Source organism: Pseudarthrobacter oxydans, assembly GCF_030812335.1.
Lineage (GTDB): Bacteria > Actinomycetota > Actinomycetes > Actinomycetales > Micrococcaceae > Arthrobacter > Arthrobacter oxydans_B.
The window spans coordinates 114277-169379 of record NZ_JAUSSN010000010.1 but is presented as its reverse complement, the minus strand read 5'-3'; the positions used below and the strand labels follow the sequence as shown (position 1 = coordinate 169379).

Genomic DNA, 55103 nt, shown 5'->3' with positions numbered 1-55103 from the left:
TGGCCCTCCTCGTGGTCGCCCTGAACACCGTCGTGGATCTGGGCACGCTCGCCCTGGACCCCCGTCCCCGCCGCAGGGAGCTGGTCCTGTGATCACGCCGGTCCAGCGCGCAGCCGCTGCCCTGCTGGTCCTGCTGGTGCTTTTCGCAGCCGTTGGCCCGCTGGCCTGGCCGGACCACGCCGCGCAGGACCTGTCGCGCTTCCTGGAACCGCCCAGCCTGGCGGAACCGCTCGGCCGCGACCATCTGGGCCGGAGCGTCGTCGCCCGGCTGGCCCACGCCACGCGGCTGTCCCTGCTGATGGCCGTTCTGTGCGTCGCCACCGCCCTCCTGGTCGGATCCCTCGCCGGCATCATCGCGGCCTGGCGCGGCGGCTGGATCGACACCGTCCTGCACGGCCTGTCCGAGGCCTTCATTGCGCTTCCGGCCCTCCTGGTGGTCTTGATCTTCTCGGCCGTCGCGAACGGTGACCTGTGGACGCTCTACGTCGGGCTCGCCCTGGCGCAATGGGTGGAGTATTTCCGCATGGTCCGTTCCCGCAGCGGGCTCGTCCTCGCCGGCCCGGCCGTCGAGGCCGCCGGGATGCTCCAGCTGGGACCCACCCACCTCGTCCGCCGCCACCTCTGGCCCGAGCTGCGGCCGCTGCTGACGACCATGGCAACGTTCGGCGTCGGATCCTCCGTCCTGGCGTTGTCCACCCTCGGCTTCGTCGGCATCGGGATCCGGCCGCCCACTCCGGAACTGGGGCTGATGGTCACCGAGGCGTTCCCCTACTACCACGAGGCCCCCTGGATGTCGCTGGCCCCGGTCCTGGTTCTCACCACCATCCTGATCGGGCTGCTGAGCCTGCGAAACAAGGAGGCCCGCCTGTGAGCATGCGCCTGAACGATCTGACAGTCACCCATGCCGGCACGGTCCTGGTCGACGTCGCAGGACTGGACTTCGAACCAGGCGTGCCGGTGACGATCGTCGGCGAAAGCGGCTCCGGGAAGTCGCTGCTGGCCCACGCGATCATGGGAACCCTCCCCGCCAACCTCCTGGCGCGGGGCGGCCTGTCCGTCGACGGCCGCAGCTACGACCTGGCCGACCGGGGAAACCGGCGCCACCTCTGGGGACCGGTGATGGCCCTGCTGCCCCAGGAACCCGGCCTGGCCCTCGACCCCACCATGCGCACCCGGGAGCAGGTCGCCGAAGGTGCGGCCACCTTCGCCACGGACAAGCGCAGCGCGAGGCGTGCGGCCGGAACCCTGCTCGCCTCCCTCGGACTAGGACACGCCGCCGCGGCGTTTCCGCACACCCTCTCCGGCGGCATGGCCCAACGGGTCGCGTTCGCCGCCGCCACGATCGGCGGCGCCCCCGTTCTGATCGCGGACGAACCCTCCAAGGGCCTGGACCGGCAGTCCCGCACCGAACTGGCGGAACTCCTGAAACGGCACCTTGGCGGGGGTGGCATCCTGCTCACCATCACCCATGATCTGGATCTGGCCCGCGAACTCGGCGGCAACGTGCTGGTGATGAAGGACGCCCACATCCTGGAACACGGCCCGGCCGGGCGCGTGCTGGCGGAGCCCGCGCACCCCTACACCCGCCGGCTCCTGGCGGCCGAACCTGCCCGCTGGAGGCACTCGTGGACACGTGCCGAGCCGCCCGCAGAGGCACCTGGCGGGCCGCTCATTGCGGGGAAAGGGCTGGGCAAGGCCTTCGCCGGACAGCAGCTCTTCGCGGACCTGTCCGTCGCGATCGGCGCCGGCGAACGGGTCTCGCTCAGCGGTGCCAGCGGGAGCGGTAAGACCACCCTGGGCAATGTCTTGCTCCGCCTGCTGCCGCCGGACACCGGCCACGTGGACCACGTCCCCGCGCTTCGCGGGGGCCGGCTGCAGAAGCTATACCAGGACCCTGCCGCGGCTTTCGCGTCGCGGGTCCCGCTCCGGGATTCCTTCGGCGACGTCCTCCGCCGCCACGGGGTGACAACGGGCCGCCTTGACGAGCTCATGGCCTCGCTCCGCCTCGCCCCGGCACTTCTGCACCGCAGGCCCGGGCAGGTTTCCGGAGGGGAGCTGCAGCGCCTGGCGATCATCCGGTCCATGCTGCTGGACCCTGCCCTGGTCTTCGCCGACGAGCCGACCTCACGCCTCGACCTCATCACCCAGGAGGAAACCATCAGCTGCCTCATGGACCAGGTGGACCGCAACGGCGCCGCACTGCTGCTGGTCACCCACGACGTGGCCCTGGCCGACGCCGTCACACACCGCCGGATACCGCTCGGGCTGGAACAGGGTGCGGCCGCGGGGGTGACAACCTCTTCGTGAAAGGTCTGTGTCACCAGCCATTGACGGTTGGAGCCGGCCTGAGGAGTATTTGTGGCATCGGACCGGCCAGCCGATCCCGCTTCGATGGTTGGCCGGACCCAAGGACAAGCTAAGGATCTGGTGCCATGTCCTGTGGATGGGTGCGCGCGTCCTGGTCCATCTGGGCCGCCGTTACTGCGGCGGTCCTGGCAGTGTCGACGGGTTGCACTCCGGTGCCCCAGCCCACCGGACCGCCATCCCCGACGACCCTCAACGTCACGACCTCTCTTGATGAGTTTGCCAACAAGATGCTCGACGCCGGAGCGCCCGCGGTTCTGGTCCAGGCAAAGATGCGCGGCGAAGAATGGTCGCGGGCCTACGGTGTGCGGAGTTTGGAAAGTGAGGAGCCTGCCCGGATTGGCGACCGGGTATGGGTGGGCAGCGTGACCAAGAGCTTCGTGGCCGTCTCGGTCCTCAAGCTGGTTGCGGAGGGACGGCTCGGGCTTGAGGACCACGTTAGCCAGATCCTTCCCGAGGTCGAGAGCCTGTTGCGCCCACCCGAGCAGGTCACCGTGAGGCAGTTGCTGCAGCACCGGTCGGGCATGCCGGACTATGTGATCCCGATGCTGCAGCAAGGCAGCCTGCGCGAGGTGTTTGATACCCCGCTGAGCCACACGGAGCGGCTCGCCCTGGCGGGAACCCAGAAGTGGGAACGGAAACTTGCCCAGGGCATTGAGTACTCAAATTCAAACTACGTCGCCCTGGGACTGATCGTGGAACGGCTTCGCGCCCGGCCCATCGGCGATGTCCTGCGGACCGACATCGTAGAGCCGCTGAATCTGAAGGGAACTGCCATGACCCAGCCCGGTCCAGCCCCGGGCGACATGGTCCACGGCTACATCACAGTCTTCGGCGAGCGCCGGGACGTCAGCAGTATCGAGATGCTCGTCGGGTCGCCCGACGGCGGGCTGATCTCCACCGTGGGCGATATGAACACGTTTTATTCGGCGCTGCTGCGGGGACAGCTGCTGCCATTGGCCCTGGTGGCCGAAATGCAAAGCCCGCCCTATGCGCGGTTCGGCCTGGGCATTGGCCGCTGGAACGACACGTGCACCAACAATTTCTACTACGGCCACGGAGGGGATCTGCCGGGGTACGGAACCTTCTCAGTCTCCAGCGCTGACGGTTCGCGACAGGTCTCCATGTCATTGACGCATCCACCCGGGCCCTTCGGCGTCAGGGACAACGGAATCGTGGGCGAGATGTCCGAGACCGTGGTGGAGGCGTTGAATGCCGCCTGCTGACGGCGCCAGTGCGGAGCCCTTGCGTTCCACTGCCTGTCACGTAGCGTAGGGTGTCCTTCAATTATTGTTCGGGTCTTGGGGGGACAGAGTGAACTGGCCGACTGCAGATGCGCCGCGCTTCAGGAGGCGCCTCGCGCTGACCACCTGGCAGAAGGTTTTCGCAGCCGCGATCTTTGCGGTGAACGTCTACGTGATTGTGCGGATCCTCTGGCGGTACTGGGGCCTGGGAGCAATCCTCCCCAGCCTGCTGGTTGCGGCCGTCATGACCGCCCTGATTGTCTGCGCGCAGTTCCTGGCGCTGCCTGCCCTTCGGAGACGGCTGACGCCGCTGCCCGTCGCCCAGCTCCTTGGCCAGGGCAGCGTTCCCGCGGCCGGGCTTCCCGGGCCCGGCGGAAGCTCCCCGGACGGCCACAGACCGGCGCCCGGTTCGGGGCCCACGCTCCCGCGCGGAGACGAGGAACGCCGTCGGCCGCTGCTCGTCACCTTGCAGGCGCGGCTCCGACGCTCAGCACCGTCGGCCCCGGGGGAACCGGGACCCAAGACCGGGGAGCTTGAGGGACTTCTTGAGCAGGAGCCTCTCGCAGTACTCGAGGCGTTGACGGCGAATCTGCGGCCCGATGATGACTTGGCGTTCTTCCTCCACACGTGGGCCGCCGTCCCCAGCAGCATCAAGCTCGATTTCCTGACCTTCAGGAACGTCTTCGACGCCGAACGGCTGGACGCGACGAGCGGAACCACGGCCGGGGCGGCCGCAGCCGTGCTGCGCAGTGTCCACGCCGCTCTCCGTGTCTGGCCCGGGTCGAGCCTCGCCGTCGAGGGGGTGAGGAACTACTCGGAGGAGGGAATCACCGAGCTGCTCAAGGTGGCCTACGGGTCCTACCTGCGTCTGGCCCGGACGCTCTGGGGCATGATGTCCAATGCCCAGCGTCGGGCCGTCGCCACCCGGGTCGTTTACTCCCAGGCCGCTTCCATGAGCATGACAGGACCGCTGGCAGCTGTCGTCCTGGGCCACCGGGGAAAGTCTGCGGCGATCCTGGCGTACATGGAGCGTCGCGACGTCCACCCCTACAAGGTCAACGTGGCCGGTCTCGTGAGCCACCTTGCCAAGCAGGCTGCCTGACACGGGCCGGGATCATCCTGTCGCCACGATCAAATAGAGGGCGGCGAGGACGAGTGCGGTGGGCGTCATCACAAGGCGTTCCGGTTTGCTCCGGGAGATCCCGTTCATGATCACACCGAGCGCGAAGTACGCCGTCAGCACCCAGATCGAGATGGCAGTCACACTCTCATTGACCAGGGGCAGCACCAGGCCGGCTTTGGCCGCCGCCGCGTAGCCGAACACGGCGTAGAGAACTATTGACAATGCACTGCCGATCCTCAGCCCGGTCGGCAGGACCTCGTGTTGTCCGCCCCACGCCAGCCGCCCCCACGGCGCTCCGCCGATCAGAGCCCCCTGAAAGACGGCCAGGCAGGCCAGCACCATGCAAGCGGCCAACGCGGCAAACTGGTCCGGCGTCATCACGATCCCATCTTTCGTCTCCGCAAGAATCTCCCTTGGCTGGGAACAGGCTACGCCGTGGATGTCCCGCTAGGTTTTCTCCACCCACTGGGCGCGCCAGGCCGGCGCTTCGAAGGCCTCACTCCAGTACGCCGTTTCCCTGGCAATTCTGCCGTCCCGGAATTCAAAGATGAAGACCGTTTCATACTTCGGCCCGCCATAGTCCAGGGACGCCTCGGCGACCACCACGTTCCCGCCGCTGACCAGTCTGCGGAGCGTGATGGTCGGCAGCTGCGGGAAGGCGCTGTAGATTCCCCTCCGGTTCTCGGCGCCGCGCACGAGTTCCCCGGACTGCGGCCAGTGCATGACCGCGTCGTCATGAAACAGCTCATCCATGATTTCAACCCGACGGTCGTTAATGCAGGCGATCAGTCGGTTGACCACATTCTCGTTTGCCTTGGATTGATCCGCAGTCGTTGGCTCCATGCCATGCATTGTGCTCCCGCAGGGTGGTTTCCGCCACAGCCGTCGCCTGGCCGCCTCGCGTTGCCCATGGTGTTGCGGGCGGGCTGTATCGGCCATATTGTTGGGCAACAGGCGGACCCAGCGCCTAACCTTCGTTCCGGAACCCACGCTGCCGGCTCACAGAAGGCAAAGGAGGTCAGGCCTCCGGGTAGGATGATCGGTTCCTTTCGACGGTGCCAGCCGGTGCGGAAGTGCGTGGGACTCCCTGCATTGGCTGTGATCGAAAGCGAGCGACATGGTCCAGAACAAACACTTCAAAGCCCGGATCCGGGGACGCATGGCCAAGACCGGCGAAAGCTACACGGCTGCCCGCCGCCAGCTGCTCGCCGCACCGACGCCGGCCCCGGCGCCGGCGCCGGCTGCCGGGCTGCTACCCGGATACCGGCCCCAGGCCATTGCCACCCAGCGTGACGCCGGGTTGTGGTCACGGGTCCTGGCCCACGCCGGAGTCGCCGATCCGCTGACCGGGGAGCCGTTAAGCGAGGCGATGCTGGCCGGGCTGGCCGGCGGTATCGGCTTTATGATCTTCACTTTCGAGTACCAGGAGGTGACGACGGCGACGGTGGTCACGCGGTTCCACCCTGGCCCCTATGTGGGAAATCTGATCGCCCGGTCGGGGGCCGCCATCGAGCAGCAAACCACCGGTAGTCCCGCGGTGGCCAGGACCCGGCTCGAGTCCGCTCTCGACACCGGGGCCGCCGTCGTGGTTCGGCTGACTCCGAGCAGGCTGACGGGGACCGTATCCGAATATGAAGAATCGGCGGATGTTGTGGTGGCCGGACGCAGCGAGGGCAGGTATCTCATCGACGACGGCGGTGGCGGGGTGGAGGCCTGCGGCCCGGCGGAACTGGCCGCCGCCAGGGCAGGCCGGAAGACCGACAAGCACTGGCAGGCCCACGTGACCGGGACCGGAACGAAGAATCCTGACGTTCACGAAGCACATGTCCGGTCCGCGATCCGGGACACGGCAGAAGCGCTGCTCAGCACCCACGGCCAGGCCGGGATTCCCGAGCGTTTCAGCAGGAACTTCGGCATCAACGGAATCCGGACCTGGGCGGACCGCTTGCGCGACATCCGCACAAGGAAAGGGTGGCCGGCCATGTTCGCCGACGACGAGCGGCGGTCCCAGGCGCTCACCCAGATCCAGGGGTTCCTGGCCGGCGATGAATGGTCGGGACCCGGTGCGCTCCGGCCGCTGTACGCCCGATTCCTGGAGGAGGCCGCGGGAATTGATGGCCTCGCTGCCCTTCGGGATGTGGCCCCTTTGTATGAGGCGCTGGGAACTCGATGGGACGGGCTGGCGGACATGATCGATCCGGGCTGCCCTGCCGGGGACCGCGCGGCGCATTTCGCTGATCTGGCCGCCACTCTGGAGGCCCTGGCACTGGATGAGGAAACGGCGGCCAACGCCCTCCTCCGGGCCGCCACCTGACGGTCGCCGTTCGGTCCTGGTCCGAGCCGCTGCGAAGAGCTGCTGGCGGCCGCCGCCGGATCGGTGCCTAACCCGTCAGCTCGGCGGCGGCGAAGGAAACGGCGAAGCGCGCACACCAGATACTTACCGAGCTGTAGTCGGCCAGGTTCGCTTCAGGCGGGATCTGGTAGTTCTGATCGCCCTTGTTGGCTTTGAGCGCGCCCAGATCGAGGTAGGCTCCGTCGTCGAAGACATGCCAGCCCGCCGGCCCCTGGATCACCGGGGCGTAGCTGAGCCACACCCGAAGATCCGGGCCGTCCGAGGTATCGAGGCCTTCAAGCCGCAGAATCCGGCTCCCGTCGGGAAGTTCGAGGATTCTCACGGTTCCGGAGCTGGCATGTTCGTGGCTGATCAGTCCGCCCGTCACGAGTTCACGCGGTGCGATCGCGGAAGGCTCAGCCGATGGCGCCGCGGCCTCGCTGGCGCCTTGGCTGGGCGGCGGCGCAACAGCCGGAATGTCCTCGGTCACGGTGGAACTGGTGAAGATCCGCCACGGCTGGAACAGATACAGCCCGACGGCGACCGCCACGGCGGTCAGGAGGACCGCGACGGACATGGCAAGGCGCCTGTTCATGCCTTTCCAACGTCCGGACCAGCAGCGGGGTTCCGGACGACAGTGCGGGACCGGCCCGGAAGTCTGTCGACGGCGCAGGGACGTGCCGGCCGCTGCCAGGGAGGATAGTTTGAGGGGATGACGGCAAGCTACAGGTACGACGTCGAGATTGTGCACCTCCTCGTGTCCCCGGCACACGCGTACTTCGGCCGCGCCCGCGAGGGCGCAGCGGACGTCCCGACGACGGACGCCGAGCGGGTTCAGCTGGTGGCGGGCAAGGGCATCGTCGGCGACCGGTTCTTCGGCAAGGCCGCGCACATGGACGCCGCTGTCACGCTGATCGCGGTCGAGGCCCTCGAGGCGATGGCCGCGGAGCTCGGAACCGGACCGTTCGACCCGCTCCTGACCCGCCGCAATGTGGTCGTCAGAGGCGCCCAGCTGGCTCCCCTTATTGGCGGAGACTTCACGCTCGAATCGCGCGGGGACCTGGTGCGGCTCCGGGCCGGCCGGCCGGCCCACCCGTGCGCCTGGATGGACCAGATGCTCGCCCCGGGGGCGCACGCGGCCATGCGCGGGCGGGGCGGGGTGCGCTGCCAGCCGCTCTCGGACGGCCTGCTGCACCGCGGTCCGGCCGTGCTGATCAGCCCCGTGCCTCTGGAACCCGAGCAGGCCGGCACGCCAACTCTGCTGCGGCCGTCCCGGGTGCCGTAGAGCCCTCCTTTTGACTTATCCACAGCCCGGATGAGCATAATGCAAGAGGACCGCCGACCTTATTGGATCGTAGGCGGACCGCTCGGAACAGTCGTGCAGGACCATTTTCCTGCCGACAGCAGACACCCGTGGCCCTTTCTCCCGTTGCAGGCACAGGCCGGCAGGGATTGATTATCGAGGCCCGGCGCGCAGCCGCGCCGGCAGTGTCATTGAAGAAGCCGTTAACCGCCGTGCGCCTTTGCGCCGCCCGCGGTGCGGCCGGTGTGCTTCGCGGCCACCGCATGCCTTCCGAGCGTCGAATCTGATGGAGAAGATCCAACGAACAGGAGTAGGCATGTCAATGCGAGTCGGAATCATCGGGGCTGGCCCCAGCGGTATGGCACAGCTACGGGCGTTTGAATCGGCACGGCAGGCAGGAGCCAGCATCCCGGACATCATGTGCTTTGAAAAGCAGGGCGACTGGGGCGGGCAGTGGAACAACAGCTGGCGGATCGGCCTGGATGCCTTCAGCGAACCCGTGCACAGCAGCATGTACCGGCATCTGTGGTCCAACGGCCCGAAGGAGTGCCTGGAGTTCGCTGACTACACCTTTGATGAGCATTTCGGCCGGGCGATCTCGTCCTATCCCCCGCGCGAGGTCCTCTTCGATTACATCAAGGGCCGGGTGGAAAAGTCCGATGTGCGCAAGTACGTCCGTTTCAATACGGTGGCCCGCTGGGTTTCCTATGACGAACAGGCCCAGGAATTCACCGTCACCGTCGAGGACCTGGCCACCGAGACCACCGAGAGCCACGTCTTCGACAAGCTGGTGGTCTCCACCGGCCACTTCTCCTTCCCGCAGGTCCCCGAGTTCGAGGGCATCGGCGACTTCCCGGGCGAGGTGCTGCATGCCCACGATTTCCGCGGCGCCGAACGGTTCGCCGGCCAGAACATCCTGCTGATCGGCAGCAGCTACTCCGCCGAGGACATCGGCATGCAGACTCATAAAATGGGTGCGAAGTCCGTGACGTTCAGTTACCGCAGCGCCCCGATGGGCTTCGACTGGCCCGAGAACGCGACGGAGCGCCCCCTGGTGACGCGTTTCGAGGGGAGCACGGCGCACTTCAGCGACGGCACCACCGGCGACTTCGACGCCGTCGTCCTCTGCACCGGGTACCAGCACAAGTACCCGTTCCTGCCGAGCAGGCTGTCGCTGAAGTCGCGCAACGTGCTCTACCCGGACCACCTCTACAAGGGCGTCATCTGGCAGGACAACACCAACCTGTTCTACCTCGGCGCGCAGGACCAGTACTACACCTTCAACATGTTCGACGCGCAGGCGTGGTTCGCCCGCGATGTGATGCTTGGCCGCATCGAGGTGCCGGACGCCGCGGAGCGGGCCGCCGACATCACGGTCTGGCTGGAGCGGCAGGCCGCCCTGGCGAGCCACGATGCCGAAGCCGATTACCAGACGGACTATCTGCGCGACCTCATCGCACTGACGGACTACCCGGAATTCGATCTGGACACCGTTTCCGCGCTGTTCAAGCAGTGGATGCACGACAAGGAAGACAACATCCTCGGCTACCGGGACAACGTGCACCGCTCGGTGATGACCGGCACGATGGCTGCGCGACACCACACCCGCTGGATCAATGCCATGGATGATAGCCTGGCGCGCTACCTGCAGGGCCCGTCGGAGGATGTGGACACCGGCGCCCTTACCGCCCTCACCGCGGCGGCCCCCACGGGACAGCACGGGTAGCTTCCCAGGACCTCCGTGTGAAGCGGTAACTGCGTAGAGCGGACGACGGCGGGAACGTTCCGCCGTCGTCCGCCTGCGTTCCGGGCGCCGGGTTTCAGCTGCCGCGGCAGCGGGTCACCTACGCGAACCGGGCTTCGGACTCCAGCAAGGTGAATTCAGTCAAGGCATGGTCGGTGGGGATGCGGCGCGGCGCGGTCCCCGCGAAGAAGATCCACACGCCACCGCCGCCGCCGACGGTCACTTCATCGACGATACCGATGCCCAAGTCCTGGTCGCCGACCCGGACGTGGACCTCCTGCCCGCGCTTTAGTTCACTCCCGTGAACATTCCTACCGGACTTTCCTTCGAAGCTCATGGCGGCGCCTTCCCGTGATCGGAGATGGGTCCTCTCCAGCGTAGGCGCGCCCGATTAACGGCCGGTTAACGGGCCGGCACAGGGAATATCTGCCCAGCACAGGAAATCAGGTTCGGCGCAACCCCGGCCACCGCCCACCGCGCGACAAAAGTTGCTTGACGCCGAAATCGGCCCTGAATCACAATGAAAAAGTGAGCGACGCCGAGAGGGAACCGACCATCCGCAAGGTTGCGGACCGCCTCGCGCCCCGCTTTCCCGCGACGCCCCGGCACCGCATTGAAGGAATCGTGGCGGAGGAATACGACGCCCTGGAAACCGGGCGGATCAGAATTTATATCCCTACGCTGATCGAAAACAGCGCCCGGACCAGGCTCCACCGTGAGCTCAAGAATTAGGCAGTCGAAGACCCCGCCCGGGCAACCGCCCCCCGTGGACAACATCGTTGGCATGTACTTGGAGTCGCATCCCTAGGGACTTTGGGCACAGGCCCGGGCAGGCCCGCCCCGCCTAAAATGGAGCATGGCCAGTTCCGCCACGCCCCAAGTGGACCGCGACGACGACGCACGGAAGTAAGTGCTCGTGTCCACTGCGGAGATCGAAGACCTGCGCGCACTGCTTGAAGAAGTCATCAGGCTCCGGCGCAGCATCAAGCACGCCGAAACACGCAGCGGCGGCCGGATCGACGCCGTAAGGCCCCGGCACCGCGAGAGTGCCCTCAACCTCGTCCACTACACCGAGCTGCGCCGCCACGACATCCGCGATCTCCAGGCCCGGCTCTCGAAGTACGGCCTGTCCTCGCTCGGACGCACAGAATCACATGTGCTTCCCAGTATCGAAACACTGATCTGGACCCTGGGCCGGCTGGTCAACCCTGATGGCGAACACACGGCGGCGCCCGCCGGTTTCCCGGACGGCGGCGAGCAGCTCGCCCGGAATGCTGTCAACATCCTCGGACCCAAGCCGGAAGACCGCTCCACGCGCATCATGGTCACGCTGCCGAGCGAGGCGGCAACGGACGCGGCCCTCGTGCGCGGCATGGTCGAGCGGGGCATGGACCTGGCCCGCATCAACTGCGCCCACGACGGGCCCCAGGCGTGGCGGCACATGGTCGACCATATCCGCGCCGCAGAAAACAGCACCGGGAAACGCTGCCTCGTCGCCATGGATCTCGCCGGGCCCAAACTGCGCACCGGCCCGGTCCGCCCCGGACCCCGGGTCCTCCGGGTAAAGCCGATCCGCAGCAAGACGGGTACGGTCCTGGAACCGGGACGCGTCTGGCTCGGCGCCGCACTCGAACCAGCACCCGACGCAGCACCGCCCCCGGAGCTGCCGGTGATTCCGCTGGAGAACAACGCCTGGGCCGGCTCCCAGAAGCGGGGCCAGAAGATCAGGTTCAAGGATGCCCGCGGAGCACGCCGCACCCTCGACGTCGAGCAGACGACCCCCACCGGGTGCCTGGTGACGCTGGAGAAGACGGCCTACTTCACGCCCGGGACGAAACTCACCGCGGTCCCGGACCCGGCGGCCGGTAAGAAGGGCCGCGCTTCGCGCCGCCCCTCCGTCCGTGTTGGGGAGCTCCCGGCTCTGCAGGAGGGCCTCCTGATCCATCAGGGTGACAATCTCGTGCTGAGTAGCGACCTCGCCCCCGCAGACAGCACCTCCACGGGCAAACACCGCATCGGGTGCACGCTCGCCAGCGCCCTGGCGGATGCCCGCGCGGGGGAACGGATCTGGTTCGACGACGGCAAGATCGGCGGGGTGATCACCGCCGTCGGCCCCGGAGAGCTCACGGCCCGGATCACCTCCGCCGCGCCGCAGGGCACGCGGCTCCGCGCAGGAAAAGGCATCAACCTCCCGGACTCGCGGCTCACCGTATCGGCCCTGACCGAGCAGGACGTCGCCGATCTGGAACACGTCCGGGAACTCTCCGACATCGTCAGCATGTCCTTCGTCCGCAGCGCATTAGATGTACGCGAACTCCTCGCCCACCTCGACCCGGAGCGGGACCGGAACCTGGACATTTTGCTCAAGATCGAGACCGTCGCGGCTTTCAAAGCACTGCCCGACATACTGCTTGAACTCATGAAGTGGGCCGACGTCGGCGTCATGATCGCGCGCGGCGACCTCGCCGTTGAAGCGGGCTTCGAACGGCTCGCAGAGGTCCAGGAGGAAATCCTGTGGCTCTGCGAGGCCGCCCACGTCCCGGTCATCTGGGCCACCCAGGTCCTCGACACCCTCGCCCGGACCGGCATGCCGTCCCGGGCCGAAGTGACGGACGCCGCCATGGCCCAGCGCGCCGAGTGCGTCATGCTCAACAAGGGACCCTTCATCAACGAGGCCATCAGCATGCTCGCGGACATCCTCGGCCGGATGCAGGACCATACGCAGAAGAAAAGCAGCCTCCTCAGACGTCTCCGCGCCTGGGACCAGAACGGCACCGGCGCCCTTGAAGCGGGCACGGACGCAGGCCAGGAACCGGACACGGCTGCGGGTGCGGGTCCGTCATGGAGCTGACGGCCATTGTCCTGATCACTGCCCTCCTGTTCGCGTGGGCACTGGTTTCGGAGCGGCTGCAGCAGGCGGACCTGACCGCTCCGATTGTGTTCACCGCGGTCGGCGCGGCGCTGGCCTGGTCGGGGCTGGTCGACGGCTCCTCGCCCCCGGAGGGTCTCACCCCGATGCTCGAGCTCACGCTGGTCTGGGTGCTCTTCTCCGACGCCGCCCGCCTGCCCCTCCAGCAGCTGCGCCGGGACGTGGGCCGGTACGTGCGGCTGCTGGGAGTCGGCCTGCCGCTGACAATCGTGTTCGGGTGGGCCCTGGCCATCTCGTTCTTCCCCCAGTTCGGGCTGTGGCTGGCCCTCCTTGTCGGCGCGGCGCTGGCCCCCACCGACGCTGCCCTCGGGGTCCCCGTGGTGACGAATCCGGCGGTGCCGTCGCGGATCCGCCAGCTGATCACGGTCGAGAGCGGCCTCAACGACGGCATCGCCACCCCGGTCGTGATGGTCGCGATCGCCGGTGCCGCCGCCGCAGCAGGCCTGGAGAGCGCCGCCGGCCCCGGCAGCGCCGCCGTCGAACTGCTCATCGGGGCCGGTGTCGGCGCTGCGGCCGGGGCCCTGGGCGGGTGGCTGCTGCAGCTGGCCCGCCAGCGCGGGACCGCCGTCGAGGACTTCGCCGGCATCGGAGTCCTCGCCCTGAGCCTGCTCGCCTATTCTGCCGCCCTCGCCGTGGGCGGCAACGGGTTCGTCGCCGCGTTCTGCGGCGGGCTGGCGTTCGGCACGTGCGCCGGTCAGCGAGGTCCGGCCGAACTGGTCTTCGTCGAGCAGATGAGTGGACTGGTCTCACTGCTCGTCTGGCTGGCCTTCGGAGCCGTCGCCGTGCCGACGATGCTGGCGAACTTTGTCCCCCTGACCCTCGTGTACGCCGTCCTCAGCCTCACGGTGGTGCGCATGCTGCCGGTGGCACTGGCCACGATAGGCGCCGGCCTTGACCGGGCCACCGTCCTGTTCGTGGGTTGGTTCGGTCCGCGCGGGCTGGCATCGCTCGTATTCGCACTTCTGGCGCTGGAAGCCCTCGGGGCCGTGGCCGACGGTGCGGTGGCCGTCATCGCGGCCACCGTCCTGCTCAGCGTCCTGGCCCACGGCTTCAGCGCCGCGCCGCTGGCCGCCCGCTACGGACGGGCCGCGGCCGCAGCGGGACCGGAGCCCGGCGGCCCGGTGCCGGTCACGCCCGCGCCCGCTCGGGGGTTGAGCCGAAAGCACATACCCCTCCCCCGTTTCCGGCCCAAGCGGGCCCGTCCGTAGCCTGTCAGGCGGCAGGCACGGAGCCGCGGTCTCCCCTGCCCGGCTGGCTGGGAAGCGACGCGACGAGTTCGGGGACCGGCGGCGAGGTCAGGCTCAAGTGTCCGGCCGGAGCGTCCAGCACGACAAGCGGGAGCTCGCGGTGGACAAGGTAGTCGCAGGCAGCCGGGCCGGCCATCCTCAGGCCGGGGCACCTGCTTCCATGGTGTTCAGCGCCTATGTTGGCAGCGCGCAGTCCGGCCCTGAACGCCCTGGTGCGAACGGGTGTCAGACCTTCAAGCCCGCACCAGCTCAGGTACAGACCATACAGTTCTTCCATGCTTAGCCCGTCCCCGTCCGGATCCGGGGCGACGCACTCTTTGAGGAAATCTTCCAGTGGTGTCTTCGTCATCGTGGCCTCCTGGATCCTGGCGGCAGAGCCGCTCAACTGAAACAGCAACAGCATGAATGTGAAGCATCAACAGCGCAGAGACCCTCCTAAAACACAAAGAATCCAGAAGCGCCAGCTCCCCCCCGGTCAACCAAATAATTCAGGGTCCGGGCCCCGGTCCAGGCTGCGCCCCGTTCCGAAGAGAGTCGGTCCGGACACAGCCCGTTGGCGTCAGCCGGCCGCCCGGCGCGTGAGCGCGGGAACGGCCGGCCGGGTGCCAGCGGGATCAGACCTGCTGGACGTTGTCCTTGGCCACGGCGGTCCGGTCCTTGACGTCGGCCACGGCGCCCTGGCCTTCGGCCTTGACGTGCTCGGTCGCGTCAGCGGCGGTGGCCTTGACGTTGTCCATCGCTGCCTGGGCGGGTTCCTTGAGTCCCTCGGCGACGTGCTTGGCGGCCTCGGTGAGTTCCGTGGTGAGCGGTTCGGCCGCGGTCTTCAGGGCATCCGCGGCTTCGCGTTCCTTCTGGCTGGCCGGGATCAGGGAGGAGACCAGCAGCCCGGCCCCGAACGCGATCAGGCCTGCCGCCAGGGGGTTGCCCTGGGTCTTGGTCCTGACCTGCGCGGGGGCGTCCCCGATGGCTGCGCCGGCGTCGCCCAGGTGCGCCCCGGCGGTGCCGGTGGCGGAGTGGACATTGCCAGCGGTGTGGTCGGCGACTCCCATGACTTTCTCCTTCACTCCAAAGACGGCGTCCTTGACGTTTTCTTTAACTTTGTCGGTCTGGCGCTGGACGATGTGGGACGGGGTGACCTTGTCCGCTACGGCATCGACATTGGTGCCCAGCCGCGCGCGGGTTGCTTCGATATCTGCTCGGATGACATCCGGGTTCTCACTCATAGTGTTTCCTCGCTGTATTTAGGGGGTGGGCTTGAGCGTGGGCGGGATTTCCTGCAGCGTCTCGGCGGTCTGGGGCATGCCCTTGATCGCGTTGAGTTCCTTGCGGCCCCTGGCTGCCAGGATCGCGGCGACGACTCCCCAGATGGCGGCGACGACGACGCCGGACCAGCCCAGGCCCATGACGGTCCCGAGCGCCCACCAGAGCGCCAGGGACAGGAACAACAGGACGAAGTGGCCGGCGACGCCGGCGCCGGCCAGCATCCCCGCGCCCTTCCCGGCACGGGTCGCGGACTGCCTGAGCTCGACCTTCGCCAGCTCGACTTCCTGCCGCATCAGGGTGGACATGTCCCGCGTGACCTCGCCCAGCAGATCACCCAGCGACGTCGTCTCAGCCTTGGCGTGCGCGCCGGTCGGAGGTACCTCTGGCATCTCGTGGCTCACAGCTGGCCCCCTTCCCGGCGAGGAAGCGGAACTTCGTCCCGCAGGGTCGTATCGGCTGCCATACCGGACGGCAATGTTTGGGTCGAAACGGGGCCCGCCGTGCCGGGAAGGTCCGGCCCGTCAAAGAACCGGTCGCCGGATCCAGCGGCAATCACCGTCTCCTGGTGGGCGGGAGCGACCGCCGGGGACGACAACTGTGCGGGCCCAGGCGTCGGCTGCTGCGTGTCCGGGGCGCCGGCCTGCAGGCTTCGTCCCAGCCGGCCGGCGAGCAGTCCGGCACCGGCTGCGACCATCAGGAATGTTCCCGGGCGCTGGCGGGCGAAGGACTTCACTTCCGTCAACAAAGATCCCGGATCGCGGTTTTCAAGCCAGGTGGCCACGGACCGGGACCGCTCGGCGGCCTGCCGGACAAGGTCAGTTGCGACGCCGGGCTGGTCGGATGCATCGGCCATGGTGCTCAGCTGCGAAGAAATTGAGCGGATCCCTCCAGCGGCCCTCTGCTGCTGCGAGCCCGCCTGGTCCGTCAGGTCGGTTTTCGCCTGCTGCAGCAGGCCGAGTGCACTCGTTTTTGCCTCGGCGGCGACGTTGGCAGCCTCCGCCTTGGCAGTGCCGGCCACGTTTTTCATATCCGCTGCGGCGTGCCCGGCCACAGCCGCCGCTTCGTCTTTCGCTGTTCCTGTCGTGGATGCGGAGCCGGCCGTCCCTGTCGTGGACGGGGAGCCCGCCACACCGCCGGAGGACACCGTGCCCGTGGTCGGGTACTCGTCCGCGGAGCCTACTGGAGTCGTCTGGGGCCACTGGTTCTCTGTCATCGTTGCTCTCTTTCAGGAGGGGCCCGGAGGTGAGTCTTGCACCCGCGGGGCCGGTGAATTAGTAAGCACGGTTACTAAATAAATAGTAAGCACACTTCCTGTTTGTCGCAAGACTTCCGGCTGTATTCAAAAACCGCATCAAGCTCGCACGCTCCGCCGGCCGGCGTCGCCCAGGGTGAAAAATTAGTAAGTAAGCTTGCCAAGCACTTACTAAGCATGCTTATGGTAGTTGTGCAGCATTCCCCACGGATTCGCTGCAGCCTACGCCGCACGACAGATCCAAGGAGGCATCATGCTCGCCAGGGAACATATTGATGACACCAAGGAGCAGGCGAAGAATGCTCCGCGGGTGGACAACGGCGGGCGCCTCCTCGAGCCCGACGAGGAGGACCGGCTCTACGCCCACTATGGTCTGAGCGGTGGGGGTCGGACCTACACCGAAGCGACAGCCGGCCTGGACGCGGAACGCCGCGAAGCGGTGCGGCTGCGCAAGTACGTCACCACGGAACCTGTGACCGACGAAGTATCTGTCGATGAGGAAGTACGCAAGGAACACAACGAAACGGACGGCGACCACAAAATGCGCCGATAGCGACGGGGGCGGGTCAGGGTTCCGGCCAAGGCCGGAACCCTGACCTGCTTGCCCTGTTTGAACCCTTCCCCAAGCAAGGAAGGGCGTCATCTGTTCCGCTCAAGGAAGGCCGTCACCGATGCCCCTCGACCCGCAGGACCACGTCCGTGACGGCTACTTGCTTCTGACCACGGCTGCCCGCCTTGTCCAGCGCCGCTTTGACGAGGCCCTCGCGCCCCTGGGCCTGACCCGGGCCGCAGTCATCGCACTCAAGGCCATGTCACACCGTCCCATGAACCAGGAACAACTCGCCTCAGTCGTCCACGTCCAAAGCCAGACCCTGGGCCGCGTCCTGACGCGCCTGGAGGCAGAAGGACTGGTCACGAGAACCCGAGACCCCCATGACCGCCGCCAGTTCCAGGTAGAGATAACCGACGCAGGGGAAGCGGCCCTCAGAGCAGCCCGCGAGGCTGAGAGCACCGCCCTCCCTTCAGACTTCGACGGATGGGAAATCCTCCGGGAGCAACTCTCCCGGTTTGTGAATTCCTTCCCGACTCCCCGCCAGGAACGGGATTCAACCCGCAACTGATCCACCGGTATGCCGGATTCGTACCGCCCGCCTGTGATGAGTCTCACGGGCAATAATGCGACATCAGCTTGAGGCGGTTGCGCCGGGCTGTGCACTATGGAAAGGCATGGCGGGGACGGAAATTTCCCGGCCGCGACAGTTTTACCCATCCTGGTGGACGCAATGAGGCCAAACCGGTGAGCTCGCAGAGCCGCCAGCGGTCCCGGAGCGTTCCCGGTTTGGCCCTACGGCGGCTCCGCATCGGTGCGGCAGCCGGACACCCGGATCACGAATGGAAGCACTGAACAATGACGTTTGAAACTGCCACCTCTGTCACCCACAAGCTCTGGGACCGCTCCACGATGCACCACGAGCTGGACTCCCTGATCCACGACCTCTCGGTCCGTCACAACACCCCGAAGAGCAACATCGCGGTCCACGCCAGCGGCCCCAGCACGTTCACGCTGAGCCTGAACCACGGCGCCGCCAGCCTCGAGTCCGTCTCCTCCTAGCGCCGCATTCACGACGTAACACCACGACGACGGCGGGACCCTCCCGCCGTCGTCGTCCCGGCTTAGCCGCGCGTCGACTCCGACGTCACAACACGTGCCCAGCCCGCGGGCGCGGACCCCGGGCGGCTACTCGCTGTGCCCTTGATCGCGGCTCATCTGATCCTCGGCCGGAGGGGTCTCTCCCGGCGGCACTCCCCCACCAGGCTCCAACCCGGTGATCTTGCCCTCGAGCGGATCGGGGTTGGCCGAGGACCCCGCATCGGTGTCACCCGACGCGGCAGGATCCGGGATCGAATATTCGGGCACGCCCGGATTCTTTCCGCCGTCCGCCCGCGGCGGGTCGGGATTGGCGGGATCGTTTTCGGGATGATAGGTGCTCATGGTTATGCCTTTCATTGCGCTCGGTTGGACCTGGCCAGACAGACTGCTGCGCGGCCCCGTTCAGGGCTTCAGGATCACCTTGATGCAGCCGTCTTCTTTCTTCTGGAAAATCTCGTAGGCGGCCGCGGCGCCGTCCAGGGAAACCTCGTGGGTCTTGAGGTCCATCACGCCAAGCGGGTCACTCGGGTCTTCCACGAGGGGGATCAGGTGGTCAGTCCAGTTCCGGACGTTGCACTGGCCCATCCGGAACTGGATCTGCTTGTCGAACATGGTGAGCAGAGGCATCGGGCTTGCCGTGCCTCCGTAGACTCCGCTGAGCGAGATGGTGCCGCCGCGCCGCACAGCGTCCACGGCCGAGTGCAGGACGGTCATGCGGTCCACACCGGCCGTTTCCATCGCCTTTTTTGCCAGCGCGTCGGGCAAGAGCCCCACTGCATGCTGGGCGAACGCGCCAACGGGCGAATTGTGCGCCTCCATGCCGACGGCGTCGAGCACCGCATCGGGGCCACGCCCCCCGGTCATCTCGCGCAGCCGGTCGCCGATGTCGTCCGTGAAATCCATGGTTTCCACTCCGTGCCGTTCCGCCATGCGGCGGCGTTCCGGAACCGGCTCAATCGCAATGACCCGCTGGCCGAGGTGGCGGCCGATCCGGCTGGCGAACTGCCCCACCGGACCGAGACCGAAAACTGCCAACGTGCCGCCCTCGGGGACGTCGGCGTAGGTCACCCCCTGCCAGGCAGTGGGCAGGATATCGGAGAGGTAGAGATAGCGTTCATCAGGCAGCTCATGGCCCACCTTGATCGGTCCGTAGTCTGCGTGCGGCACCCTCAGGTATTCCGCCTGGCCGCCCGGGACGGATCCGTAGAGCTCGGAGAATCCGAAGAGGCTCGCGCCGCTGTTGTGGTCATGAACCTGCGTGGTCTCACACTGGGATTGCAGCCCCTGCCTGCACATCCAGCAGTGTCCGCAGGAGATGTTGAACGGGATGACCACGCGGTCCCCGGGCACAAGATTCGTGACAGCGGATCCCACTTCCTGGACTATGCCCATGGGCTCGTGTCCCAGGATGTCCCCGGACTTCATGTACGGCCCGAGCACCTCGTACAGGTGAAGGTCGGAACCGCAGATCGCCGAGGACGTGATCTTCACAATGGCGTCCGTGGGCTCCTGGATCACCGGATCCGGAACCACCTCGACGCTGACCGACCGCTTTCCCTGCCAGGTTAGTGCTCTCATGCCGTACTCCGTTCAGATAACAATAATAAGTATGCTGAGTAATTGATTATTGCTTGTCACCGCGTCGTTGAAAAGCTCCCTGCGCGTCGAGAACGGTGAGAGCTTCGGCCCGCAGGTGTGAGCAGGCGAAGGTTTCGGCGGAACTTATCTTCACTTGCGCGTAGACTGAGAAAGCAAAGCATGCTTACTACTTGGCCTGCCCCGCCCTGCTCGGCGAACTCCCTGAAAGGCACCAGCCATGCTTCTCCTCTTCGGCCTCAAGACCGCCCTGAACAACCTCCCCGGACGGCCGGCAACCTGCCAGTACTGCGGCCGGTTCGTTCACCACCACCTCCAGGAACGCGCCACCAAGTTCACGCTGTTTTTCATCCCGATCCTCACCACGTCCCGGACCTACCGGATCTCCTGCTCGAACTGCGGCCAGACTTCCGCCATCAATTCCCGGCAGAAGAAGGCGGTGGCCTGGTGACAGCCGTCAGTCCGGAAAGGCAAACGGCATGAAAGCTTCCTTCAGCGGTGCGGTCGGCGAGGCTCTCGCTGCCAGTTTTCAAAATCCTCAAGGCAAGCAGACGCCCCTCATGCCCGACAAGGGACGCGCGGAGTCGGTTCTGCTGGCGGCCCGCCCGGCGTCGCGCCGGCTTGTCCGCGTAAAAAAGCAGCGCCGCGGGAGGTCATATCTGGCCCGCCCCGCCATCCTGCTGGCACACTGAGCCGATGAGTGATCCTCTCCCCCGGTCCGGGCGGCCCGGCATCCGCGCCGCGATGTTCGTTGATTTCGACAACGTCTACACCGGCCTGATGGCCCTGGACCCGGCGGCCGCCAAACGGTTCGCCGAGGATCCCAAGCACTGGACGGAGGCGCTGGCCGACGGCGGTGCCGGCGGGGAATCCCGGCGCTTCCTGATCCGCAATTGCTACCTCAACCCGGTGGTGTACTCGAAGTACCGGACATACTGGACCCGGGCCGGGTTCCGCGTGATCGACTGCCCGTCGCTGACGCAGCGGGGCAAGAGCAGCACGGACATCAACCTCGTGCTGGAAGCCATGGACGCACTGTCCGGCAGCGGCGGCATCGACGAGTTCTTCATCGCCTCGGCCGACGCCGACTTCACGTCCCTGATCCAGCGGTTCCGCGCCGCCGACCGGATGACCACCGTCATCGCAGCCGGCGCCGTGGCCTTCGCCTACCGGGAGATGGCGGACCATGTGGTGGAATCCCACGACTTCGTCGCCATCCTCAACGGCACAACGGTGGAGCCGATTCATGCGGTGGCGTCCCCGAAACAGCAGCACGCCCCGGCCGCGGCGAAGCCGAAAACCAAGGCGGCCTCGCCCGCGGTCCGTGACGTCCTGGAGTTCGTCCGCACCGCTCCGGGACCGGTGGTCGGCGCGATGGTGGCGCATCGGGCCCTCACCGCAGACCCGTCCCTGAAGACAGACTGGGGCGGCTTCGGCAAGTTCGGGACCTGGGTCGCCCAGATCGGCCAAAGCGTCGAATATTCCCCGGCACAGGGCGGGTGGGTCTGGGACGCCAAGCGGTTTTCGAGCGAGGATCTTCCCGCCCCGGCAGACCTGCAGCCCGGCATCGAGGAGCAGGTCACGAGGGTGACGGATGTTCCGGCACTGTCCGAGGCCCAGTTCCGGCAGGTGTTCCTGGCCATGGCGGCCAGGCTGCGTGAGCATCCGCTCAACCGCACCGAATTGTCCCGGCTGGTCCGGGATGACTGCGTCAGCGCGGGCCAGCCGGTCTCCCGCAACGCGGTGAACTTTGTCCTGCAGGGCCTCGCCTACGCCAATTTCCAGCTCAACGACCAGGCCACGGCACCAGATCTCGCAGCAGCCTGGACCGCGAACGTGGAGGAACTCTGCCGGGTGGCGCTGCTGGAGTTCGACGCCGCCGAGAAGTCAGCGGTGCGCCGCTGGGCCAGCGGCGGGCTGCTGCAGTCCACGCAGACTGGCGACTCCACCGCCTAGCGCTTCCAGGCGGCATCACAAGGTGGCGGCTTCTTCCTGCGCCAGTCTGACCAGCCGAAGTTCGTCCTCCACTGCGCGGGCAGGCCAATAATCCTTCGCCAGCTCTCCCGCCCGGGTCCGGTCTGCCTCCGGGAAGAGCTTGCCGAACAGCCCGGCGGCGTGAAGCAGGGCGATCAGCGCCGTGGTCCTGTCATCGGGCGCCTTGGAAACGGGGGCCTTGGGCTCGGGTGCGGCACCGGGCTCCCCCGCAGCGGGCGCGGCACCGGGCTCCCCGGCATCGGACGTGGTCTCGGGCTCCCCGGCAGCGGACGTGGTCTCGGGCGCCTCGTTACCGGGCGTGGCATCGGGCGCCGCGGCCTTTGCCTCGGCAGCGGACGCCTCGGCATCAGGTGTGGTCTCGGGCGCTTTGACGTCGGCCTTTGCGGGCTCCGGAGGCGCACCGCTGAGTGCTGCTTCGATTTTTTCCAGGAGCGCAGCTTCCGGACCGTGATCCTTCTCCGGGTACCGCCTGGACTTGAACAGACCAAGGCGTCTTTCGCCGACGGGTTCCAGGATGCCCAGGGTCGCCATCCTCTCGTAGACACGCTGCACTTCGGCCCGGCCCTCCAGCATGGAGACCCAGCTCTTGGGAGTGTGGGGCCGGGATTTGCCCCGGATAAGCTCGAGCTCGCGCTGGAAGTCCGTGTTCGGGACGGCGCCGGTCGCCCTGACGTGCTTGCCCTGCAGTTCGATGGCGCCAAGCAGGTCCAGCTCGGCCAGTATTGCCCCGGCCACAGTGGTCCTGAGTGCAAACACCGGCACCTCGTGTGAGCCGTCCTTGTCGTTCGTCGCCAACAGCAGGAAGGCCTGCGGAAGGCTCAGCTCCCCCGCCTTGGGTGTTTCAGGTGTCTTAGCATCCATACGCTCATGGTGGCGCAGTCGCGCCGCCACCACAATGAGGATTTGTACCCCTCTACGGAGCAGATCAGGCGTGCTGATCGACGAACGGAAGACGCTGTTGGCCCGCAGCCGACGACGGTTGGCTAGGTGACGGCTTCTACCTCCGCCAGTCTGATCATGCGCAGTTCGTCCACCACCGCACGGGAGGGCCAATGTCCATTCGTCAGCTCCCTCACCCTGCTCTGATCTGCTGCCGGGAAGAGCTTACCGAGCAGCCCGGCCGCTTCAAGCAGGGCGATCAGCGCCGTGGTTCTGGCATCGGGCACCTTTGGCGAAGGCTTGGCATCGGGGGCTCTGGAACCAGGAACGGCACCGGGCGCCTCGGCATGGGGCGCCTCTGTTTCAGGCTTGGCTGCGGGCGCCGTGGCGTCGGCCTTCGCGGGTTCCGGCGGCGCGCCGATGAGTGCCGCTTCGATCTGTTGCAGGAGCGCGGCTTCCGGACCGTGATCCTTTTCCGGGTACCGCATGGACTTGAACAGACCAAGGTGTTTCTCGCCGACCGGTTCCACGATGCCCCGTGAGGCCATCTGCTCGTAGACACGCTGCACCTCGGCGCGGCCCTCCAGCATGGCGACCCACCGCTTCGGAGTGTGGGGCCGGGATTTGCCCCGGATGAGCTCCAGCTCGCGCTGGAAGTCCGTGTGCGGGGCGGTGCCGGTCGCCCTGATGTGCTTGCCCTGCAGCTCAATGGCACCGAGCAGGTCCAGCTCGGCCAGTATTGCCCCGGCCAAGGTGGTCCTGAGTGCGTATACCGGCACGGCAGGTTTGCCGTCGCTGTCGTTTGTCGCCAGCAGGAGGAAAGCCTGGGGAAGGCTCAGTTCCTCCGCCTTGGGTGTCATAGCGTCCATACGATCATGGTGGCTCAGTTGCGCCGCCACCACAACGAGTATTTACAAGCCGGAAACCAAAAAGCCTGTTCGCAAACGAAATTGCAGAGTACATTAGATGCAATCCGCCTTGCAGAGTGATGTGCGATACAGAAGGGGTCCGGACTTGAAAACCACTGCGGCAGATCTTGAAGCCGGCGCGGCAGGCGTCAACGGCGCCGGCAACGATTTCCATGCCTGGCTCGGTGACGCGCTTCCGGACGTTCCGCTGTCCAAGGCCCAGACCCGGGTGGTCGATGTCATCGCCCGCAATCCGCAACTTTCGTCCTACGCCGACATCGCCGAGATCGCCCAGCGCGCCGACGTCAACAACTCCACGGTGGTGCGCACGGCCCAGCATCTGGGCTACCGGGGCTGGCCCGATCTCCAGCGGGAGCTGCGCTCCCGGTACCTCGTGATGATCTCCACCGAGGACACCCTGGCCGAGCACGGCGAACACCGCAGTCCGCTCCATGACGCGCTCAACCACGACATCGAGAACCTGCGCCTGACGCTGGAGTCCAATACGGCCGACGACGCCGAGGCCGCCATCGCGGCCATGGCCGCCGCCCGGTCCATCACCGTCGTCGGGCTTGGCTCCTTCGCCGGTCCCGCCAGCGTGATGGCGCACCTGGGCTCCACCATGGGATACCCCATCACCCTGGAGAACCGCGGCGGCGTCCACCTCGCTTCCAGCGCCAACACCCTGGGCGAAGGGGACGTCCTGGTGGTCATCAACATGTGGCGCTCCATCCGGCAGATCATCGTCACCGCCGAAGCCGCCAAGCAGGCAGGCGCCACGGTCATTGCCGTCAGCGACATGCGCCGCGGCCCCCTGGCAGCTGCGGCTGACCACCTTCTGGTGGTGGCCTCGGAAGGAATTTCCTTCTTCCAGTCCGTCACGGCCGCAAACTCAGTGGTCTACGGCCTGCTCGCGGGCATGGAGGCAGCGCATCCCGAACGCAGCCGCGCCGCCATCCGCCGCACCCAGCAGCTGTGGAAAGACCTGGACATCTATCTCGACTGACCCCGCCAACCCTGACCCGTCCCCCACCCGCATACTTCAGGAGCAGTTCATGAACACCAGCACTGACCGCCGCATCGCCGTCATAGGCCTCGGAGCCATGGGCGGGGCGATGGCCGCCACCCTCCACAAGTCCGGCTGGGACGTCACCGGCTTCGACCCCTCCGAGGCGGCCCGGGCCGCCGCCGCGCAATCTGGGATTGCCACCACGGCCAATCTTGAGGATCTCGCCGGGACCCCGTACGCGGTGCTCTCCCTGCCCGCAGCCAGCATCGTGGAAACCACCGTGCCCCGGCTCCTGGCGGCCCCGGGAACTGTCGCGATCATTGATACCACCACCTCGGAACCGGCCACCAGCAAGCTCATGGCCTCCCTCGCCGAAGCGCAGGGGGCAGCCTTCGTGGACGCGCCGGTCTCCGGCGGCCGCGACGGGGCTGCAACGGGATCCCTGAGCGCCTTCGTCGGCGCAACCGATGCGGCCCTTGCCGCGGCGGAGCCGGTCCTGCTCGCCCTCACCGGCGGCAAGTACAGCCACATCGGGGGCCCCGGCAGCGGCAACGTCGTCAAGCTCCTCAACAACGTCCTGGCAGCGGCGAATCTGGTCTCCGTGGGCGAGGCCCTCGGCGTCGCCAAGGCCTACGGCATCGATCCTGCCACGGCCGCGGCCAGCATCAGCGAGGCCTCCGGCGGCAGCAAGGTCTCCGCGAACATGTACCCGAACTGGGTGCTCAGCGGCAGCCACGACTCAGGCTTCTCGCTGGGCCTTATGGCCCGGGACGCCGCCCTCGCCGTGGAGGTCGCCGCGCAAATCGGCGAACGCCCGGCCCTGCTGGCAGCCGTGGCGGGCCAGTGGCAGGACGCCCTGGCCGTCCTCGGACCGGGGGCCGACTTCACCGAAATCGCCAGGACCGTCGCCCCGGCCATCACGCCCGCCGGCGCACCCGGCACCACCAACGGCACCACCGCCGTCGCCTAAGCCCCCCAGCCACGAAGGAACACCCCCTTGAGCCCCACCACAGCACCCACCACCTCCTCAGCAGCCACCGCCCGGGCGGTCCTGGACGCGGCCTTCCCCACCGGCCTCGGCGCCTTCCTTGACGGCCGGACAGTTGCCGGCAGCGGCGAGAGCATCACCCTCACGGCAGCGGCCACGGGGGAAGCCTTTGCCACGTACGCCGACCCAGGAACCGACGGCGCCAACGCCATCCTGGAAAGCTCGACGGCGGGTGCGGCGGTGTGGGGCGGAATGAACGGATTCGAGCGGGCGGCCATCCTGCGCAACGTCAGCCGCGTCGTGGAAGCCCACGCGGAGGAACTGGCCATCCTCGAGTCCGCCACCACGGGAAAGCCCATCCGCGACGCCCGCGTCGAAGCCGCCAAAGTGGCCGAAATGTTCGGCTACTACGCCGGCTGGGCCGACAAGCTGACGGGGCTGACCATTCCCGTTCCCGGGCTCTGGCACACCTACACCGAACGCGTCCCGTGGGGCGTCGTCGTCGCCATCACCCCCTGGAACGCCCCGCTGTTCACGGCCGGCTGGAATTCCGCCGCGCCGCTGGCCGCCGGCAACGCCGTCATCATCAAACCCAGCGAATTCACCCCGGCCTCCTCGGTCCGGCTCGCCCAGCTGGCCCACGAAGCGGGGCTGCCGGCCGGCGTCTTCAACGTCGCGGCGGGACTGGGCCAGACCGTCGGAGCGGCCCTCACCACCGACCGGCGGGTCGGCAAGATCAGCTTCATCGGCTCCGTCCCCACGGGACGGCGGGTGGCTGTCGCGGCCGCGCAGGCCGGGATTCCCGCCCTGCTGGAACTCGGCGGCAAGAGCGCCAACATTGTCTTCGCCGACGCCGACCTGGACCGTGCCGCCGACGGCGCCATCTCGGCGATCTTCTCCGGAGCGGGCCAGTCCTGCGTCGCCGGATCACGGCTTCTGGTGGAGCGCAGCGTGCACGCCCGGTTCGTCGAACTGGTGGCGGACAAGGCCGCGCGGCTGCGGGTCGGCGACCCGCTGGACGCGGCCACCGAGGTGGGTCCGATCATCACGGCCCAGCAGTTCGCCACCGTCACCTCCCTCATCGAGGCAGGGCTGAGCGACGGCGGACGCCGGGTCACCGGAGCGGCGCTCCCGGAGGCACTCGCCGGGTCCCCGCTGGCCGGCGGGCACTGGGTCATGCCGACCCTGCTCGACGGGGTGACGCCCGAGAACCGCCTCGAAACCACGGAGGTTTTCGGTCCCGTGGTGGGCGCCGACGCGTTCGACACGGAAGCGGAGGCGATTGCCCGCGCCAACAACACCAACTTCGGCCTCGCCGGGGCCGTGTGGACCTCCGATGTCTCCCGCGCGCACCACATTGCCCGGGAGGTGCGGGCCGGCACATTCTGGATCAACTCCTACAAGACCATCCACGTGGCCGTTCCGTTCGGCGGCTTCGGCGATTCGGGCCACGGCCGCTCCTCCGGTCCGGGCGTCCTGGACGAGTACACGCAGACCAAGGCCATCTGGGTGCCCACGCGCGCAGCCGGCTCCCCCTTCCCGTCGCTGTCCTACTAGAACAGGCAGAAACTCATGGAACTGACAGACACAACCCCCGCGATGGCGACCCTCCGCGCCGCCCTGGCCGACGGCGTCGAGGACTGGAGGCCCCGGGTCCACGCCATGGCGCGGGAAATCCATGCCCACAAGGAGGTCTCCTTCGAGGAGGTCCGCTCGGCCGAAGCGGCAGCGGCACTGCTGGCCGAGGGCGGGTTCGAGGTGGAACGCGGCACCGGCGGCCTGCCCACAGCCTTCACCGCGAGCGCCGGCAGCGGGGAACTGACGGTGGCCCTGTGCGTGGAATACGATGCGCTCCCGAACATCGGACACGCGTGCGGGCACAATCTGATCGCGGGCGCCTCCGTCGCTGCCGCGCTGGCCCTGCGGCCCTACGTGGACGAACTGGGCATCACGCTGAAGGCGATCGGAACGCCCGCCGAGGAGCACGGCGGCGGCAAGGCCCTCCTGCTGGAACGCGGGGCGTTCGACGGCGTCGGCCTGGCCCTGATGGTTCATCCCGTCCAGGACGGCCTGACCTATAACCCGGCAGGCACGAGCGCCCAGGCCGTGGGCCGGTACAAGGCAACGTTCACCGGGAAGGCCGCCCATGCGGCGGCAGCCCCGCATCTCGGGGTCAACGCCGCGGACGCCGCCGTGCTGAGCCAGGTCGCCATCGGATTGCTGCGCCAGCAGATCCCCGCGGACCACCGCATCGCGTGCTTCGTGGCCGAAGCCGGGCACGTCACGAACATCATTCCGGAACGGGCAGTGGTCCAGTTCGAATGCCGGGCCTTCACCATGACGGAATATGAGGCGCTGCTCGAACGCGTCCGGCGCTGTTTTGAGGGAGCCGCGGTGGCCACCGGAACCACCCTGGCCATCGAGGCATCAGAACCCCTCTACGAGCCGCTGCTGCAGGACAACGCCCTGGCCGCACACTGGACCGGGGCGATGGCGGAGTTCGGCAAGGACATCTCCCCCTCCGCCGGCCTCAGCGGCGGCTCCACCGACATGGGCAACGTCTCCCAGGTCATCCCGTCCCTGCATCCGTGGCTCAGCATCCCCGGCGCGGACGTCCCGATCCACTCCCACGCGTTTGCCGCGCTGGCCGACTCCCCGGAAGCCTACGGCGTGATGTTCGAGGCCGCCACCGCGCTGGCCTGGACCGTCGCCGCCGCGGCCTCAACCCCCACCGAACGATCACGCTTCACCCAAGCGGCATACCGCCGTCGTACTTTCACCCAGGAAGGCACATCATGAGCACCCCCACCAAGGCAGCCCGGATAGACACGGCCGGCCCCAAACTGACCATCCCGGTTGCCGCCCTGGCCCTGGTCATCGCCGTCGCGGTGCAGTTCATCGGCCAGGCCAAAATTGATCTTGGAATCGGCGCCATCATCATCTTCCCCATGGTCTGGGGGCTCATTCTGGGTCTCCTGGTCTCCGTCCAGAAGTTCAAGCCGCTGGGCCTGGACCTCCAGCGGGTGGCGGCCGCCCTGGTGGGTGTCGCCGTCCTGCTCCTGGTCGCCCGGCTGGCCTTCAACATCGGGCCCAGCCTTCCCAGCCTGATCAAGGCCGGGCCGGCGCTGCTCCTTCAGGAGGTCGGCCACCTGCTGGGCACGATCATGCTGGCGCTCCCCCTGGCCGTCCTGCTCCGGATGGGCAAGGCAACGGTGGGCGCCACGTTCTCCCTGGACCGGGAACCGTCGTTCGCCATGGTCTCGGAAAAATACGGACCCGATTCGGACCAGTACCGCGGTGTGCTGGCCATGTACGTCTTCGGAACGCTGTTCGGCGCCGTGTTCATCACCCTCCTCACCTCGCTCGTCGCCAACTGGAAGATCTTCGATCCGCTGGCCCTGGCCATGGGCGCCGGCGTGGGTTCCGGCTCCATGATGGCGGCGTCCGCGGCCAGCATCGTCGCCGCCTACCCGGCCGACCAGGAAGCCATCCTCGGCATGGCAGCCGTGTCCAACCTGATCACCACGGTCCTGGGCGTCTACGTCGGCATCTACATCGCGCTGCCGCTGGCCGACCGCTTCTACAAGGCGCTCACCCGCAAACAGGCAACCCGCGAAGCTGCCGTCGTGGCCGCAGGCGCCGCCCAGGTCCGTAGCGCCGCCGACATCGACCGGGACGAGGCCCAGGCCGAAGAAAACCGCCGGTTCCGCGAACAGGTCGCCGAGTCCTCGGCAGCCATCAAGCTTCCGCTCTGGCTGTCCCTGTCCGTCCTCACGGTCCTGGGCATCGGCACGGCGTCGGTGGCGGCCAAGGGATTCAGCCTGTCGATCGTCGCCGGGTACGGAATCATGCTAGCCCTGGTCCTGGTCAGCATCGGGCTGTCGAAGGTCACCCGGAAAATCTCGGCGATCGTCTACATCACCACCATCGGCGCCTACGTTTCCAGCCCCTGGTTCTTCGGTGCCGCAGCGCTCACCACGGTCATCAAGACGGTCGACTTCCTGTCCATCGCCACCGTCATGCTGACGCTCGCGGGCCTGTCCCTGGGCAAGGACATCCCGCTGCTGAAAACCATCGGCTGGAAGATCATTCCCGTGGGCCTGGTCGCGATCACCGCGTCCTTCCTGCTCTCCACCGTGATCGCCGAGTTCGCCCTGGGGCTCTGGCACTGACACGCAGCACCGGACTTCGGAACAGAAAGAACGGACGACGGCGGGAGCTCCCGCCGTCGTCCGTTTCCGTTGGGCGCGGTGCCTGCTGGCATGGTGCCTGAAGCGGCGCCCCGCAGCTCAGACGTGCTGGTCGACGAGCACCGGGTTGCCGTCCGGGTCCAGGACGACAAAGCTCGACGGCCCCGTGGATCCCTCGTCTGCCTCGGAAAGGAACTCCATGCCTTTGGCCTTCAGTTCCCGCTGGAGTTCGCGGACATCGGTGAACGGGTCCACCGCCTCCGCGTTCTGGTTCCAGCCCGGGTTGAAGGTGAGCATGTTCTTCTCAAACATGCCCTGGAAGAGGCCGATGACCGTCTCACCGTTCTTCAGGATCAGCCAGTTCTGGGTGATGTCGCCCCCGAATCTGCTGAAGCCGAGTTTTTCGTAGAAGGCGGCAGATGCCGCGATGTCCTTGACGGCGAGACTGACGGAAAAAGCGCCGAGCTGCATGTGTTGCTCCACTCTCCAGGGGACGGGTCTTACCGATGATACGCGCCGCCATCTCAGGCGAAGACGCGGACCGGCCGGGCCTCGCGGGTGGCGCTCGGCTGGGATATCCCAGCCGAGCGTTTGAGTTAGCGGACGACGTCGAGGCTCACCAAAGTGGCGCCCCCACCCTCGGCGAAGACCGCCAGGGAGGTGCTTGTTTCGCCGGGAAAGATCTGGTCCGTGATGGTGGCCAGCCCGTCCTGGGCGAAAACTTCCACCGAGCAGCGGTCCAGGAATACCCGCAGCCGCAGCCGGCCTTCCTCCAGCGGCACCGCCACTCTGTCCACTGAAGCGAACGACTCGTGGAAGGCCGTGTTGCCGGATGCAGTCCGGTCCAGGCTCAGCACGCCCGTGCCCGGATCGTACGCAAGAACCGTCCGTTCGCCGCCATCCGCCCGGAGCAGCAGGCCCACCTTCCCGGCGGTGCCGGGCTCGAGTTCGGCGTCGATCCGCAGCACGTCGCCGGACGCTTCTGCCGGGAGCCAGCGCGTCCCGGGAGGAAGAGACCGGCCAGCTTCGCTGTAGGTACGGGCTCCGCCATCTTCCAGGGGATCCACGGCCGCTTGCATCAGCACCACGCGGCCGCCCCGCGTCGCCAGCCTGATTTCCCGCGCCAGGGACATTGCGCTGCGCCAGCCGCTCGTAGGCGTGACGGCACCGTACTGCCAGTTGTTCATCCAGCCGATCATCAGCCGGCGCCCGTCCGGGGCATTGCTGAAGGAGACGGCCGCGTAATAGTCCCGTCCCCAGTCCAGCCAGCCGTACTCGGCCATACGGCTGTCATCCTGTTCGAGTCCCTCGGTGACCGTGGTCTCGGAGGCGAATGCGACGCCGTCGAAAGTACCAAGGAAGTACTGGCCGCCGGAGCCGCCAGCTATTCCGCCGGGGCTCAGGTTCACCACCAGCACCCATTTGGTGTTGCCGGCGTCGCCGTCCACCGGCAGCTCGAACAGGTCCGGGCATTCCCACACTCCCCCGGTGGCGTTCGCCGGGCCGAAGGTGCTGAGGTATTCCCAGGCTTTGAGGTCGGCGGACTTGTAGAGGACAACTTCCCGGTCCATCGCTTCCACGGCCACCATCACCCAGTAACTGCCGGCGCTACCGTCGTACCAGAAGACTTTCGGGTCACGGAAGTCGGCCGACGCACGGTCCAGCACGGGGTTCCCGGCGTACTTCGTCCACGTTGCGCCGTCGTCGTTGCTGTACGCGAGGGACTGCGCCTGGCGGCCCGCCAGGCGGGACCCGGCGGAGTATGCGCTGGTGTAGATGGCCACCAGCGGCACGGTTGTCCCGGCTCCGAATCCGCTGGTGTTGTGGACATCCGCAACGGCGGAACCGGAGAAGATGGCTTCCTGCTCATCACAGGGGATGGCCACCGGCTGCTCGTCCCAGCGGACCAGATCGGCTGAGGTGGCATGGCCCCAGGACATGTTGCCCCAGACCTCGCCCTGCGGGTTGTGCTGGTAGAAAAGGTGGTAAATGCCGTTGGAGTAGACCAGGCCGTTGGGGTCGTTCAGCCAGTTGCGGGCTGCCGTGAAGTGGTACTGCGGCCGGAACTGGGAGTCAATGGTGAAGCCTGATTTCATGGCTGCGGGTTCAACTTTCGGGATGAGGAGGGAGGCCATAAAGGGCATCAGCCTTTGACGCCGCTGGAGGCGATGCTGTTGATGAAGGACTTCTGGAAAGCGATGAAGAGGACCACCACGGGGACCGTGATGAGGGACGCGTAGGCCATGACCTCACCCCAGGAGACGTTGAGCTGGAAGAAGTACTGGATGCCGATCATGACCGGGCGGAGTTCCTCGGACTGGACCACCATGAGGGGCCAAAGGTACGAGTTCCAGGCCGGCAGGAACGTCAGGATCGCGACCGTGGCCGTGGCCGGGCCGGCCAGCGGCATGACCACCTGGCGGTAGATCTTGAACCAGCCCGCGCCGTCGATCCGGGCGGCTTCATCCAGCTCCTTGGGGATGGATTCGAAGTACTGGTGGTAAAGGTAGATGGAGAACGCATTGGCGATGAACGGAATGATCTGGACCTGATAGGTGTCCAGCCAGCCCTTCGAGATCTCGAGGCTGAAGCCGCTGAGCTCGAAGTACGGCAACTGGTTGACCCACCAGACCAGGGGCAGTGCCAGGGTCTGGAACGGCACGATCAGCGTGGCCAGGATGACCGTGAACACCACCCGTTTGCCACGCACTTCCATGCGGGACAGGGCGAAGGCGCAGAGGCTGTTGATGAAGATGCCCAGGACCACCGTGACGGCGGAGATGCCGATGGAGTTGATCAGGAAACGGGCGGCCGGGACCCGGTCGAACACCGCCGCGTAGTTGTCAAAGGAGATGTTTCCCACCGGCAGGAAAGCCGCAGCGGAGGACATGTCCCCGAAGATCTGGGTGTCAGGCTTAAGCGAGGAAACCAGCATAAAAACGATCGGGAAGGCGGCGACGGCGGCGAACAGGATCCGCAGCAGCATGGTCCCTGCATTATTGAGGGTGCTGAGTCGAGGCGAGTTTTTCACGTCAGTCCTTCTCTCGGGTCAGGTAGCGCTGCACCGCTGAAATGAGCAGCACGAGGACGAAGAAAACCAGCGAGATCGCGGAGGCATAGGAGGTTTCCTGCTGTTTGAAGCCGGAGCGGACAGCCTCGTAGATGATGGTGGTGGTGGAATCGAGCGGTCCGCCCTGGGTCATGACGCTGACCTGGTCGAAGAGGCCGAGAGCCTGGATGGTGATGGTCACCAGGACCAGGCTGCGGGTGTGCTTCAGTCCGGGCCAGGTGACGTACCGGAACTGATGCCAGGGGCTCGCACCGTCCAACTGGGCCGCCTCGTACAGTTCTCCGGAGATGCTCTGCAGGCCGGCGAGCCAGATAATCATATGGAATCCGGCGGCCTGCCAGATGGACAGCGCGATGATGGCGGGCATGGCCGTTGCGGGATCGTTGAGCCAGTCGGCTCCTTGGATGAGGCCGAAGCTGAAGGTGGACAGCAGCTCGTTGATCAGGCCGTCCTTGCGGTACATAAACAGCCACAGCAGGGAGACCACGACCATGGACGTGACCACGGGCAGGAAGTAGACGGTGCGGAAGAAGTTCACGCCGCGGAATTTCTTGTTGATCAGCAGCGCCATGGCCAGGGCCAGGGCTGACTGCACGGGGACCACCACCACGGCGAAGTAGGTGACGTTCAGGAGTGCCCGCCAGAAGGTGGGGTCCGCGAACAGCCGGGCGAAGTTGTCCGTGCCGACGAACTCCACCGGCCGGGGCGAGATCAACCGGGCGTTGGTGAACGCCAGGCCGAAGCCCAGGATGGCCGGAAGGAATACAAAGAGCAGCAGCAGCACCGCTGCGGGGGCGATCATGCCCCAGCCGCTGATCTGTTCGCGCAGGAAGCCGGCCCGGCGGTGGCGCGGTGCGGACGGCAGCGGCGCGGGCGCCGTTGCGACGGCGGGGCGGGGACGGGTGGGAAGTGGGCTTGTTGTCATGGGATTCTCCGTTGACCTGCAGCACCGGGGGGACGACGACGGCGGAACTCTCCCGCCGTCGTCGTCCTCCGCGGAGGGCTGCTAGTTCTTGTAGCCGCCGTTGGACTTGATATTGGCGTCAATGGCCTTGACTGCTTTGTCCAGGGCTCCCTGGGGATCGGCGCCTGCGAGAACGTCCTGCACGGCCTTGCCGTATTCGGTGGCGATAAAGGGGTAGGCCGGGGTCTCGGGACGCATCACGGCGTACTTGCGGGAGAAGTCCATGAAGATCCGGTTGGCGCCGCCCTCCGCGAATTCGGGGATCAGCGCTGCAGCCTCCTCCGTTGCCGGGATGGTGCCCGTGGCCTTGGCAACTGCGGCCATGTTTTCCGGCTTCAGTGAGTAGGAGAGGTAGTCCATGGCGGCGTCGGTGTTGGCGCAGCCCTCGGTGACGCCCCACTGCCAGGAAGCGCCGCCGATCTTGGGCCCGTTGCCGAGGTCCACGGTGGGCATGACCACAAGGTCCTCGCCGAGTGAAGCGCGGGCCTTGTCCGCGGCCCATGAGCCGGTGTACAGCACGCCGCTCTTGTTGTTCAGGAAGTCCTGGGTGGAGTCCTTGCCGCTCTTCGTGGCCATAAAGCCCTGGTCTGCCAGTCCGCGGAACCACTTGGCCCATTCCACGGCCTTGTCCCCGTTGAGGACACCGTCCGCCGTCTGGAAGCCGTCGCGGTTGATGAGGTCGGCGCCGAAGGACTGCAGCAGCGGCGAGTAGCCGTAGGGCAGCCACTCTCCGCTGCCGGCGGTCCCCATATCCAGCGGGTATTCCCACTTGCCCAGGGCCTTGAGCTTGGTCAGCGCGTCCTGGAACTCGTCCTCCGTCCACGGCTGCTCGATTGTTGCGGCGCGGACCCCGGCCGCCTTCAGGTCCGAAGCCCGTGCCAGCATGGCCAGCGCGACATCGTAGTGACCGACAGCGTAGGTTTCGCCCTCCCACTTGGCCACGGTGCTGGGCAGGTTGGCGGAAAGGTCGGTGGAGAGCTTGAGCGGGGTCAGGTACTTGGCCCACGCCCAGTTGGGGACATTGGGACCGTCGATGTCAACGATGCAGGGAAGCTTCCCTGCAGCGGCCGCAGAGACCACGGAGTCGTTGTAGGAGTCCTGCGGAAACGCCTGCACCTTGATCTTGGCCTTGGCGTCACTGCTCTGGTTATAGGCGTCTACGACGCCCTGGATCGCGGCCAGCTCCTCCACGTTGCCGGCGTTGTGGGTCCACATGGTGATCTCGTTGGAGCCTTCGGAGGTGGCCGAGGCACTGCCTTTTCCACAGGCGCCGAGGCTGCTGACCAGGGCGGCCGCCGTTATGCTGGTGGCCAGGATCCGAGTGAATCGCTTGTTCATGAGTGAGTCTTTCTGCTTATTTTGTACGCGGATGATTAGCCCGGGTCCTTTGGGGCGCGGCCGGTGCAACGGCTGCGTCCCTTTTTGCGGGGTCCGGGATGGGTCTGTGCTGGCGTTGGGGTGGGTATGGCTGAGGGTGACTAGTCCGGCGGCGGACCGACGGACCCCCGCTCGATGAGCGGGCAGGAAAACATCTCCTGGACGGCTGCCGTCGCGGGGCCTTCGATATCGTCGAGGAGCCGGGTGACCGCCCAGCGTCCCATCTCATAGTGCGGAAGCGCCACGGTGGTGAGTCCGGGCCAGAGCGCCGCGGCGATCAGCTCGAGGTTGTCCACACCTACGATGGAGACGTCCTCGGGAATGCGGAGCCCCAGTGCAGCAGCGGCCTGGTAGGCGCCCATGGCCACCCGGTCGCTGAAGCAAAACAGTCCCGTTGGCCGCTCCGGGCGCTGCAGCAGCTCCAGGGCAATTTCCCGCCCGGCAGTAGTATCAGGCACCCCCGCGGTCACGAGTTCCGGATTGAACTGGAGGCCGTGGCGGTCCAGCGCGTTCCGGTAGCCCTGCAGCCGCCCGTGGGTCGCCGGGATGTTGTCGATGTTGCTCAGCATCCCGATCCTGGTATGGCCGGCCTTGATGAGGGCTTCCACGGCTGTTTCCGCCGCTGCAACTTCGTCCGGGACCACCGAAGAGATGGACCGGTCTGCCGTAGCGGCATCGAGAAGGACGGTGGGCAACGTGCCCAGTTCCGCCGGAAGGCTGACGCCCTGGTGGTACATCCTCGCGTAGACGATCCCATCCACCTGGTGCTGCTGCAGTGTCCGGATTTCGCGGTTTTCGAGTTCAGGATCGCGGCCGGAGTTGACCACCATGAGTACGTAACCGCGCTCATAGGCGGCGTCCTGGGCGCCCCTGATCATGGCCCCGGCGAAAGGCGTGGTGGTGATTTCGTCGCTGACGAGGCCCAGGATCTGCGACCGCTGGTTGCGCAGTCCGCTGGCGAGCCGGTTGGGAGCGTAGCCAAGGTCCTTGGCCACCGCCCGCACATGCTGCTGGGTCTGGGGATTGACGCGGGAGCTGGTGGCGTCATTGAGGGCGTGGGAAACCGTAGTTACGGAAACGCCGGCGGCCTTCGCCACTTCCCGGATGCCTATCTTTGTCGCCATTGACCTGTCCTTTGCAAAACGTTTTGCCTGTTGTGTTGATCACAGTATCCAAAACGTTTTGCAACTGTCAACCCTTCTGCCGTTCCGCGCAGGAACGGGACGATGTTGCACCTCGCCCCCAGGAACACTCCCGGCACCGGGATTCAGGGGAGAATGGAACGCATGACCCTTACGACGTTCGCCCTTGTCCGCCATGGCCAGACGGACTGGAACGCCCAGCGCCGGCTGCAGGGGTCCACCGACATTCCCCTGAACGACGTCGGCCGCGGCCAGGCGCGCGACGCCGTCGCCGTCCTGTCCGGCTACGACTGGGACATGATCGTGTCGTCGCCGCTGAGCCGTCCCGCGGAAACTGCAGATCTCATTGCGGCAGGGCTGGGACTCGGCCTTGCCCGCCGCGTCCCTGAGCTCACCGAACGCAACTTCGGACCCGCCGAAGGCTTGCAGGACGGCCCCGAACTGGACGCGCTGCGCATCCCCGACGGTTTCCGCGGCGCAGAAAGCCAGGACAGTGCAGCCCGCCGCGGGTTGGCCGCGCTGGAAGCTCTCGCCGAGGAGTTCCGCGGCCGCCGCGTTCTGGCGGTCGCCCACGGCTCCCTGCTCCGCGTGAGCCTCAGCCGGGCGATCGGCCGCACCCTGCACAGCATCGATAACGCCGCGCTCAATCTGGCCCACCACCATCCCGTTGACGGCTGGCAGCTCGAATACTTCAACGGAGAGCGGGTTGCCGCCGGCGTTCCGGGCTGAGCCGCACCGGCGGAACAGCAGCGGCCGGAATCCGGCCGCTGCTTCGCATCACGCGGCGTCGTCGACCGTGATGACAATCTTGCCGCGCGTATGCCCTTCCATATTGAGCCGGAAGGCGTCGGCGGCCTCCGGCAACGGGAACGTCCGGGCAACCTCAACGCGGATGTTGTGCCGATCCACCAGGTCGGCGAGCTCCTGCAGTTGGGCGCCGACGGGGTTGACCCACATCCAGGTGCCGCCGTGAGGCCCAGACGGGTCAGGACCTGATATGCCGTCAAGCCCCGCCAGGGGAAGACCGGCGGACTCGTTCCACCCCAGGGCTGCCGGCTTGCGGGCCAGGAGCCGTTCCCACAGGGCAATGTACTATTCCGCACCGGGCGGTGAATGCGCATCTCACCGTGCCGCTGTCGTGCTGTCCGCCTGCTGGGCCCGCTACTCGCCGAGGAACCGCAGCAGGAACGGGACGGTGGCGTGCATCGTCCGCAGGTCCCCGCCGCTGGCGGACTGCTCGCCGAGGTAGTCGCCGTGGCCGCCGGGGACGACCAGCAGCCGGGCGCCCGGGATGGCGCCGGCCATCCGCGCGGCATACCTGGCGGTGACAACGTCGCGGTCGCCGCTCACCACCAGTGTGGCGGCGGCGATGGTGCCCAGCTCCGCATCGGACCATCCGGGGAAGTCCAGGATGCGCCCGCGGTCCAGCTCGAAGAGCCGCTCCAGGTGGCCCGGTTCGGCGTTGAGACGGCGGTCGGCGTCCTTGTAGGTCTCCGGCATGTCATCCAGGGTGGCCGTAGCCATGGCGTCCCAGAACTCGTCCGGTACGGCATCACGGCTCGCAAAAGTGGAGGCCGCGATGAGGCGCCTTACGGCGGCGGGACGCGCGAGGGCCAGCGCGATCGCGGTGTGGCCGTCGGCGCTGAACCCCAGCACATCCACGCTCTCCACGTTGAGCCGGTCCAGCACAGCGAGGATGTCCCCGGCGGAGTTCTCGGCAGTAAGGGGACGGCCGGTGGGCTGGGTGCGGCCGTGGCCCTCCTCCTCGACGGCAATCACCTGGCGCTGTTTGGCGAGCACCGGAATGAGCTCCCTGAAGTTGGTGCCGATCGTGAAGCCGCCGCCCGGGATAAGGAGCAGCGGCGGCTGGCCGGGCACAGCCCGGCCGTGGACCTCGTAATACATGCGAAGCCCGTGGTTGTCCGCGTAGCCGTGGGTGAAGCTCACACGGCATCGTAACGCCGGGCGGCGCCGAGAAAAAGGGCCAGATCCGGCAGGGATCCATCAAACCATGTTGATCGATCTAGTCAGATTGATATAATTGATTCGTGAGCTACACCACATCATCCGCGTATCAGGCGGATCCGCCGGGGTTTCTGCGCCTGGCCGGGCACCCAGTGCGGTGGCAGCTGCTAACCGAGCTGGCGCGCAGCGACCGGCAGGTGCGCGAGCTGACGGCGCTGGTGGGCCAGCGGCAGAGCCTGACGTCCTACCATCTGGGTCAACTGCGCACGGGCGGGCTGGTGACCATGCGGCGTAGCTCGGCTGACGGGCGTGACACCTACTGCAGCCTCAACATGTCGGCGTTTCGCGAACGCCTTGCCGAGGCCGGCGGGGCCCTTCACCCGGGCCTGCGGCTTGTCCCGACCGAGCTATCACAGTCGGCGGGCGGTTTTGGCGAACCCAACAGTCAGTCGCCCGGGCAGCCACCCGTTCGCGTGCTGTTCCTGTGCACGGGCAACAGCTCCCGGTCCCAGATGGCCGAGGCGATGCTGGCGCACCGGGGTGGCTCCCGGATCGAAACCGCCAGCGCCGGCAGCCACCCGAAGGACTTGCACCCCGACGCCGTGCGCGTGATGCGTGAGCGGGGCATGGACATCAGCGGCGCCCGCCCCAAGCATCTAAGCGAATTCGCAGAGCAGCGGTTCGACTATGTGATCAGCCTTTGTGACCGGGTGAGGGAAGTCTGCCCGGACTTCCCGGGCCCACCGGCGATGGTGCATTGGAGCATTCCCGATCCGGCAGCCGAAAAAGCAGCCAACCAGGACGACGCATCGGCGTTCGTCCGCACGGCAGACGACCTGAACACGCGGATCCAGTTCCTGCTGTACGCCATCGAGTACGCCCCAGCGAATTAGGAAGGAGCCAGCAATGCCCAGCGACCTTACGGATACGGTCAGCGTCCGGTACATGGTTGACGACGTGGAAGCGGCGATCGAGTTCTACACCAAACACCTCGGATTCACCCTCCGCACGAGCGCCGCACCGGCGTTCGCCGACGTCACCAGAGGCCGACTGCGGCTTCTGCTGAGCGGGCCGGGCAGCTCCGCGGGCCGGCCAATGCCGGACGGCACGGTGCCGGCCCCGGGCGGATGGAACCGCATTCACCTCATAGTGGGCGATATCGCGGCCGAGGTGGAGCGGCTGCGTGCCGCGGGTCTCGCCTTCCGGAACGATATTGTCACCGGTCCGGGCGGGCAGCAGATTCTGCTGGAGGACCCGTCCGGCAACGTTGTCGAGTTGTTCCAGCCGGCCGGCGCCTAGCGACAAACTGCCCAACCGGCTTGACGGGCAGTGTGACAGGTGTCATAGTGTTTATATGAACCTGTTGGACAGCTGGACAGCTGGACAAGACCGAGTGGTCCGTGTTGGCGCGGCTGAGGCGGTGTTTGCATCCCTCCGGGGCGCAATCGAGGGCGGGAAGATCCCCGTCGGCACCCGACTCGACTCGGAGGCATCGCTGGCCAAACAGTACGGCGTCAGCCGGACGATGGTCAGGGAGGCGCTGCGTTCATGCACCGCACTGGGACTCACCGCCACCCACACGGGCAAGGGCACTTTCGTCATCGCTGACAAAGTCGCCCAGGACCTCAAACTCGGCAAATATTCGGCCAGCGCCCTCGTCGAAGCCCGACCCCACGTGGAGGTGCCTGCCGCGGGCCTCGCTGCCCAACGCCGTAGCAGCGAAGACGTGGAGGCCCTCCGGGAAATCCTCCGGGAAATGTCCGAGGAGGACGATATCCAGCAATGGGTGCTTCTGAACACGGAGTTCCACGTGACCATCGCCCGGTGCAGCGGCAATGGCGTGTTCGAATCGTTCCTGTCCGACATTTGCGACGCCATGGCCAACCAGTCAAACACGCTTAACCTCGTGGCTGACCGGCGCAAGGAATCCGGTGAAGAGCACGCCCGCATTTTCGCCGCCATCGAGCGCGGGTCGGCCGAGGAAGCATCCCAGGCCATGAGAATGCATCTGCACGGGGTGGAATGCGCCCTGGGCACCATCGTCCCCGGAAGCGGAAATTCCCGGGCCACCCATCCGCGCTAGCCCCTGACCCCGAAACTTTCACGTACCGCCCTGCCTGCCGCGATCGCCACAAGGCCCTCTCGGTCCCTTTGCTGTGGCACCACCATGTCCGCCCTGCTGGCTGCGCCGCTCAGGCCTGCCCGCTCCCCTTTCCGTCCACGCCCGTCAACGAAGCCCCGTGAGGACCCCTATGATCATCGCCCGCACCACCCAAGACACCCGTTCCGAACATGACCTGCTGGGCGACCGGGAGGTTCCCGCCGACGCCTACTGGGGTGTGCACACGCTCCGGGCCGTGGAGAACTTCCCGATCACGGGCCAGCCGCTGTCCTCCAATATGCACCTGGTCCGCGGGCTGGCCGCCGTCAAACTGGCCGCGGCCCGCACCAACCACGAGCTCGGGCTGCTCGACGCCGGCCGCGCCCGGGCCATCGAGGAAGCCTGCACCGACGTCATGAACGGCAAGCTCAGCGAGCAGTTCGTGGTGGACGTGATCCAGGGCGGCGCCGGGACGTCCTCGAACATGAACGCCAACGAGGTGATCGCCAACCGTGCCCTCGAAATCCTCGGCCACCCCAAAGGCGACTACGCACGGCTGCACCCCAACGACCACGTCAACCTCAGCCAGTCCACCAACGACGTCTACCCCACCGCCGTCAAGCTCGGCACGATCTTCGCCGCCCGGGAACTGCTCGAAGCCCTCACCGAACTCGAAGACGCCTTCGCCGCCAAGGCCCTGGAATTCCGCACCGTCGTGAAGATGGGCCGCACCCAGCTGCAGGACGCCGTCCCCATGACGCTCGGCCAGGAATTCGGCACCTACGCCGTCACGATCGGCGAGGACCGGCTCCGCCTGGCCGAAGCCGACCTGCTGATCCACGAAATCAACCTCGGCGCCACCGCGATCGGCACCGGCCTCAACGCACCGGCAGGGTACGCCGGAGCCGCCTGCCGGCACCTGGCCGAAATCACCGGCCTGCCGCTCGTCACCGCGGTGGACCTGATCGAGGCCACCCAGGACGTCGGCGCCTTCGTGCACCTCTCCGGCGTACTCAAGCGCGTCGCGGTGAAACTCTCCAAAATCTGCAACGACCTCCGGCTGCTCTCCTCCGGACCGCGCGCCGGCTTCGGCGAAATCAACCTCCCCGCCGTGCAGTCCGGCTCCTCGATCATGCCCGGCAAGATCAACCCCGTCATCCCGGAAGTGGTCAGCCAGGTCGCCTACGAGGTCATCGGCAACGACGTCACCATCACCATGGCCGCCGAAGCCGGCCAGCTCCAGCTCAACGCCTTCGAACCGATCATCGTCCACAGCCTCCACAAGAGCATCTCCCACCTCGAAGCCGCCTGCCGCACCCTCACGGCACGCTGCGTCCGGGGCATCACCGCCAACACCGAACACCTCCGCCTCACAGTGGAACAATCCATCGGCCTCGTCACCGCCCTCAACCCGCACCTGGGCTACGCCACGGCCACCGCCATCGCCCAGGAAGCCCTCGCCACCGGCAAGGGCGTCGCGGAACTCGTCCTCGAACACGGACTGCTCACCGCCGAGCAGCTCACCGACCTCCTCAGCCCCCAGCGCCTCGCCAACCTGAGCAGATAATCCCCAACCGCTCCCTAACCTCGCAAGCCCGGCACAGGGAACCCTGCGGTTGCGGGCCCACGCGCACACTTTGACCCCGCCCTACCAACGGAGCTCGGGCAAGCCGTCGTGCCCAAATATCCGCCCGGCTTCAGCGAAACCGGGACTTGGTGACGAGGAGCCCGAGCGCATTGCGATGCACGCCGGACTCCTCGTCCATCCAATTTTCAATCAGCGAACCTATCCTCATACCGAATGAAAGGCCCTGGACAATGACCGCCGACTTTGAAGTCCAACGCCCAACGGACGCGCACCGCGTTGAGCGGATTGAACGGGCGAGAAGCGCACCGATCAGATCACGAATCATCAACTACCTGGCCAGCCATGGTGCCAGCAAGGTGGCCGACATCAGCAACGGCATCGCGTCCTCGCGAGGTTCGGTCAGATACCACCTGGCAGCGCTGGAGAGCGCTGCGATCGTCCGCTCCGATATTTCCCCGGGGGCCCGAGGCCGGTTCACGCCCTTCTACGGTCTCGCCCCGGGAGAATCGGAGTAGAGCGATACCGCACGCAGCCTCGTCAGCTCCAACTCCCCGGAGCAGCCCCGGCGCCGGGCTAGGGCTGCGTCCTGTCGGGGAGGAACATTGCCTTTTCCAGCGGGGTGACAGTGAGTGATTTGAGCTGGGCCGTCCCGCCTTCCGCGAAGAGGGCCATCTTGTCGGCTCCGGCATTGGGAAATACCTGGTCGGTGATGGTCCGCAGACCGTCCTGGGCGAACACCTCTACCGATGAGCGGTCGAGGTAGATCCGCATCGTGATGTTCCCCTCCGCGTCCAGGGTGACGGGGGCGTCCTCGATTGAAGCGAAGGCCGGGTGGAACGCGGTGTTGCCGGAGTTGGTGCGGTCAACGAACATCGTCCCGGCCGTGGCGTCGTAGCCGACGACGGTGGATGATTTTCCATCGCCCAGCACGGTGATGCCGGATTTCATGGCCGTACCCGGAGCGAAAGTGATGTCGACGCGTTGGACCTGACCGGAAGCGGCCGCGGGTAGCGGCGTAGTTCCCTCCGCGATCGCGGTGCCTTTTTTGGTTGAGTAGCTTGGCTTTGTGGCCAGCTTGTCGACCTGCTTCACGGCGCTTTGGGCGAGCCGGGGACCTTCCGGGGTCTGCGTCAGTTTTACGTCACGCGGCAGGGACATGGCGCTGCGCCACGGGTTGGTGGGGATGTCGTTGGCGTAGTCCCAGTTGTTCATCCAGCCCAGCATGACCCTGTTGTCTGCAGCCATGTTGGCGAAGGACACGGCGGCGTAGTAGTCACGGCCGTAGTCCAGCCAGTCATAGGACTGCTGTCGGGTTTTCGCTGGTGCGGAGCTTGCCATGAACCCGTCAGCGAGGATGTGCCCCCAGCCGAACCGGTTGTTGTCGACGACTTTGATGTGCGCCTCCTGACCAACGAATTCCTTGACATCCCATGATGCCCAGTCGAGCGTTTCACTGTTGCTTCCCGTGGCCGTGCGCACCACCTCTCCATTGATGACCAGGTTCACGGTTTCTTCATCGGACCTGGGCACAGCGGCGGTGTCGGTGAGCATGACGTGGTCAAGGGTCAGGTGTCCCCACCCGCCGGTGGCTTGGTCGACGACCCGCAATTGTGCGTTCTGTCCCGCGAATTCGGAGACGTCCCAGCCCTTCCAGTTCAGGATTCCGGCATTGTCTCCCGCCACGGAACGGACCACGCTGCCGTTGATGAGCAACTGGACGGCAAGGATCTGGCCGGAGTCCGCGGAGCGGTTGCCGCCGCCGACGAGCATGCTCATGAAATCCTTGGTGATGGGGAATACCGGTGATGTCAGGGTGCCCTGCCGGTCATCGCCCGGTGCCGTCCCGGTGTCGAAGGTGTTGACCCGCTTGGCCCCGATGTAGAAGTCCCCGCCACTGGCGGAGGGCTGGAAATTGGGCGTGAGGTCGCCGGTTCCGGTCCAGTCGGCGTCGGCCAGTGTGGTCCCTGGGGGAACCTCGAAGCCGTTGAACTTGAGCTCTCCCTCGGGTGGGGTGTTGTCCAGTTTGTCCGAGACCCGCGGGTGCTTGCCGCCGCCCACGAGGAAGTTCAAATAGTCATCGGACACCGTAAAGGTTGGTGACTGCATGGACCCCAGCGGCCAGTCGCCGTCGTTGAAGGAATTGATCAGGCCGGCGCCGCCGAATCCGGTCACCGGGCTCTGGCCGGGAAGAGCGCCGGCGGCGGGGGCATCACCGAAAGGGCCGTTCTTCCAGTTGCCCGGCTCGTTGTTCACAGTCCAGCCGTTGTAGGTTCCGTCGTTGAACCCGGCCAGGACCGTGCCGGGAGGAAGCGCTGCGGCCGGCTTGGTGGTGTCGGAGGTAAAGGTGGTGCCATCGAAGTCTCCGACAAAGTACTGTCCGGCGGATCCGCCGGCAACGCCGCCGGGATTGATGTTGACGACCATGACCCATTTGATGTTGTCCGTGTCGCCGTCCACGGCGAGCGGGAACAGGTCCGGGCATTCCCACAGTCCCCCGGTGGCGTTGGCCGGCCCGAATTCGCTCAGCGCCGTCCAGTCCTTGAGGTCGGTCGACTTGTACAGGACAACCTTGTGTTCGGTTGCCTCCACCGCCGTCATCACCCAGTAACCGCCGCCGCCGGGTTGGTCGTACCAGAAGACCTTGGGGTCGCGGAAGTTCGTCGAGTTACGGTCCAGAACCGGGTTCTGATCGTACTGCGTCCAGGTCTGCCCGTCGTCCAGGCTGTAGGCCAGCGACTGCGCCTGCAGGCCCCGAAGCGGAGAAGCGTCCTTGTACGCGCTGGTGAAGATGGCGATCAGGGGCGGGTTCTCGGTTGTTCCGAAACCGGAGGTGTTGCCTTTATCCACCACGACGCTTCCGGAGAAGATGTCCTGCTGGGCGTCGGTGGAGATCGCCAGGGGCTGCTCCTCCCAGTGGACAAGGTCCTTGGACGTGGCATGACCCCAGGACATGTTCCCCCACGTGTTTCCGGACGGATTGTGCTGGTAGTACAGGTGGTAGACGCCCTTGTGGAAGACCATCCCGTTCGGATCGTTCATCCAGTTTTTTTCGGGCGTGAAGTGGAAGGCCGGCCGGTAGGGTTCGTCCCCGAGGGTTGTGGCAGCCGACGCCGGCAGGGAACCTGCCAGTGCCGCGGCCAGCGTAAGTCCCGCGAGCGTCAGTGCAGAGACAGCATGCGTCCTGCGGGTGGTCGTTCTTTTCATCTTCTTGTTTCGCCCTTCATCGCGCGCGTTGCCGGTAGACAACGTTGTCAGTGGGAAGGACGCTAAGTGATGTCCGTCAGACATGTCAACGGTTTTGGCGACTCAGGTCAACGGTTTGGCGGCTCGCGTCAACGGTTTTGGCGACTCAAGTCAATGGTTTGGCGACTCGAGTCAACGCTGGATGGCGGAGACCCCGCTGAAGACTACTCCAGGGGCAGGAGCCAGGTCAGCGCCGACCCCTCACCCTCGATGTGGTGAGCCAGTTCCGCATTGAACCGGGCGCCGTAATCGGCCCCGATGTGCTCCTGGAACGCGGCCTCATCGCGATACACCTCGAAGACAAAGTAGTCCCTGGGATTCTCCTCCCCGGTGTACGGAAGGAAGAGAACATTGCCCGGTTCCTGGCGGACCTTCCGGGTTAGTTCAAGCATCATTTCGGCCACGCGGGCTTCACTTCCGGGCTTGACGGTGAATTCGGCATAGAGGGTCTTGCTCATGGGTATCCTTTTCAAATCGATCGGTGGTTCAGCCAGAGACGGCCTCAAGATTGAGGACGGATTTCGCCGGAGCCTCGTTGAATCAGCTCCGAGGGAACAACATACGTACGCGCAGGCTGCTTGTCGCCATCAATTCTGGCCAGCAGCCGCTCCGCCGCCAGCCTGCCGATCCGCTCGGGATGTTGGGCGATGACTGTCACGGCGGGCTCCATCATGTCGGCAAGCGTGAAGTCATCGAACCCTATCAAGGCCACGCGCTTGCTCAACGCGAGCTCTTTCAGGGCACGCATGGCGCCGAAAGTGACGAGGTTCTGGCTGGAGAAGATGGCCGTTGGCGGGTCCTCGGCCGTGAGCAGTTCAAGCGCGGCCAGCCGCGCCGACTCCTCATCATGGAGTCCGTCGCGGACCGGAACTGTGGAGGTTGCAAGGCCTGCCCGGCCCAGTTCCTCGATGAAGCCGCGCCGCCGCTCCCGGGCGGTCTGGATGTCCGTGCGGTCACCCAGGAAGGCAATTTTGGTATGGCCGTGCGCCAGGAAGTGGGCGGCTGCCCTGGCGGCTCCGACGGCGTTGTCCGTCACCACGGCGTCCGCGTCGATGCCTACGGGTTCGCGGTCAATGAACACCATGGGCAGATCGCGGGAGTGTTCCGGAATGACATAGGACTGGCTCCGCGCAATGGGAGTCAGGACCAGGCCATCAACCCGGCGACCCAGGAAAGCGGCCACCAGGGCCTTTTCCCGTTCGGGGTCGTCATCGAGGCTGGCGGCAAAGACGGCGATGCCGCGGGCCGCCAGTGCGTCTTCCAGGGCCCGATGGATCTCGCTGCTGAACGGGTTGGCCACGCTGGGCAGCAAGAGCCCGATCGAGAGCGTCTGCCGGCCGGTCCTCCGGAGACTGCCCGCCGCCATGTCCAGCTGGTAGTTGAGCTGCTGGGACGCGTCCAGCACACGCCGGCGGGTGGCTTCGGAAACGCCCGGCTCGTCGTTCATCACGCGGGACACCGTCTTGATGCCTACTCCGGCCAGGGCTGCGACGTGGCGCATGGTGGGGCGATTCTTCGCGGGGTCCGCTTGGTAACGATTAGACATCGTTGTCACAACATCGTCCTTCATCTTCGAATTTTCATTGACTCTACCTTGTGACGCTGATTACATGAGGCATGACATCGTTGTCAGGCATCGGAAGTGCCCCGAAAACAGGAGATTCAATGTTGAGTTCCAAAGCCCCGCGCACCATGACCCACCGCTTGCTCGCCATGGGCGCAGTACTGACCCTCGGCACCCTCAGCCTCACCGCCTGCGGCGGGACCTCCACCGCCACCCCCGGAAGCGCGTCCGCCGAAAAGGTGGGAGTGTCCCTGATCGTCAAGACCACCACCAACCCCTTCTTCGTCTCCATGCAGGACGGCGCGAAGAAGGCAGCCGCTGCCGAGGGCGTGGACTTGAAGCTCGCAGCCGGCAAGGCCGACGGGGACGAGGACACCCAGATCCAGGCCATCGAGAACGCCATCTCCAAGGGCGACAAGGGCATCCTGATCACGCCCAACGGCCCCTCCGTTGTGGACGCACTGAAGAAGGCGAGGGATGCGGGGCTGTTCGTCATCGCCCTGGACACGCCGCCGGACCCGGCAGACGCAGCAGACATCACGTTCGCCACCGACAACTTCGCCGCCGGCGAGCTGATCGGCAAGTGGACCGCAGCCCAGCTGGGTGGGGAGAAGGCAACCATTGCCCTCGTCGATCTCTTTGACGACAAGGTCGTCTCGGTTGACTACAACCGGGACCAGGGCTTCCTCACGGGCCTCGGAATCGACACGGTCGACGTCAAAAAGAACGGCGACGAAGCCAAGACCGGCACGTACACCGGCGGCAAGGGAGGCGACTACGAGATCGTGGGCAGCCAGGCCTCGCAGGGTGCCGAGGACGGCGGCCGCACCGCCATGGAAACCCTGCTCGCCAAGAACCCGGACATCAACGTCGTCTACACCATCAACGAACCTGCGGCAGCGGGTGCATTCGAGGCACTGAAGGCGGCCGGCAAAGAGAAGGACGTCCTCGTGGTCTCGGTGGACGGCGGCTGCACCGGCGTCAACAACGTCAAGTCCGGCGTCATCGGTGCCACAGCCCAGCAGTACCCGGTCAAGATGGCCGAACTGGGCGTCAAGGCAATTGTTGAACTCGCCAAGACAGGCCAGAAGCCGGCCAACTCCGCGGGACTGGACTTCTACAACACCGGCGTCGAACTCGTCACGGACAAGCCGGCCGACGGCATCAAGAGCATCACCACCACGGAAGCCTCCGACATCTGCTGGGGAAAGTAGCCCACCCAGTTCATTGCCGGGGAGGCCGGCGCCCGCTGCCGGCCTCCCCGCACTGCACCCATCGAGCTAGGCCCGCCCTAGCGAACCCCACCGAAGATCAGGATCAACCGTGACCCAGCAACAGACCGCCGGCCCGGCAAGCACAGGGCCCGCCGACCTGGCGGAGGAATTCCTTGACCGACAGACGCCGCTCAGCCGGATTCGCAATGTCCTCCACCGTTACCCCGCCGTCAGCCCCGCCCTCGTACTTCTCATCGCCGTGGTCGTGTTCGGCCTCCTCAACGACAGGTTCCTGCGGGTTGAGAACCTCTCCCTGATTACCCAGCAGGTCTCCGTCGTCGGCACCCTGGCCATCGCCCAGACCCTCATCATCCTCACCGCAGGCATCGACCTTTCCGTCGGAGCCGTCATGATCCTTTCATCGATGGTCGTGGCCCAGCTCGCCGTCAACAACGGACTGCCCGCACCTGTCGCGCTCCTCGCCGGCTTGATCGTGGGACTCGCAGCCGGAGCCCTTAACGGATTCCTGGTCACCCGGTTTCGGCTCCCGCCGTTCATCGTCACCCTCGGCACGCTGAATATCTTCATCGCCCTGACGCTGCTCTACTCGAACGGCGCGACAGTGCGCGGCTCGGCGATGCCTGACCTGCTCACCTGGACCGGAACCACATTCCCGGTCGGCCCGGTCAGGATCTCCACCGGAGTCGTCGTCATGCTCCTGCTCTACATCGCCATCGCGTTCATCCTCGGCAAGACCGCGTGGGGCAGGCACGTCTACGCAGTGGGCGATGACAAGGAAGCCGCCCGCCTGGCCGGCATCGCCGTCAACAAAGTCCTCATGAGCGTCTACCTCGCCGCCGGCGCTGTCCTGGCTGTCGGCGCCTGGATACAGATCGGCCGCACCAACGCAGCCAGCCCCAACGCCGGCGTCGACCTGAATCTGGACTCCATCACCGCCGTGGTCATTGGCGGAACCAGCCTCTTCGGCGGACGCGGGTCCGTCTGGGGAACCCTCCTGGGCGCCCTGATCGTGGGCGTCTTCCGCAACGGGCTCTCCCTCGCAGGCCTTGACGTGCTCTACCAGACACTCGCCGTGGGTGTCCTCATCATCCTCGCTGTGTCCATCGACCAGTGGATCCGAAAGGTGAAATCATGACCGCCACCCACCTGGAGCCGGCCGGAACCCAAGTACGCCAGCCCATCCTGCAGGCCCGGAACCTCGTCAAGACCTTCGGCCGCGTCGTCGGCCTGGACGGCGTCAGCCTGGACCTGTACCCCGGCGAAGTCCTGGCCATCATCGGCGACAACGGCGCAGGAAAGTCCACGCTGATCAAGTGCCTCACCGGTGCCGAAATTCCGGATACCGGCGAGCTGATGGTGTCCGGGCAACCGGTCCACTTCAAGCGCCCCCAGGACGCCCGTGCCCACGGCATCGAAACGGTGTACCAGAACCTTGCCGTTTCGCCGGCCCTGGACGTCGCCTCCAACCTGTTTCTTGGCCGGGAAGAACGGCGTGCAGGAATCCTCGGCAGCGTGTTCCGGATGCTTGATACCAAAGGCATGCGCACGAAGGCCAAACAGGAGTTGACCCGGCTGGGCATCTCCACCCTCCAGGACGTCACAGTGCCGGTGGAGAACCTCTCCGGCGGCCAGCGCCAGGCTGTCGCCGTGGCCCGCGCCGCGGCGTTCGGGTCAAAGGTGGTCGTGCTGGACGAGCCGACGGCGGCACTCGGCGTCCGGGAATCGAACCAGGTCCTGCAGTTGGTCCGGGACCTCCGGGACCGCGGCCTGCCAGTCATCCTGATCAGTCACAACATGCCCCACGTGTTTGATGTAGCGGACCGGATCCACATCCAGCGCCTGGGCAAGTGCGCTGCCACCATCACCCCGCAATCCCACACCATGACCGATGCAGTTGCGATCATGACCGGTGCGGCCAGCGCCTGAACAACGGCTGCCGCCACTTCAGTCCGCGGACCGGGCCATTTCGGTCCGCGGACTGAAGTGGCCCGGACACGCCCCGCCATCCGCTTCCCACGAGAGACAGACCATGGATTACTTCAAGACAGCCCGGCACGACCCTCACCAGACGCTCGACGTCATGGTGGTAGGCGAAGCGCTGATCGACGTGGTCACAACGTCACAGCACCAGGTGGAACACCCGGGCGGCTCGCCGGCCAATGTCGCCTACGGACTTGGCCGCCTCGGCGTAACCACGGGCCTGCTCACGGCAATTGCCCCGGACGCGCGGGGGGTCTCCATCGAAAACCATCTCCGCAGCGCAGGAGTCATGCTTCTGCCCGGATCACGGTCCCTGGCCCGGACGGCATCGGCAACGGCCACCCTTGAACCGGACGGCTCCGCCACGTACGAGTTCGACATCTCCTGGGACCTCTCCCCGACAGCCCCTGCCTGCTTCCCAAGAATCCTGCACACCGGATCGATCGCCACGTTCCTTAGCCCCGGTGCCGGCGCCGTGAAATCCCTGCTCGAACAGGCCCACAGACACTGCATGGTCACCTACGACCCGAATATCAGGCCAGCACTGCTCGGCAGCCACAGGGAGGCGAAAGCTATCTTTGAAGAGCTCGTGCCTCTGACCGACGTCGTCAAACTCAGCGACGAGGACGCCCGGTGGCTGTACCCCCAAAAAAGCCTGGACGAAGCCGCAGCCCACATTCTCGGTTTGGGCGCGGAACTCACCGTAGTCACCAGGGGCGCGCAAGGCTCACAATTCACGACCGCCGCCGCTAACGTCAGCGTTCCCGCCGTGAAATCCGAAGTCGCCGACACCATAGGCGCCGGGGACTCCTTTATGTCCGCCCTCATCCTGGGCTTTCTCACCCGGGGAACCGAGGGCTTCGCCCCAGCTGTCCTGGACCAGCTCGGACACACCGCAGCTGCAGCCGCGGCCATTACCGTACAGCGCCCGGGAGCGAATCCTCCGACCCTGGAAGAACTCGACGCGGCCCTCGGCGCCCAGTCCGTCGCCCATTACGCGGGCTCCTGAATCACAATCCCCGCCGGGGAGGATTCTGGTCAGGGGTTGTCGGACAGCCCGGCCACGGCGGCTATATCCTGCGGGGTCGTTCGGCAGCACCCGCCCACGAGCCGGGCACCCAGTGCACGCCAGGTGGGCGTTCCCTCCGCAAGGCTTAGGGGCGTTTTGCCATGTGGGCCCGCCGGGCTGTCCCCGGCAGCCGCCGGCCCCCACGTTTTGGTGACTGCGTCATACGTTTCTCCCGAATTCGGGTAGGCGATCAGTGGCGTTTCGGTGGCCTTGCCCAAGGCCTCCAGGGCCGGGGAGACCAGTTCCAGCGGCACGCAGTTGACGCCGATCGCCACCGCGAGCGGCTGCTTCCTGCAGAGCTCTGCCACCTGGGCCAGCGGCGTGCCGTCACTGATGTGGCCACCATCCCTCAGCGTGAAGGAAAGCCAGGCTTCGACGTCGAACTCCTCAAGGAGCGCCAGCAGGGCCTGGGCCTCCGGCAATGAAGGCAGCGTCTCACAGGCCAGAAAGTCCGCTCCGGCATCCACCAGCGCCGAAATTCGAGGCCGGTGGAACTCCCGGAACTCGTCCGGGCTGAGGAGGTAGTCGCCCCGGTATTCCGATCCGTCCGCGAGGTACGCGCCGTAGGGTCCGACCGATCCTGCTACGAGCAGGGGGCCCGCATCCGGGTTTTCGACCAAATACTCGCGCCGAGCCTCGTCGGCCAGGCGCACACTCAGTGCCACCAGCTCCAGGGCCTCTTCCTTGCCGAGGCCGCGCCGGGCAAATCCCAGGGTCGTGGCCTGATAGCTCGCCGTGATGGCGACCGCGGCTCCGGCGCGGAAGTAATCGCGGTGCACGCGCTGGACGAGGTGCGGCTGTTCCAGAAGGACTTTGGCCGACCACAGCGGGTCTTCCAGGTCGCAGCCGTGCGCTTCAAGCTCGGTGGCAAGTGCGCCGTCAACGGTAAGGTTCGCTCCGCCGGCGAGCATGCGGGAGAGCTTGGTGTTACTGGGCATCGTTTTTGGACTCCAAGCGGTTCGGTTCGTTCGTGCCTTCTAGAGAACGTGTGGTGCGGAGTATCTCGGTGAACCGCTCGATTCGCGGGGTATCAGCGTGGGCATGGATTTCCGGATTCTGGGTTCCTTGCCGGGGTTCACAATGAGGTCGATGGCGTTGCCGGCGATCTGGTCCAGAGGTACCCGCACCGAAGAGAGCGGGGTGGACAGACGGGATGAGAGGGGGATGTCGTTGTAGCCAACCAGGGCCAGGTCTTCTCCGATCGTGACATGGAAACGGTGGGCGGCCGCGATGATCCCCATGGCCAGGTTGTCGTTGGCGGCGAACACGGCACTGGGGCGTTTCCCGCCGTTGCCGACCAGCAGGGACTCCCCGGCGGAGAACCCGTTTTCAATGCCGTAGCCGGCGGCCATCAGCCATTCCTCCGGCGTCTGGACGCCCGCTTCGTCCAGGGCTCTGCGAGCGCCGGCAAGGCGGGCTACCCCGGTGGAGGTGAAGGACGGCCCGGTCACCACGGCGATGTCACGGTGCCCGAGGTCGATGAGGTGCCGGACCGCCAGGTATCCGCCCACCTCATCGTCGCCGAGTGCTGACGGACTGACCCCGTCCGTACGCAGCACCAGCGCGTGCGTCACACCCCGTTCGCGCAGGTGCCGGGGCAGTTCGTCGTCGAGCCGGGCAGTGGCGAGGATCAGCCCGTCGACATTGCGGTCGAGCAGGGTTTCCGCGGCGCGGCGTTCATCGTCGGGATCATCGCCGCTGGTGGCCACCATCGCGAAGTAGCCGCGGTCCGACGCCGCCCGCTCGAGCTCTTCGAACATGAGGGCCATCACGGTGTCACTGAGCCGCGGCACGAGCACCCCAAGGGTCCGGGTCTCGCCCCTGCGCAGGTTGGAGGCGAAGGAGTTCCGGCGGTAGCCCAGCTCCTCGGCCACCTTCCGGACGTGCGCTGCCGCAGCCGACTTCGACGCAGTTCCCCGCTCATCCAGAGCGCGGCTGGCCGTGGAGAGACTGACACCGCTGGCCGCGGCAACGTCCCTGAGCGTAACGGTCGTCCCTGGGCTGGCCGGTTCCATGTGCGTTCTCCTGTTCACTGTGGTCTTGGTAGACACTCTATTTTCCCCCTATTGAAATCCACCCCTTGACAGTGAGGTGCAACACACGTCATGATGAAAACGTTCCCGCAAACGTTCTCACAGTCTAGCGGGACTTCGATCAACAAGACAGAGGAAGCTCTCATGACCATCGATCTCCGCGGACTTGTTCCCGCACCTGTAACTCCGTTCAACCGCGACGGCAGCGTCGACGTTGACGCGATCCACCGCCTGGGCGGCTGGCTCGCCAGCGTCGAAGGCGTCAAGGGCCTCGTTGTTCTCGGCCACGCCGGGGAAGGCACGTTCCTGACCCAGGACGAGCAGGCGCTGGTCATCCGCGAATTCAAGAACGCCGTCAAGGGCCAGATCCCGATCATCGCCGGCATCACCGGCGAGGGCAACATGGTCGCTGCCCTGGAGGCCAAGCGCGCGGTCGAGGCCGGCGCCGCGGCCGGCCTGGTCTACCCGTCCCACGGCTGGCTTCGCTTTGGCTACCAGAAGGGTGCACCGCAGACCCGCTACAAGGAAATCTACGAAACATCCGGCCTGCCGCTGATCCTCTTCCAGTACCCGGACGCCACTAAGGCCACGTACGACCTGGAAACCCAGCTCGAAATTGCCGGCATGGAAGGCGTGTTCGCGACCAAGAACGGGGTACGGAACATGAAGCGCTGGGACACCGAGATCCCGGTCCTTCGCGCCACCTACCCGGACCTGCAGATCCTGACCTGCCATGACGAGTACCTGCTGCACACCATGTTCGACGTCGACGGCGCCCTCGTCGGCTACGGCGGACTCGCCCCCGAGCCGCTGGTGGAGCTCATCGCCGCCGGTAAGGCCCAGGACTACGCCGCGGCCCGCGCCATCCACGACCGCCTCCTGCCCGTGACGAAAAACGTCTACCACCGCGGATCGCACATGGAAGGCACCGTCGCCCTCAAGGAAGGCCTCATCGCCCGCGGCATCCTCGAGCACGCCACGGTCCGCCCGCCGCTGCTCCCCCTGGCCGAAGGCGCCGGCGACGAAATCGCACAGGCACTGAAGTCCGCCAATCTGGGCAGCGTCACCGTTCCCGTCTGATCTCCGGATCCCGGCAGGTGGCGGGGCCCCGCCCGCCACCTGCATCCCATGCCTTATTCTCCAATTGGGTCAACGACGACCGCAGCAGCAGTGTCGCTGTAGAAGGAGGACTCGCAATGAGCGAGCCAAAGAACACCATTGCCTCCCCGCACGCTCACCGAGGACACATGGCCACCACACCCGACCACCACCCGGCCCCGGAAGCCCGGCCCAAACGGCGGACCTTCCTGGGCTACCTCGCCCTCATGGGCCCCGCCTTTGTTGTCGGCGCCTGGCAGTTCGGACCCGGCAACCTCACCACCGCCGTGCAGGCCGGCAGCCGGTACGACTACACCCTGATCTGGGTCATCGCCGTTTCCACGATCCTCATGATCTTCTTCACCGACATGAGCGTCCGGCTTGGCATCGCCGCACCCGGTTCCCTGATCACCGCCATCAAGCACCATCTCGGCAAGTGGGTCGGCGTCCTGGCCGGCTGCGGTGTCTTCGGAATCACTCTTATGTTCTCTGTCGGCAACGCCGTCGGCTCCGGCCTCGGCCTCTCACTGGTCTTCGGCGGTTCCCCCGTCCTCTGGACGGTCGTCTGCACAGCAGCCGTCGGTTTCGTCCTGGCCTTCCGCAACGTCTACGGAATCGTGGAGAAGGCGCTCCTGGTCATCGTCCTGCTCATGGGAA

The 55103-nt window shown here is 66.4% G+C and carries 59 protein-coding genes (2 of these 59 only partly in view); 34 read left to right on the top strand and 25 right to left on the bottom strand.

From position 1 onward, the window contains the following. The 5 genes from J2W14_RS16975 to J2W14_RS16955 all read left to right on the top strand — a co-directional run. Positions 1-92: the 3' portion of an ABC transporter permease gene (locus tag J2W14_RS16975; RefSeq protein WP_307464667.1), read on the top strand. 889 nt of this gene lie to the left of the window's left edge; the window shows 92 of its 981 coding nt (coding positions 890-981); the start codon falls outside the window, past its left edge; it ends in the stop codon at positions 90-92. After that, positions 89-871 (top strand): ABC transporter permease, encoded by a 783-nt coding sequence (locus J2W14_RS16970; RefSeq protein WP_307464665.1) that lies wholly within the window; start codon positions 89-91, stop codon positions 869-871. Before J2W14_RS16975 ends, J2W14_RS16970 begins: the two co-directional genes overlap by 4 nt. Before the next feature lie 2 nt (positions 872-873). Beyond that, positions 874-2307 carry an ABC transporter ATP-binding protein gene (locus J2W14_RS16965; protein WP_307464701.1) on the top strand — a complete coding sequence of 478 codons (1434 nt, stop codon included), beginning with the start codon at positions 874-876 and terminating at the stop codon, positions 2305-2307. A gap of 125 nt (positions 2308-2432) precedes the next feature. Beyond that, positions 2433-3590 (top strand): serine hydrolase domain-containing protein, encoded by a 1158-nt coding sequence (locus J2W14_RS16960; RefSeq protein ID WP_307464663.1) that lies wholly within the window; start codon positions 2433-2435, stop codon positions 3588-3590. 88 nt (positions 3591-3678) lie between these two features. After that, the gene (locus tag J2W14_RS16955; RefSeq protein ID WP_307464661.1) at positions 3679-4710 is read left to right on the top strand and encodes a hypothetical protein; all 1032 of its coding nucleotides are present in this window, start codon (positions 3679-3681) and stop codon (positions 4708-4710) included. Between the two features lie 12 nt (positions 4711-4722). Here J2W14_RS16955 and J2W14_RS16950 read toward each other — a convergent pair whose 3' ends face one another. Then, positions 4723-5109, bottom strand: coding sequence for a hypothetical protein (locus J2W14_RS16950; RefSeq protein ID WP_307464699.1), 387 nt, complete (start codon positions 5107-5109; stop codon positions 4723-4725). 69 nt (positions 5110-5178) lie between these two features. Beyond that, positions 5179-5574, bottom strand: a complete 396-nt coding sequence (locus J2W14_RS16945) for a nuclear transport factor 2 family protein (protein WP_307464659.1) — start codon at positions 5572-5574, stop codon at positions 5179-5181. 274 nt (positions 5575-5848) lie between these two features. Here J2W14_RS16945 and J2W14_RS16940 point away from each other — a divergent pair, with 274 nt between their 5' ends. Then, complete coding sequence (locus J2W14_RS16940; RefSeq protein WP_307464657.1) at positions 5849-7045, top strand: DUF4872 domain-containing protein; 1197 nt, start codon at positions 5849-5851, stop codon at positions 7043-7045. A gap of 67 nt (positions 7046-7112) precedes the next feature. Here the strand turns inward: J2W14_RS16940 and J2W14_RS16935 are convergent, their stop codons facing one another. Then, entirely contained in the window at positions 7113-7658 is a 546-nt protein-coding gene (locus J2W14_RS16935) for a DM13 domain-containing protein (protein WP_307464655.1), read from the bottom strand. A 117-nt stretch (positions 7659-7775) separates the two neighbouring features. On the opposite strand from J2W14_RS16935, the gene J2W14_RS16930 reads away from it, so the two are divergent. Both J2W14_RS16930 and J2W14_RS16925 read left to right on the top strand, forming a co-directional pair. After that, entirely contained in the window at positions 7776-8348 is a 573-nt protein-coding gene (locus J2W14_RS16930; RefSeq protein ID WP_307464653.1) for an MOSC domain-containing protein, read from the top strand. 334 nt (positions 8349-8682) lie between these two features. After that, on the top strand, positions 8683-10092 hold the full coding sequence (locus tag J2W14_RS16925; protein ID WP_307464652.1) for an NAD(P)-binding domain-containing protein: 1410 nt from the start codon (positions 8683-8685) through the stop codon (positions 10090-10092). A gap of 118 nt (positions 10093-10210) precedes the next feature. Here J2W14_RS16925 and J2W14_RS16920 read toward each other — a convergent pair whose 3' ends face one another. Continuing rightward, positions 10211-10447: a hypothetical protein gene (locus J2W14_RS16920; RefSeq protein ID WP_307464650.1), complete on the bottom strand. Its 237-nt coding sequence runs from the start codon at positions 10445-10447 to the stop codon at positions 10211-10213. Between the two features lie 191 nt (positions 10448-10638). Between J2W14_RS16920 and J2W14_RS16915 the strand changes: the two genes are divergently transcribed. From J2W14_RS16915 to J2W14_RS16905, 3 genes are all read left to right on the top strand, one after another. Further along, on the top strand, positions 10639-10842 hold the full coding sequence (locus tag J2W14_RS16915) for a three-helix bundle dimerization domain-containing protein (RefSeq protein WP_307464648.1): 204 nt from the start codon (positions 10639-10641) through the stop codon (positions 10840-10842). 184 nt (positions 10843-11026) lie between these two features. Further along, on the top strand, positions 11027-12961 hold the full coding sequence (locus J2W14_RS16910; RefSeq protein ID WP_307464646.1) for a pyruvate kinase: 1935 nt from the start codon (positions 11027-11029) through the stop codon (positions 12959-12961). Continuing rightward, on the top strand, positions 12952-14247 hold the full coding sequence (locus tag J2W14_RS16905) for a cation:proton antiporter domain-containing protein (protein WP_307464644.1): 1296 nt from the start codon (positions 12952-12954) through the stop codon (positions 14245-14247). Before J2W14_RS16910 ends, J2W14_RS16905 begins: the two co-directional genes overlap by 10 nt. A 4-nt stretch (positions 14248-14251) precedes the next feature. Here the strand turns inward: J2W14_RS16905 and J2W14_RS16900 are convergent, their stop codons facing one another. The 4 genes from J2W14_RS16900 to J2W14_RS16885 form a co-directional block, all read right to left on the bottom strand. Beyond that, the gene (locus J2W14_RS16900) at positions 14252-14635 is read right to left on the bottom strand and encodes a hypothetical protein (protein WP_307464642.1); all 384 of its coding nucleotides are present in this window, start codon (positions 14633-14635) and stop codon (positions 14252-14254) included. A 265-nt stretch (positions 14636-14900) separates the two neighbouring features. After that, positions 14901-15509 (bottom strand): DUF3618 domain-containing protein, encoded by a 609-nt coding sequence (locus J2W14_RS16895; RefSeq protein WP_307464640.1) that lies wholly within the window; start codon positions 15507-15509, stop codon positions 14901-14903. A gap of 18 nt (positions 15510-15527) precedes the next feature. Beyond that, on the bottom strand, positions 15528-15938 hold the full coding sequence (locus J2W14_RS16890) for a phage holin family protein (RefSeq protein WP_307464697.1): 411 nt from the start codon (positions 15936-15938) through the stop codon (positions 15528-15530). A gap of 8 nt (positions 15939-15946) precedes the next feature. Beyond that, positions 15947-16762 carry a hypothetical protein gene (locus J2W14_RS16885; protein WP_307464638.1) on the bottom strand — a complete coding sequence of 272 codons (816 nt, stop codon included), beginning with the start codon at positions 16760-16762 and terminating at the stop codon, positions 15947-15949. A 292-nt stretch (positions 16763-17054) separates the two neighbouring features. Between J2W14_RS16885 and J2W14_RS16880 the strand changes: the two genes are divergently transcribed. From J2W14_RS16880 to J2W14_RS16870, 3 genes are all read left to right on the top strand, one after another. Further along, positions 17055-17354 carry a hypothetical protein gene (locus J2W14_RS16880; protein WP_307464636.1) on the top strand — a complete coding sequence of 100 codons (300 nt, stop codon included), beginning with the start codon at positions 17055-17057 and terminating at the stop codon, positions 17352-17354. 118 nt (positions 17355-17472) lie between these two features. Continuing rightward, complete coding sequence (locus tag J2W14_RS16875; protein WP_307464634.1) at positions 17473-17922, top strand: MarR family winged helix-turn-helix transcriptional regulator; 450 nt, start codon at positions 17473-17475, stop codon at positions 17920-17922. A 287-nt stretch (positions 17923-18209) separates the two neighbouring features. Beyond that, positions 18210-18413, top strand: a complete 204-nt coding sequence (locus J2W14_RS16870) for a hypothetical protein (protein WP_282381177.1) — start codon at positions 18210-18212, stop codon at positions 18411-18413. 126 nt (positions 18414-18539) lie between these two features. Here J2W14_RS16870 and J2W14_RS16865 read toward each other — a convergent pair whose 3' ends face one another. Both J2W14_RS16865 and J2W14_RS16860 read right to left on the bottom strand, forming a co-directional pair. Further along, positions 18540-18794, bottom strand: coding sequence for a DUF6480 family protein (locus J2W14_RS16865; RefSeq protein ID WP_307464632.1), 255 nt, complete (start codon positions 18792-18794; stop codon positions 18540-18542). Positions 18795-18854: 60 nt separating this feature from the next. After that, positions 18855-20030, bottom strand: a complete 1176-nt coding sequence (locus J2W14_RS16860) for a zinc-dependent alcohol dehydrogenase (RefSeq protein WP_307464630.1) — start codon at positions 20028-20030, stop codon at positions 18855-18857. Positions 20031-20268: 238 nt separating this feature from the next. Between J2W14_RS16860 and J2W14_RS16855 the strand changes: the two genes are divergently transcribed. Genes J2W14_RS16855 through J2W14_RS16845 form a run of 3 tightly spaced genes read left to right on the top strand, consistent with a single transcriptional unit; the run spans position 20269 to position 22004 of the window. Then, on the top strand, positions 20269-20499 hold the full coding sequence (locus J2W14_RS16855) for a zinc-ribbon domain-containing protein (protein ID WP_307464628.1): 231 nt from the start codon (positions 20269-20271) through the stop codon (positions 20497-20499). A gap of 28 nt (positions 20500-20527) precedes the next feature. Continuing rightward, the gene (locus J2W14_RS16850) at positions 20528-20740 is read left to right on the top strand and encodes a hypothetical protein (protein WP_307464626.1); all 213 of its coding nucleotides are present in this window, start codon (positions 20528-20530) and stop codon (positions 20738-20740) included. A gap of 4 nt (positions 20741-20744) precedes the next feature. Further along, positions 20745-22004, top strand: coding sequence for an NYN domain-containing protein (locus J2W14_RS16845; RefSeq protein ID WP_307464624.1), 1260 nt, complete (start codon positions 20745-20747; stop codon positions 22002-22004). 15 nt (positions 22005-22019) lie between these two features. Here the strand turns inward: J2W14_RS16845 and J2W14_RS16840 are convergent, their stop codons facing one another. After that, a complete protein-coding gene (locus tag J2W14_RS16840) occupies positions 22020-22904 on the bottom strand; it encodes a GOLPH3/VPS74 family protein (protein WP_307464622.1) in 885 nt (294 codons plus the stop codon). Positions 22905-23026: 122 nt separating this feature from the next. Next, on the bottom strand, positions 23027-23791 hold the full coding sequence (locus tag J2W14_RS16835; RefSeq protein WP_307464619.1) for a GOLPH3/VPS74 family protein: 765 nt from the start codon (positions 23789-23791) through the stop codon (positions 23027-23029). A 145-nt stretch (positions 23792-23936) separates the two neighbouring features. Between J2W14_RS16835 and J2W14_RS16830 the strand changes: the two genes are divergently transcribed. From J2W14_RS16830 to J2W14_RS16810, 5 genes are read left to right on the top strand one after another with little or no spacing between them, the layout of a single operon-like run. Next, complete coding sequence (locus tag J2W14_RS16830) at positions 23937-24836, top strand: MurR/RpiR family transcriptional regulator (RefSeq protein ID WP_307464618.1); 900 nt, start codon at positions 23937-23939, stop codon at positions 24834-24836. 49 nt (positions 24837-24885) lie between these two features. After that, on the top strand, positions 24886-25809 hold the full coding sequence (locus J2W14_RS16825; protein WP_307464617.1) for an NAD(P)-dependent oxidoreductase: 924 nt from the start codon (positions 24886-24888) through the stop codon (positions 25807-25809). A 27-nt stretch (positions 25810-25836) separates the two neighbouring features. Further along, positions 25837-27384 carry an aldehyde dehydrogenase family protein gene (locus J2W14_RS16820; RefSeq protein WP_307464615.1) on the top strand — a complete coding sequence of 516 codons (1548 nt, stop codon included), beginning with the start codon at positions 25837-25839 and terminating at the stop codon, positions 27382-27384. 15 nt (positions 27385-27399) lie between these two features. After that, the gene (locus J2W14_RS16815; RefSeq protein ID WP_307464614.1) at positions 27400-28626 is read left to right on the top strand and encodes an amidohydrolase; all 1227 of its coding nucleotides are present in this window, start codon (positions 27400-27402) and stop codon (positions 28624-28626) included. Further along, positions 28623-29999, top strand: a complete 1377-nt coding sequence (locus J2W14_RS16810) for a DUF3100 domain-containing protein (protein ID WP_307464613.1) — start codon at positions 28623-28625, stop codon at positions 29997-29999. The genes J2W14_RS16815 and J2W14_RS16810 overlap by 4 nt, the downstream gene beginning before the upstream one ends. A gap of 117 nt (positions 30000-30116) precedes the next feature. Here J2W14_RS16810 and J2W14_RS16805 read toward each other — a convergent pair whose 3' ends face one another. From J2W14_RS16805 to J2W14_RS16780, 6 genes are all read right to left on the bottom strand, one after another. Next, on the bottom strand, positions 30117-30488 hold the full coding sequence (locus tag J2W14_RS16805) for a VOC family protein (RefSeq protein WP_307464612.1): 372 nt from the start codon (positions 30486-30488) through the stop codon (positions 30117-30119). 125 nt (positions 30489-30613) lie between these two features. After that, the gene (locus J2W14_RS16800; protein WP_370871334.1) at positions 30614-32152 is read right to left on the bottom strand and encodes a glycoside hydrolase family 32 protein; all 1539 of its coding nucleotides are present in this window, start codon (positions 32150-32152) and stop codon (positions 30614-30616) included. Between the two features lie 8 nt (positions 32153-32160). Further along, a complete protein-coding gene (locus tag J2W14_RS16795) occupies positions 32161-33003 on the bottom strand; it encodes a carbohydrate ABC transporter permease (RefSeq protein ID WP_370871336.1) in 843 nt (280 codons plus the stop codon). A 46-nt stretch (positions 33004-33049) separates the two neighbouring features. Beyond that, the gene (locus tag J2W14_RS16790) at positions 33050-34012 is read right to left on the bottom strand and encodes a carbohydrate ABC transporter permease (protein WP_307464608.1); all 963 of its coding nucleotides are present in this window, start codon (positions 34010-34012) and stop codon (positions 33050-33052) included. A gap of 81 nt (positions 34013-34093) precedes the next feature. Continuing rightward, on the bottom strand, positions 34094-35389 hold the full coding sequence (locus tag J2W14_RS16785) for a sugar ABC transporter substrate-binding protein (RefSeq protein WP_307464607.1): 1296 nt from the start codon (positions 35387-35389) through the stop codon (positions 34094-34096). Between the two features lie 140 nt (positions 35390-35529). Next, the gene (locus J2W14_RS16780; RefSeq protein WP_307464605.1) at positions 35530-36552 is read right to left on the bottom strand and encodes a LacI family DNA-binding transcriptional regulator; all 1023 of its coding nucleotides are present in this window, start codon (positions 36550-36552) and stop codon (positions 35530-35532) included. A gap of 162 nt (positions 36553-36714) precedes the next feature. Between J2W14_RS16780 and J2W14_RS16775 the strand changes: the two genes are divergently transcribed. Then, a complete protein-coding gene (locus tag J2W14_RS16775) occupies positions 36715-37299 on the top strand; it encodes a histidine phosphatase family protein (RefSeq protein WP_307464603.1) in 585 nt (194 codons plus the stop codon). 48 nt (positions 37300-37347) lie between these two features. Here the strand turns inward: J2W14_RS16775 and J2W14_RS16770 are convergent, their stop codons facing one another. Both J2W14_RS16770 and J2W14_RS16765 read right to left on the bottom strand, forming a co-directional pair. Further along, positions 37348-37527 (bottom strand): zinc-binding dehydrogenase, encoded by a 180-nt coding sequence (locus J2W14_RS16770; RefSeq protein ID WP_307464601.1) that lies wholly within the window; start codon positions 37525-37527, stop codon positions 37348-37350. 204 nt (positions 37528-37731) lie between these two features. Continuing rightward, positions 37732-38517, bottom strand: a complete 786-nt coding sequence (locus J2W14_RS16765; RefSeq protein ID WP_307464599.1) for an alpha/beta fold hydrolase — start codon at positions 38515-38517, stop codon at positions 37732-37734. Between the two features lie 101 nt (positions 38518-38618). Here J2W14_RS16765 and J2W14_RS16760 point away from each other — a divergent pair, with 101 nt between their 5' ends. The 5 genes from J2W14_RS16760 (at position 38619) to J2W14_RS16740 (ending at position 42739) form a co-directional block, all read left to right on the top strand. Beyond that, a complete protein-coding gene (locus J2W14_RS16760) occupies positions 38619-39428 on the top strand; it encodes an arsenate reductase/protein-tyrosine-phosphatase family protein (RefSeq protein WP_307464597.1) in 810 nt (269 codons plus the stop codon). A 13-nt stretch (positions 39429-39441) separates the two neighbouring features. Next, a complete protein-coding gene (locus J2W14_RS16755) occupies positions 39442-39834 on the top strand; it encodes a VOC family protein (protein WP_307464596.1) in 393 nt (130 codons plus the stop codon). Between the two features lie 55 nt (positions 39835-39889). Then, positions 39890-40618 carry a FadR/GntR family transcriptional regulator gene (locus J2W14_RS16750; protein WP_307464593.1) on the top strand — a complete coding sequence of 243 codons (729 nt, stop codon included), beginning with the start codon at positions 39890-39892 and terminating at the stop codon, positions 40616-40618. A gap of 169 nt (positions 40619-40787) precedes the next feature. Beyond that, positions 40788-42203, top strand: a complete 1416-nt coding sequence (locus J2W14_RS16745; RefSeq protein WP_307464694.1) for an aspartate ammonia-lyase — start codon at positions 40788-40790, stop codon at positions 42201-42203. A 251-nt stretch (positions 42204-42454) separates the two neighbouring features. Continuing rightward, positions 42455-42739 carry a winged helix-turn-helix domain-containing protein gene (locus J2W14_RS16740; protein WP_307464591.1) on the top strand — a complete coding sequence of 95 codons (285 nt, stop codon included), beginning with the start codon at positions 42455-42457 and terminating at the stop codon, positions 42737-42739. Positions 42740-42797: 58 nt separating this feature from the next. Here the strand turns inward: J2W14_RS16740 and J2W14_RS16735 are convergent, their stop codons facing one another. From J2W14_RS16735 to J2W14_RS16725, 3 genes are all read right to left on the bottom strand, one after another. Beyond that, positions 42798-45428 (bottom strand): GH32 C-terminal domain-containing protein, encoded by a 2631-nt coding sequence (locus J2W14_RS16735; RefSeq protein ID WP_307464589.1) that lies wholly within the window; start codon positions 45426-45428, stop codon positions 42798-42800. 203 nt (positions 45429-45631) lie between these two features. Then, the gene (locus J2W14_RS16730; RefSeq protein WP_307464587.1) at positions 45632-45925 is read right to left on the bottom strand and encodes a putative quinol monooxygenase; all 294 of its coding nucleotides are present in this window, start codon (positions 45923-45925) and stop codon (positions 45632-45634) included. A gap of 44 nt (positions 45926-45969) precedes the next feature. Further along, positions 45970-46968, bottom strand: coding sequence for a LacI family DNA-binding transcriptional regulator (locus J2W14_RS16725; RefSeq protein WP_307464692.1), 999 nt, complete (start codon positions 46966-46968; stop codon positions 45970-45972). Positions 46969-47132: 164 nt separating this feature from the next. Between J2W14_RS16725 and J2W14_RS16720 the strand changes: the two genes are divergently transcribed. The 4 genes from J2W14_RS16720 (at position 47133) to J2W14_RS16705 (ending at position 51255) form a co-directional block, all read left to right on the top strand. Next, the gene (locus J2W14_RS16720; protein ID WP_307464585.1) at positions 47133-48245 is read left to right on the top strand and encodes a substrate-binding domain-containing protein; all 1113 of its coding nucleotides are present in this window, start codon (positions 47133-47135) and stop codon (positions 48243-48245) included. Positions 48246-48354: 109 nt separating this feature from the next. After that, positions 48355-49401, top strand: a complete 1047-nt coding sequence (locus J2W14_RS16715) for an ABC transporter permease (protein WP_307464582.1) — start codon at positions 48355-48357, stop codon at positions 49399-49401. Next, positions 49398-50192, top strand: coding sequence for an ATP-binding cassette domain-containing protein (locus tag J2W14_RS16710; RefSeq protein ID WP_307464581.1), 795 nt, complete (start codon positions 49398-49400; stop codon positions 50190-50192). Before J2W14_RS16715 ends, J2W14_RS16710 begins: the two co-directional genes overlap by 4 nt. A 103-nt stretch (positions 50193-50295) precedes the next feature. Further along, entirely contained in the window at positions 50296-51255 is a 960-nt protein-coding gene (locus J2W14_RS16705; RefSeq protein ID WP_307464580.1) for a carbohydrate kinase family protein, read from the top strand. Positions 51256-51284: 29 nt separating this feature from the next. Here the strand turns inward: J2W14_RS16705 and mmuM are convergent, their stop codons facing one another. Both mmuM and J2W14_RS16695 read right to left on the bottom strand, forming a co-directional pair. After that, entirely contained in the window at positions 51285-52253 is a 969-nt protein-coding gene (gene mmuM, locus J2W14_RS16700; RefSeq protein WP_307464578.1) for a homocysteine S-methyltransferase, read from the bottom strand. 39 nt (positions 52254-52292) lie between these two features. Further along, a complete protein-coding gene (locus tag J2W14_RS16695) occupies positions 52293-53330 on the bottom strand; it encodes a LacI family DNA-binding transcriptional regulator (protein ID WP_307464576.1) in 1038 nt (345 codons plus the stop codon). A gap of 162 nt (positions 53331-53492) precedes the next feature. Between J2W14_RS16695 and J2W14_RS16690 the strand changes: the two genes are divergently transcribed. Both J2W14_RS16690 and J2W14_RS16685 read left to right on the top strand, forming a co-directional pair. Beyond that, complete coding sequence (locus J2W14_RS16690; protein ID WP_307464573.1) at positions 53493-54428, top strand: dihydrodipicolinate synthase family protein; 936 nt, start codon at positions 53493-53495, stop codon at positions 54426-54428. Between the two features lie 116 nt (positions 54429-54544). Next, a protein-coding gene (locus J2W14_RS16685; protein WP_307464571.1) for an Nramp family divalent metal transporter crosses the window boundary here: on the top strand, positions 54545-55103 show its beginning. It continues 743 nt past the right edge of the window; the window shows 559 of its 1302 coding nt (coding positions 1-559); the start codon lies at positions 54545-54547; its stop codon lies off the right edge, out of view.

Coding starts and splice junctions, on each gene's coding strand:
- J2W14_RS16965 (WP_307464701.1), top strand. CDS start 874: ATGCGCCTGAACGATCTGACAGTCACCCATGCCGGCACGGTCCTGGTC.
- J2W14_RS16960 (WP_307464663.1), top strand. CDS start 2,433: ATGTCCTGTGGATGGGTGCGCGCGTCCTGGTCCATCTGGGCCGCCGTT.
- J2W14_RS16950 (WP_307464699.1), bottom strand. CDS start 5,109: ATGACGCCGGACCAGTTTGCCGCGTTGGCCGCTTGCATGGTGCTGGCC.
- J2W14_RS16945 (WP_307464659.1), bottom strand. CDS start 5,574: ATGGAGCCAACGACTGCGGATCAATCCAAGGCAAACGAGAATGTGGTC.
- J2W14_RS16940 (WP_307464657.1), top strand. CDS start 5,849: ATGGTCCAGAACAAACACTTCAAAGCCCGGATCCGGGGACGCATGGCC.
- J2W14_RS16935 (WP_307464655.1), bottom strand. CDS start 7,658: ATGAACAGGCGCCTTGCCATGTCCGTCGCGGTCCTCCTGACCGCCGTG.
- J2W14_RS16930 (WP_307464653.1), top strand. CDS start 7,776: ATGACGGCAAGCTACAGGTACGACGTCGAGATTGTGCACCTCCTCGTG.
- J2W14_RS16925 (WP_307464652.1), top strand. CDS start 8,683: ATGTCAATGCGAGTCGGAATCATCGGGGCTGGCCCCAGCGGTATGGCA.
- J2W14_RS16920 (WP_307464650.1), bottom strand. CDS start 10,447: ATGAGCTTCGAAGGAAAGTCCGGTAGGAATGTTCACGGGAGTGAACTA.
- J2W14_RS16905 (WP_307464644.1), top strand. CDS start 12,952: ATGGAGCTGACGGCCATTGTCCTGATCACTGCCCTCCTGTTCGCGTGG.
- J2W14_RS16900 (WP_307464642.1), bottom strand. CDS start 14,635: ATGACGAAGACACCACTGGAAGATTTCCTCAAAGAGTGCGTCGCCCCG.
- J2W14_RS16895 (WP_307464640.1), bottom strand. CDS start 15,509: ATGAGTGAGAACCCGGATGTCATCCGAGCAGATATCGAAGCAACCCGC.
- J2W14_RS16890 (WP_307464697.1), bottom strand. CDS start 15,938: ATGCCAGAGGTACCTCCGACCGGCGCGCACGCCAAGGCTGAGACGACG.
- J2W14_RS16885 (WP_307464638.1), bottom strand. CDS start 16,762: ATGACAGAGAACCAGTGGCCCCAGACGACTCCAGTAGGCTCCGCGGAC.
- J2W14_RS16880 (WP_307464636.1), top strand. CDS start 17,055: ATGCTCGCCAGGGAACATATTGATGACACCAAGGAGCAGGCGAAGAAT.
- J2W14_RS16875 (WP_307464634.1), top strand. CDS start 17,473: ATGCCCCTCGACCCGCAGGACCACGTCCGTGACGGCTACTTGCTTCTG.
- J2W14_RS16870 (WP_282381177.1), top strand. CDS start 18,210: ATGACGTTTGAAACTGCCACCTCTGTCACCCACAAGCTCTGGGACCGC.
- J2W14_RS16865 (WP_307464632.1), bottom strand. CDS start 18,794: ATGAGCACCTATCATCCCGAAAACGATCCCGCCAATCCCGACCCGCCG.
- J2W14_RS16860 (WP_307464630.1), bottom strand. CDS start 20,030: ATGAGAGCACTAACCTGGCAGGGAAAGCGGTCGGTCAGCGTCGAGGTG.
- J2W14_RS16855 (WP_307464628.1), top strand. CDS start 20,269: ATGCTTCTCCTCTTCGGCCTCAAGACCGCCCTGAACAACCTCCCCGGA.
- J2W14_RS16850 (WP_307464626.1), top strand. CDS start 20,528: ATGAAAGCTTCCTTCAGCGGTGCGGTCGGCGAGGCTCTCGCTGCCAGT.
- J2W14_RS16845 (WP_307464624.1), top strand. CDS start 20,745: ATGAGTGATCCTCTCCCCCGGTCCGGGCGGCCCGGCATCCGCGCCGCG.
- J2W14_RS16840 (WP_307464622.1), bottom strand. CDS start 22,904: ATGGATGCTAAGACACCTGAAACACCCAAGGCGGGGGAGCTGAGCCTT.
- J2W14_RS16835 (WP_307464619.1), bottom strand. CDS start 23,791: ATGGACGCTATGACACCCAAGGCGGAGGAACTGAGCCTTCCCCAGGCT.
- J2W14_RS16825 (WP_307464617.1), top strand. CDS start 24,886: ATGAACACCAGCACTGACCGCCGCATCGCCGTCATAGGCCTCGGAGCC.
- J2W14_RS16815 (WP_307464614.1), top strand. CDS start 27,400: ATGGAACTGACAGACACAACCCCCGCGATGGCGACCCTCCGCGCCGCC.
- J2W14_RS16810 (WP_307464613.1), top strand. CDS start 28,623: ATGAGCACCCCCACCAAGGCAGCCCGGATAGACACGGCCGGCCCCAAA.
- J2W14_RS16805 (WP_307464612.1), bottom strand. CDS start 30,488: ATGCAGCTCGGCGCTTTTTCCGTCAGTCTCGCCGTCAAGGACATCGCG.
- J2W14_RS16800 (WP_370871334.1), bottom strand. CDS start 32,152: ATGGCCTCCCTCCTCATCCCGAAAGTTGAACCCGCAGCCATGAAATCA.
- J2W14_RS16795 (WP_370871336.1), bottom strand. CDS start 33,003: ATGCTGCTGCGGATCCTGTTCGCCGCCGTCGCCGCCTTCCCGATCGTT.
- J2W14_RS16790 (WP_307464608.1), bottom strand. CDS start 34,012: ATGACAACAAGCCCACTTCCCACCCGTCCCCGCCCCGCCGTCGCAACG.
- J2W14_RS16785 (WP_307464607.1), bottom strand. CDS start 35,389: ATGAACAAGCGATTCACTCGGATCCTGGCCACCAGCATAACGGCGGCC.
- J2W14_RS16780 (WP_307464605.1), bottom strand. CDS start 36,552: ATGGCGACAAAGATAGGCATCCGGGAAGTGGCGAAGGCCGCCGGCGTT.
- J2W14_RS16775 (WP_307464603.1), top strand. CDS start 36,715: ATGACCCTTACGACGTTCGCCCTTGTCCGCCATGGCCAGACGGACTGG.
- J2W14_RS16770 (WP_307464601.1), bottom strand. CDS start 37,527: ATGTGGGTCAACCCCGTCGGCGCCCAACTGCAGGAGCTCGCCGACCTG.
- J2W14_RS16755 (WP_307464596.1), top strand. CDS start 39,442: ATGCCCAGCGACCTTACGGATACGGTCAGCGTCCGGTACATGGTTGAC.
- J2W14_RS16750 (WP_307464593.1), top strand. CDS start 39,890: ATGAACCTGTTGGACAGCTGGACAGCTGGACAAGACCGAGTGGTCCGT.
- J2W14_RS16745 (WP_307464694.1), top strand. CDS start 40,788: ATGATCATCGCCCGCACCACCCAAGACACCCGTTCCGAACATGACCTG.
- J2W14_RS16740 (WP_307464591.1), top strand. CDS start 42,455: ATGACCGCCGACTTTGAAGTCCAACGCCCAACGGACGCGCACCGCGTT.
- J2W14_RS16735 (WP_307464589.1), bottom strand. CDS start 45,428: ATGAAAAGAACGACCACCCGCAGGACGCATGCTGTCTCTGCACTGACG.
- J2W14_RS16730 (WP_307464587.1), bottom strand. CDS start 45,925: ATGAGCAAGACCCTCTATGCCGAATTCACCGTCAAGCCCGGAAGTGAA.
- J2W14_RS16725 (WP_307464692.1), bottom strand. CDS start 46,968: ATGCGCCACGTCGCAGCCCTGGCCGGAGTAGGCATCAAGACGGTGTCC.
- J2W14_RS16720 (WP_307464585.1), top strand. CDS start 47,133: ATGTTGAGTTCCAAAGCCCCGCGCACCATGACCCACCGCTTGCTCGCC.
- J2W14_RS16710 (WP_307464581.1), top strand. CDS start 49,398: ATGACCGCCACCCACCTGGAGCCGGCCGGAACCCAAGTACGCCAGCCC.
- J2W14_RS16705 (WP_307464580.1), top strand. CDS start 50,296: ATGGATTACTTCAAGACAGCCCGGCACGACCCTCACCAGACGCTCGAC.
- mmuM (WP_307464578.1), bottom strand. CDS start 52,253: ATGCCCAGTAACACCAAGCTCTCCCGCATGCTCGCCGGCGGAGCGAAC.
- J2W14_RS16695 (WP_307464576.1), bottom strand. CDS start 53,330: ATGGAACCGGCCAGCCCAGGGACGACCGTTACGCTCAGGGACGTTGCC.
- J2W14_RS16690 (WP_307464573.1), top strand. CDS start 53,493: ATGACCATCGATCTCCGCGGACTTGTTCCCGCACCTGTAACTCCGTTC.